We start from the raw sequence: 57,671 nt of genomic DNA, 5'->3' as shown, positions 1-57,671 counted from the left end.
TCTCGTAATCCGTTACCTCTGAAAACCCGGTAACAAAAGTCCAGTCAAATGTATCTAATCCGTCATGAGAGATTGGTGATGTCGGTGCGACAGGCATACTAGGAGTAACAGAGTAGCCCTTGTCTGAACACAGCACTTCGCCAGGATCATGTTGAGGATCTGTACCTGCTTTTACTCTTACACAGATTTGCCCTTTGGCAAACGTCTCATCTGGGATAGCCTGTGGGTTGCTAGTTACAGGGGTAAAAGTAATGCCTCTATCGAGAGAGTATTCGTAGAAATCACTTCCCGTAAATCCTTCAACGTCTGTCCATGCGAATGTGTTTTCTGCATCGTCAACAATCGGTGAGGTTGGTGCTATAGGTTGATTTTCTGAGCGAGTGAATACAGAGCTGATAGCCAACGGAACTCCCGCGGGGCGGGCATCCAGTGCATTTGACTTAACGCGAACCGAAATCGTGTTTGCAGGAAGTGAAACATTGCCAACAAGATACGGCAGTGCGGTTACGCCCTGCCAACCATTACCTAGATTAATCTCGTAGAAAGACGGATCCTTGTATCCATTAACCCAAAGCCAATTGATTTGATTGGTGCTGTCGTTAGCAAAATCGAGTACTGGTTGCGCGGGTTGGATTGGGGTTACCGTCATCGATTGTTCTGATGCTGAACTTAATCCTGTTGGGTGACCTAGCGAGTCATCTTTGGCTACACGAACTTTTAGATGTCCAACTGGAATATCTAGATCTGGAATGTCTTGAGGTTTTTCAGTCACTTGCGTCCAGCTTGAGCCGTTATCTAATGAATATTCATACAAACCTAGTTCATTAAACGAGTCGACAAATGCCCAATCAAATTGATTGATCGCGTTATTCACACTAATCCAAGCTGGAGCAGCAGGCACTGTCGTTAGCGTAAACGCTTTGTCTGAAAGCATGGGCTTTCCGGCAGGGGTATTACGAACGTTAGACGCAGCAACTCGAACTTGAACGGCTCCTTTGTCGAACGCCAGTTTCCCTACAACAATCGGCTTACGAATTACCGTTGTCCAAGTCTTCCCTGAATCCAATGAATATTCGTAATCTGTGTTGTGAGTGAAGCCACGCACAAGCTGCCAATCGAAGGTGTCTGAGGCATCATTGACTTGACCGTGCTTAGGCGCTGGCGGTCTAGTGATGATTTTATTGCCATCGATGTCTTCTTGGGAAACTTTGAGTTGGTCTCGGTATTCCTTACCAAGTTGTTTCAATGCGCTATCGGTTCCTGATGCGCCATGAGACAGCAAATCGGTCTTGGCTTTAAATTCTGCTAAATCAAGCTCTGCCAGCTTGTACATAGATCCTTTTCGAGCATTTACTTGGTCGACACCTGCATCAACAGAAGCCATTTGTGCTTCCTGAAGTACGCGAGTAACACCGCGCGCAAACATGTGTACTTCACGGCTTTTGGTTGAGTTTGATGCGGAATAATCACCAACAGCCAGTTGTTTATCGATGCCTAAGTCGCTGGCTACAAGCTGGGTTGCTTCATCAAAACTGATTCCACTGGTTCTCGATACACTTGCAATGAGAGACGTCACGGGGCTAATCACGTCCGAATTGCTACTCGGTACTTCTAGCGTAAATCCGGATTCAATAGGCTGATTCGGTGAATCCATATCGATAGTTATACCGGCAACCGCTTCGACCAATATTGGGTATTGGGCGACATCATTGTCGACGTCTAGTTGGAATCGTCCTTCGGCGTCCGTAGTGGCAATTTCTCCATCAGCAGAATCACACATGGCATTGCTGTTTCTGTCTAAACAAACCTTCGCGTTGCGTAAATAACCATCCAAAGCTATGCCCGAAATATTCTGAGAACTTGGCTTAGTTTGTGACTGTTTGAGCTTCGGATCTGACTCTGCTCCGCCACAAGCAATAAGCATTGTGGAAATGAGTGAAACACTCATTAATTTGTATGGATTCCTTACCACCTGAACTCCAAATAATTTATAAATTACCCATAGGAAAGGCGGAGGATATTAATTTAAATGATAGTAATTATCAATATCATTTGATCTTTTATTTCGTTAAGTGATTTAATAGCAAAATAAAATACTATCAATCAAATCATAAACTAGGCGAATCGGTCGAAAAAATGCACAATAAATTATTAATATGCAAATTGTCACTAGCAATATCTAGTGTCTTAATGGTCTCTGGATGTGGAGGTAGTTCTGATAGCGAAAACCCAGTTGGGTCTACGGCTTCAGGCTATGCATTTCTAGATTCATTAGTATGCGCTGATGCAGATCTGAATGGCGTATGCAGTGATCAAGAGAAACAGATTGCTGATGTTTCTGGGTACGCACAGCAAAGGCAATATGATGGTGCAATTTTGACTGCTTCTCCTGGTATGAAAGTGGTGACGCCTTTCACAACTTTAATTCATAGTGAGATGATGTTTAACCCAACGGTAAGTAACGATGTAGAGCAAGCAAAGGCATCGCTTCAAAGTAAGTTAGGCGATCATGTTGGCATCAATTTTAGTGTGCTGGATTCAACTCATGGGTCTAAAGATCTATCAAATCTGTTGTTAAAATCGCTGAAAATGGCGCAAAGTGACGGTAAGCAGTCTTCTTATACCAATATTGCCCATGCTCTTGATTTGATGATAGAACATAAAACTTTAGACTTATCTAATATTGACGTTGCTGGTACGGTTTCTCGGCATCTACAAATTGAAGATTCTTTGGTTGTTCGCGGTTCACAATCGGTACCGCAATTGTCTGGTGCGAAGTCGATAGCTCTGAATCCAGCGAGCAGTCAGATTGTGTTTTTAACGGCTAATGATGTGGTTATGCAAATTGATAGCTCTTCACGCAATAAGCCGGTGACAATCAATGGTGACCCTGCATCTCAAGCGGTTTCTGGTCTGGTTAGTATCCGTTCGCACGACGACGATGATTACGACGACCATGATGACGATGACGACGATGACCATGGAGGTGGTACTGGTACTGGTACTGGCGGCGGAGAAATACCGGTAGACTCGAGTGAAATCATTCAGTTAGTTCCTGCGCTAAATGGTGTTCAGGCATACAAGGTTTATAAACCGACCGCTTACGTCTCACCCACATCGAGTGATATTTGTAATAGCCAAGGCGCTAATGGTGTTTTCCTTACGAGCCTCAATGGTTCGAATAACAACAATGTTGGCGTGAAGGCTTTTGCGATTGATACGTACAGCAGTCGCAGTGGAGGTACGCTTCCACCCATTCCAAAACCTAATCCAGCCGTGCCGCCTAAATCGAGTGAGTCGTGCATCAATGATAACTTCGCGGCAGTGGTTCCTCTGTTACAAAGTGGCTCGTTACTGGCGATTAAAAATACCGGAAGCTCGATATACTCACAGCAAGAACTCAAATTGCTAAGTGCTAACAAGCTTGATATGAAAAGATGGAGTCACGCATTGAAAGCTTCCTCACCGCAAGTCATGTCATCTTACGACGAAAGTGAAGCATTAATTGTTTATAAGAATTACTTTTCAAACAGTAATTTAGCAGCAGAAGTTATCGACACCTCTAACCTATCCACTAAGATGACGATTGATAAGTTAAACCTTAAAACAGCCAATATTGTCGTGAATCAACAGATATTGTTGGGGTTGGATAGCAATAAGGTTGAGTGGGTGTCTAACTCGATACAACAAACCGTACTTGGGGAGCTGACCGTTGATTCTGCTATTAGCAAGATAGCGACATCGCGAGACGGAAAAACCAGTGCGATTACCACAGAAAGTTCTCTTTATATCGTTGATAACATGACGAAAACCTTACTTGTAACAGAGTCTCTGAGTAACAATGCTATCAAGTCTTTGTATGTGTTAGAAGATAAGGTGATTGCGTTAACTTCTTCGGGTGCGGACTATTATCAGTTCCGAAATATCAGCGGCCCGGCTCTCAAGGTTGGCAGCCAGTTGGTGACCAAAGAACTCCTCAAAAAGTGGGAAGACAGCGGCAATTCAAGTTGGAGTTCAACGAACTTGGGCTACATTCTTTCTCAAACGGGTACGGAAAGTGAAATCTCCGATCAATTCAAAAACGTAAACCTCTCGTTTTCTCCGACCAATGCGACAACGTCAAGTGGCATCTCTGGTGTGCACGTCAGTGGCTTAGAACGAGGTGAATGGCTAAATTTTTATAAGGCGCTGTAAGCCTAATAGTTCAATGGAAGGGGAACATTTTTTGTTGAGCTAGGAAGTCAACTTATGTGTTTGGTTGACTTTTTTCCTTGCTACTAGTTCTATCTGAAATTAAAAGCGTGGTATTACTTAAGTGTTGTATTGCGCTTTTCTGTTTTAGATATTGCCTTTTTTGGTGTTCTTTGAACCTATTTACCTTATCGGAATTCAAGGTAAGTTGTTGTGTGAAATTTCCTCCTGATCTTTACTCCTCCCAAAGTTCTACTACATCCAATATGGTGTCTATATCATTATTATTTTTGTCCTCTTTATTCTCCAAAATGACGTATAAAGATGATGATATCTTATCCATGTTAGAAGTTTTGTCCGAAGAGAATACGAGGTTTTCCTCTTTATCGTACTGGAAGCTAGTATTTTCTATCGAATGCTTACAAACGATACTAGAACAACTTCTATCTAGGGGGCGGTAATTTTCATTATCAGCATAGGCTGTATTTATCCATAACATGAAAATACAGCTAGTAGTAATGACCGATATTCGAGTGAGCATGGCTAAAACCTTGGATTTTGTTGGCGTTGAATTTTTTATTGTACTATTCATTATCGATTAAATGAAACTGTGACTAAAAATAAATATCGAAAATAGTACTTCTTACGTCATTCAATTTGATGTTAATAATTGGTTCTCTCACCATTGATAGTTCAACGTTGTAGGTGGATTCTTTGATTTCTTCATTAAATATATAATTTAATGAAAGTGAATTTAATAAATTTTATATTCAGTTGAATTCTATCTAATATTTACTGGTCGCACATCTTACCAGTGTCTGTTAACTTTCTTGAATAAATAGAATTAAGTCTAGTCATGAGTGGTTATTAACAGGATTGACGTGTTGTTAGGGTATATTTTAAATTGTGATGAGTTGTTAATAAGATTTAATGTGAATACATACAAAATATCATTGAATACACCCTAACTAAGTTGTACCTTAGCCTTGATTTATAAAATGTATATCTGGATGTATAATGAAAAAAATAAGTAAAATAATCATTGCGTTACCTATCATGTTTTCTAGTTTTGCGCATGCTGAGCAGAATTACTTTAATAGTTTCAGTTTTGGCCTTCAAGGTGGGCAAAATGAAGGTTTGGACCAATATTTAGGATCCAAATTTTCAGAGAAAGAAGAGCAAGACCTTGTGGGCGCATATGCTTCACTATCTTTCTCATTGACTAACAATGTATTCGTGGAAACTGAATTCTCTGGGATGAGCACCGGAAAAACTCAGTTTAGAGATCATTATGCTGGATTAGGGTTTAACAGTAACTATGTCAATGGAGTCGTGCCTTTTTTATCTGTTGGCGTAAATCGTATCGATGCAGAGCGACGCGAACTTGAGTTTAGTGAATATGCTCCTTCTGCGCATGTTGGTTTCAAATATACTCCAATTAGCTTTCTGACTTTTACTCCTAGTTATCGTTACTCTTACGTTGATAAAAATACGATGAATAAATACTCGCTAATGGGCGAGATAAACTTTACTGATTTTTTTGCGATTGAGTTAGGTGCAAGCTATAAAACTTATAAAGAATCTGAACAATGGTCTGGGGTAACAGGTTTAAAGTTCTACTTTTGATTTAAAAGTAAACCTGATTCCTTCCAAGGTTGCTACTTTGTAAGTTTAGAAAACAGATCCTCATAGAATTGTTCTATGAGGATTTTTTCGTTTTTGTTGCTTATCTACAATACCCATTCGGTCTTCAGTCATTGTAGAGATATGAGGATGTATTATGTACACCGAATGAATACTACTCAATCACCTATTAAGGTCGATTTGGTGTAATTCATATCTTTTCGACATTTAAAGCCTCCTCGTTTACCGCCACAGTCTAATTTTACTATCAAAGGCTTCGTTGCTCACCTTGTAAATGCCGAGTTAATCATTTGTTGATTCTAATGAAACGAGAGTATGATGTTGGATTAATGATAAGGAAATTCTACTCATGAGTGAACCTGTTACGAATTGGAAAACGCCACAAAACTTCTTATTACTGATTTCGATTGTTGTCCCTATTGCGTTTTCGAGCTGGATGGCTTTGCTTAATAACTTCGTGATTGAGAAAGCGAACTTTGATGGTGCCGATATTGGCTTGTTGCAAAGTGTTCGTGAGATCCCTGGCTTCTTAGCGTTTACTGTGGTGTTTGTGTTGGCATTCATTCGTGAGCAACGCTTTATGTTGATATCGCTGGCGATGTTAACCGTAGGCACGGCGATTACCGGTTTATTCCCTTCACTTACTGGCTTGTTGCTGACTACGATTTTGATGTCGACGGGCTTTCACTATTTTGAAACGCTGAAGCAGTCTCTGTCACTGCAATGGCTGAGTAAAGAAGAAGCGCCAGAGATGTTAGGTAAAATGATCTCTGTTGGCGCGTTGGCCTCGTTAATCACTTATGGCTCAATTTGGGTGATGCTAGAGCAGCTCAAGCTTGATTTTGCATGGGTGTATGGCATCACTGGGGGCATCGGTTTCGTTTTAGTATTGGTGATGACTTTTGGTTTCCCTGAATTTCAAACCAAGACTCAGCAAAATAAAAAGTTGGTATTGAGAAAGCGTTACTGGCTCTACTACGCGCTAACGTTTATGAGTGGTGCAAGAAGACAAATCTTCACGGTGTTTGCAGGCTTTTTGATGGTAGAGAAGTTCGGTTACTCGGCTGCTGACATCACGCTACTGTTCTTAATCAACTATCTGTTTAACTTCTTGTTCGCAAAACGCATTGGTAAATTTATTGGTGTAGTGGGTGAGCGTAAGGCGCTGATCTTTGAGTATGTGGGTTTGATTGGTGTGTTTGTTGGTTATGGCTTGGTGCAAAGCGCTGAGTGGGCGGCAGCACTTTACGTGGTCGATCATCTGTTCTTTGCGTTGGCATTGGCGATCAAAACCTACTTCCAGAAAATTGCGGATCCTGCTGACATGGCCTCAACCGCGGGTGTCTCTTTCACCATCAACCATATTGCAGCTGTTGTTATTCCAGTCGCGTTTGGTGTGATTTGGTTATCGTCTCCTGCAACGGTTTTCTACATTGGTGCAGTGATGGCGGCGGTTTCTTTGGCGCTGTCTTTAAACATTCCTAAGAAGCCTGAAGAGGGTAACGAAGTCCGGATGTTTAGCTGGCGCTAAGTTGGTTTCAATCTGATGAGATAGAAAAAAAGCTCCAATAGCGATATTGGAGCTTTTTTGTATGTGTTATTTGGTAGTCAAAGGCGTGACATTCTAAACGGATTACTTCCTATGCCGCCTGTTTTTCTAATGAGCCAGAAAAGCGCTTCTTGTAGCTGCGTAACATACTCAGGCTGAATATGGCTGTTACGGTTTCCGCGAACAGGATACTCGCCCAAATCCCTTGCTCTGGGAATAGCTTTGGTAAAATCATGATGCCCAAGGCGACGAACACAAAGCCGCGGCCAAGAGATATCAGTGTCGCTTGTTTTGGTTTAGCTGTTGCCTGAAACAGGTTGGCGATCACTAAGTTGATGCCCATCAGTGGTACAGCAAAGAAGAAGAACGTCAATGCAGTAGCTGACAGTGCAATCAAATCACTTGAATCACCCAAATAGAGGGCTGCGATTTGAGGCGCAAGCAGGTACACAATAACCATAAACACCAAGCCGCTACCAATTGCACATTTTAAACCTAAGCGAAAAATCGCTTCGATTCGGTTTGGCTGGTTGGCACCATGATTAAAGCTGATAATTGGCTGGCAGGCTTGAGCGATTCCGACCATCACAAACAAAGCGAATACCCCGATATTTGCCGTTAAGCCATAGGCGATAATATGATTCTCACCAAACTGATGCAGCAACACGTAGTTGAACAGCAAGATTGTCATCGCGGCGGTTACCTCAATAAAGAAGGTCGGTGTACCTATTTTTAGGATGCTTGGCAGTTTGTCCAAACCAATTCCTTTTAGGCTCAGTTCCAAGGTGCCTTGTTTACGTACAAAGTGGCTCAATAGAATACAAGCGATAACACCTTGCGCAATGGCTGTACCGTAGGCTGCCCCTTTCATACCCCAGCCCCACTTTAAGACGAAGAAGTAATCCAACACTAGATTGACCACAGCACCTATCGACATCGCGTAAGTCGCCAGTTTTGGGTTGGTGTCGTTACGAACAAAGCACGACATGACCCAAGCTAACGAGTACAACACAAAGAATGGCAGCATTACAGCCAGGTAATCGTGAGTCAGTTCAGCCATGTATCCAGAAGCGCCCATTAACGCAATCATGTCGTCTAGAAAATACAGAGCAATGCTGACTGAAATGGTGCTAAGCACGGCGGTACTGAGCATTGATTGGCTAAAGAGGGTTTGACCCGACGCTGAATTTCCTTTGCCAACTTCGATAGACATAAGCGCTGCACCGCCAATGCCAACCATCATCGCGATAGCGGTAAATATTGAGAAAGCAGGGATGGTCAAAGCGATAGCACCAAGCCCATCAGGGCCAACACCACGTCCGACGAACCATGCGTCTCCCATGATGAAGAGAGACTTGATCACCATGCCAGTTAGCGCTGGCCAAAGGTACTGATAAAAGGATTTAGATATAGGATCGGTTTTAAGGTTGATGGCCATTCGAGAGTGCTCCCAACAAGTTGGATGTAACCAAAGTGGATGAATTAAAGAGGGAGCATTATCCGAACTTAACTGGTCTCTAAAAAGGGATGATCTGCGTGTTATGTTGCACTATCTGCACATCGAGTTCGAAACTCTGCAGGTGACTCATTCATCTGGCCACGGTAAAAACGGCTGAAATAGGCGGGGTCTTCGAAGCCAAGTTCAAAGGCGATGGTTTTAATTGTCTTGGTCGAAAAAATCAATTCTCGGTTCGCTTCCAAGATGATTCGATCGTGGATCAATTGGGTGACCGTCTTACCTCGTTCAGCCTTCACGATCTCATTGATGCGCTTGTTAGTTATCGATAGCGCTTGCGCATAAAACTCACAATGTTTGTGGGTAGTGTAGTGTTGCTCAATCAAATCGACCACTTGGTTTACTCGGCTGTCGCGCACTTCGCCTTTCAATGATGATTGGCTGGCGAAACGTAATATGTAGCGCAAAAAGCTATTCATGAGGGACTCTACCAAATCCCAGTCGCTCTCTTCTCGTGCACACTCCTCTTTAATCATAGTGAAAATAGGCAGTAGGTAGCGGTTGCCTTCTTCACTGCAATCTAAGTAGGGAGGACGACTTTGATGCATGGCAAAAACGGTGTCGACCAGCTGTGTGTTGCGATGGTTGGTTTTGACAAAGCCTGGCGTAAACACCAGTAAACGAGCGCTTTCTCCCACTAGTTCAGATCGGTGAACCTGACCCGGAGCAATGGTAAAAATACGGCCGACCTTGTTGTCATAGTCTACAAAATCAATGCTCTGACTGCCTAAGCTATCTACGCACCACACCAACTCCCAGTATTCATGTCTGTGCGGTTCTAAGAATGCGTCGTCGCTGTTAGTCAGTTCCTCAACCCTACAAGGTTGACCTTTAATCAGGTGCATGTGTTTGATGGGAGTTCTCATGACATTCCTTGGTTGAAGACAGATGGTGCAGTTAAGACTAGAGTCGGTTGTTCTCAGCGCTTCTAATGTAGTCGATTGCGACTTTTAAGTCATTCGCTTGCCATTATCAATGAGTGATGGGCAGTGAAAGAATGGACGCGGTGAAATAGATAGGAGTGTGAGAGGGGAGTGAGGTAGAAGCTTAGATTTGAGTCGCTAAATAGAACCCTAGAAGCGCATTGCGGGCTTCTAGGGTAAATTCATAGAACTTAGTTGCTACTTACTGTTTTTAACGAAGAGCGTAGCTTGAAGATTCCCTTAGGTGCCTTGGTCAGCAAGATGCCACAAAGTAGAGGGAGCATCATAAGCAGAGACTGTTTAGATAGAACCTCACCATTGATGTAACAAGAGATCAGTAGTGCAACGACAGGGAAGATTAGGAAGCAGATAGATGCTTGGAACGGCGTCGAAACCTGTCCTAATTTGAAGTAAGCCACAATGCCGCCAACACTCGCCACAAAGCCTAGATAAACCACGGCTGAGATTGAATCCCAAGTGAAGGATTCAACATTCACGCTTTCACCCATCGCAGAAACTGCGAACAAGAATAGAGAGGCAATTAAGCTCGGTACGGCATTGTAGGTTAGAACTTCGATGCCTTTACAGTGCTTTTGAACTAAAACATACATCACTGCGTGAATGGCAACAGCAAGGCCTAAGCAAACCGTGCCAATAAGGTAGTCATCACCACCCATTTGCATTTCATTGCCAAGGATTAAACATAGGCTCACAACAGCTGTGACCAAACCAAAGATTTGATGTTTCGCCAATCGTAGACCTAAGAATAAACCCGACATCAGCATGACAGCGACTGGCATGTTGGCGAAGATGATCGACGCTAGACCAGAAGAGATGTATTGCTCACCATAGATCATCAAAGTGAACGGAATAGCAAAATACATCAGTGCCACAATAAGCAGCCATTGACGTTTACCTTTAGGGAAAAGCAAAGGTTGGTTGAAGATTTTTGCTAATACCGCAAGCAGAGGTGCTGCAAGTAAAAAACGTAACGCAGTGGCAAAAATAGGTGGGATAGAATGCAATGCCACTTCCATAGCGAACCAAGTGGTTCCCCAAATTAAGCAAACAGAGACAAAAAGCAAGATAGTTAGCGACTTCGAATTCATGGTGACTACTCATTAATAATTATTTTAAATCATAGGCTTGTGGCGCCTTAATGACGTGGCACAGTATAGAAAGGTAGTCGGAGAAAAGTTTTGCCTTTTTATCTCTAATTTGAGTTTTTCGTGGAAATTAAATCTCTAATGTGGTTGTTTTAAAGAAAATCATTTCATTTTAGATAGCTTAAACAAAGTCATTATTCTTTGTGAGGTTTAATGTTGGTCGATAAATCGCCAGTTTAGCGACGTATGGCAATTTGGTTGAAAGATATTAAGAATAAGATTCAGCGTGTTGTTTTAGGTGTTCAATAAAGGCGCGAATTCTGGCTGGCACCTGTAACCCATAATTATGTACGACATAGAAAGAGGCTTTAAGAACTTGATCTTTGGGCAAGATGTTTACCAATGTTCCTTTTTTCAGGTCTTCTTCAATTGCTTGTTTAGGTAAACAGGCAATCCCCAACCCATTTAAGGCCATCATGCGGATGGTCGGAACGCTATCTCCGATTCGACTTGCCCTGAATTGATACGTGCTTACTTTGCCCTTATTAATTTCAAAGCTTCTTTGGCTGTTGATTCCTTCCCACTGATTGGCAATGTAGTCATATTGGGAGAGGTCACTTGGCGTGATTGGCTGCGGTATTTGCGCCTTAGTAAGATAATCTGGGTGACAACACAGTACCTGATGAAGCTCTCCGAGCTTAATTGCACGAGACGTTGAATCAGGAAGAGCCCCAACAGTGACCGACAGGTCTATATATTTCTCGATAAGATCTACGCGCATATCGTTGGCCAATAGTTGAGGCTCGATACGAGGGTGGCTTTTCATAAACTCACACATTGCAGGTCCAATAAGATGTGTCATCAATGTGTGTGGGGATGTGATGGTGATAGTGCCTGCAAAATCAGAACAGGACTCGCGTACTTCTTCTTCCGCAAGCGACATTAATTTTCGCATTTCTAAGCATCGTTGATAAAAACGTTGTCCAGCGTCGGTTAAGGATTGGCGACGTGTTGTTCGAGTGAGTAATTTCACACCAAGGTGTTGCTCAAGCCCTTGTAAGTGATGGCTAACGACAGATTTTGAGAGATCTAGCTTATCAGCTGCTTTCGTTATGGAGCCCGATTCTACAATTTGGGCGAACACTTGCATGCGATGCAATTCGTTTTTCATGGTGGTTTATTGTCTTATTAAATCGAACTATATTTCAAATATTACTGTATTTATCTATTTTAACAAACAAGTAAGATTCTCCTCGTACCTTAACAAAATAAGAAAACGGAGAGAATGATGACTATTTTAGCGCAATTTACCTTGAGCCATACTGAAGATAAAACGGCAGAGATCGGTGAGTTTTTTAACGAAATATTGCCAGATACTCGTACTTTTAACGGCAACCTTTCTGCGGAGCTTTATCAAAAAGATTTGGCAGAAAATTCCTTGGTTTTATGTGAAGAATGGGAAAGTACCGCTCACTTTAATGAATACATTGCTTGGCGCAAAGATATTGGTGATTTTGACCGTTTAGGCGCGATGCTTACGGATATGCCAATTATCACCGTCATGTCAAAAATCGTCACAGCCTCTGAGGGGTAATGATGAATAAGATATGGAGCCCTTCTTCAGTACCCGCTCCAGCCGCTAATTATCATCAATGTGCGTTGATCCCCGCAGGTTCAACGCGGTTGCACATCGCTGGGCAACTAGGGATTGATAGCGAAGGGATGGTGGCTGAAAGTGCGGAACAACAGATTGTACTGGCTTGGAAAAATCTGAGAGGTGTGCTTCAGGCAAACCAAATGGATATCGAAGATTTAATCAGTGTAAGGCTGTACTTAGTCGACCGGAATGATATGTCTGACTATCAAGCCGCAAAGCAGCGACTGCCTTTCGATGTTGGTGGTCTCCCAACGACATTACTGTTTGTACAAGGGCTCTTTGACGAGCGATGGAAAGTTGAAATTGAGGCTGAAGCGGCGAAACTGATTTAAGTCGATCGCTGTATGCTCAATTGATACGAAAGACATGATATGAAGCAAAAAGCCCCTTTATTTAATCAGACTATAAAGGGGTGAGAGCTACCACACGAAACGGTAAACTAAAAACGTAGGTTGAAGCCTAACTCGACGATGCCATCAGAACGGGTACGGTCACTTGGACTAACGCGCTTTTGACCGAATGTATATTTCACATACGGTTCCACCCATTTGGGTTTCAGCGTAAAAGTGACGTCTTGGCTGTTGTAATAACCTTTTGACCCCGTTAATTGGCGGTCATGACTGAATGAATAAGCAAAGTTCATAAACTGTGTGGGAGAGTAACTGGTCCCAATGGTACTTTTCCATTCTCGGCTCGCATCACTTAAATCGAATAAAGGGAATTTTCGCCATTCATGGGATGTGTTACCAAATACCATTATGTTGTTGGTTAGAGCTGTTCCACTGAATAAGCCAACATCATAAATATCAAAAAAATCGGCACGACCATAGCTGATGAAAGCTTCTGTGTAGTAATCACCTAGCATTACGCCATAGCCTGTACCTAGTTCTAAATATCCTTCAGAATCTATTTCTGCACTGATGTTCACCTCTTCAGTTGCTTGAATTACGCCGGATACTGTACCTATCCAGTTGTCTCCAGCTTTAGCTGTTTGAAAACTTAAACTCGGATCGTGGTAGCTTAATGTTTGTAATTGATGGTCGTTTGCATATACGGTAAGGGGCATCAATAAAGTGAATAGTAGTCGTTTCATCGTGTTCTCAACTCTCAAATAAAAAGGAGCCGCTAATAAGCGGCTCCTTTGCTTTTATCTTTATTATTTTTTATTAGCTACGACTAGCGCGGTCTTTTACTGCTTGTTTAATTTGCTGACGTTGCTCTTGAGAAAGAGATTGAATCTTCGATTTTAGTTCAGCTTTCTGTACTGCACTTGAGCTATCTAATTCCGGTAGGTTGGTATCTGCTGCAGGAACGAATGTCCAAGAGCCGTCGCCTCGAAATATTTCAAGTTTGTTGCCGTTCTCACCTGTGATTGTAACCATGCGATCTTGAGGGTTAACGGCTGGGTTCAGTTCAACTTTCACTACACCATATGCTTCGCTTGAAACGTAAATTTTATTCACTTGGCCCTGCTTGTTGCGCTCGACATGGCCTAGCCCATTGCCGTTTGCATCGATAATGTGGTCAGCGTCGTTAATACTTGCAATAGTAATCCCATCTACAACTAGTTCACCACCAATCACCGCAATATCTTTACCGATTGGGTTTTCTACGTCATCGTAGATTGGCAGGTCAGGTGTGCCCGCTGGAATGAATGTCCAAGAGCCATCACCACGGAACAGTTCGAGTTTGTTACCATTTTCACCAGTGATAGTGATCATACGATCTTCTGGGTTTACTGCCGGGTTAAGTTCAATTATAACTTCGCCATAAACATTAGTTGATACGTAGATCTTGTTAACTTGTTCGTGATGATTGCGTTCAACGTAGCCAATCCCGTTGCCATCCGCGTCCACAATACGGTCTTGGTCATTGATGCTTGCAACAGTTTCACCGTTTACAATCAATTCACCGTCAATAACCGCAATATCTTTACCGATTGGGTTTTCTACGTCATCGTAGATTGGTAAATCAGGTGTACCTGAAGGGATAAACGTCCAAGAACCATCGCCACGGAAGATTTCAAGTTTATTACCGTTTTCGCCAGTGATGGTAACCATACGGTCTTGTGGGTTTACTGCAGGGTTCAGTTCAACTTGTACTGAACCATATGTATCTGTACTTACATATATATTGTTAACTTGACCATTTTTATTTCGCTCAACATGCCCAACCGCGTGACCATCAGCGTTAACGAGCCTATCGTTTCCATCGATGTAAGCTACAACTTCACCATCGACTTTAAGCTCTTCATCTACCACAATAATATCTTTTGCTACAGGAACACTTGGCTCTACAAATTCCGGGTTGTCCGGGTGCTCTGGCGAAACTTCGATAGGGTTGCTTGGAGTCATCTCAATAGGGTTCATTGGTGCTTCGCCGTCTTGACCACCGCTACCGTTACTTGAACCAGAAGAAGAACAACCCGCTAGGAAAGAGGCTGCGATAAGTGTGCTTAATAGTTTTAGTTTCATTGTTTACTCTCAAATATTGTATAGGAACAAAGGTTGCTTCTTGCAGTGTTATGTGGCGTTCCTAGCCGATGAGAGAAGTATAGGGATGGAACAAAAAAGCCTCTAATCCCTTAAAAGAATAGAGGCCTTAACGATCAGTTATTAATGAAACAGAGTAAAGAGGGTGATAACTACTGGTTATTATTGAGTTGGAGAACCAGTATTTTCTTAAGCCATAGTGTCATTGGACTATTTCTATTTTTATGGTGGTAATAAGCACAAACGGTTGGTTGATAATAATTACTATCAAACAATAACTTGATAGTTCTTAATGAGGTCTCTTGCTCAACTTCTAAGAATTTAGATGCTGGGAATAACATGTCTGAATTTTTGACGACATCAATAACTGCAGACGGCAATTCTGAACGGAAACCAATGTTTGCTTTCAATCCTTTTACTTTTAGTATTTTCTCCGCTTGTGATTGGTGTGAATTCCAATCAACCGCAATGACTGAAGCCAATTCAAAGTTAACTCCGTCTTTAACTTCCAAAGACTCTTTTTCGTATGGGTGATCTTTCCTGACATACCCTTTGAAAGTATCTTGTGCAATGGGCTTCTGCAGTAGCTCTTTAGGTGCGTGGTTGATCTCGTAGTTCAACCCGATGTGGACTTCATCATTAATAATGTCAGTCATGGTGGTACCAGACCAATTCAATAGCTGAATTTGCACTAATGGCGCTTCAGAACGAATGGCATTAAAGAGCTTGCTTGAAAGGGACGACAGCAAATATGGGGATAGTGCGACTTTTACCACCCCTTGTAGTTCGGCGGGGTTAAAATCATTGCTGTTATTAATGGCAAAAGAAAGTTCATCAAGTATTGGTGAAATGCTTTCCGCTAACATTGTCGCGTGATCAGTCGCGCGCAAGCCATGGTGTGTTTTTACAAACAGTTCATCGTCAAAATGGTCACGCAGCCTTTGTAGGGCTTTACTGACCGCTGGTTGAGATACAAAGAGACGTTCAGCTGCTTTTCGCATGTTTCGTTCTTGATGCAAGATGATAAAAGTGCGAAGAAGATTTAAGTCTAAGTTGGAGAAGAGATCTTTTGCCATATCGAACGCCTGAATTGATGATTGAATTCATAATAAGGTGTGCGTCGTTAGAGAACAAATAGATATCTTATATAGATGTGAAGTCGGTAAAATAAAACCCGCTCTGGGCGGTTTTTTGTATAGGTCGTGACTATTATGTAAATTCTACTGCGTAACAGGCTTAACTTGTTTGGTTTGTCTTACCGCAAGGATAAGTTGCGGTAGTAGTGACATCACGATCATGCCAGTCATTAGTGAGTATTGGACTGGAGTAAATGATTCACCCATTAACACCATACCGGTCACGATGCCTGCAACTGGGTTTGCAATACCACCGAAGGTGAAATCAACCACTGACATACGTTGTAGCAGCCACACATACATGCCATAACCCAGAGCTGTGTTTAGTCCAATCACCCACAATAGCCCCATAGCATTACGAGAATCGAAATGAGTGACAGCGTTAACATAAGGCTGCGGGTCGATGAACGCATGAACGCCAGATGCGACAGATAAAATCGTACCGCCTAGAATCAGCTGCCACGTTAATACTTTCCACCAGTGCATGCGATTACCCAGTGATTTGGTAATGCTGCTGCCGATAACGATACACATGATTGCCGCGAACATGGCACCTAAACCGATCGGGTTTAATGCGATCTGACTTGGATTAAACAATATCCACGCTAAGGTGATCAAGCCAATACCAGACAGGGCTTGAATCAGATGTGGGCGTTGCTTTTTCACTACCCAGTGGAAGATCATCGCGAACACCGGCACAGAGATCATACCCACGCCAGAGATCGCCGAAGGTAGCGTTAGCGCCATTACGAAGATCAAGCCAAAGAAGGTCGCAATATTGATAAGGCCCAATGTGAAAATGATCTGCCACTCGCCTTTTTTAGGCAGCGTTGGTTTTACCGCTAGCAATAACAAACCAGCAGGTAATGCACGCAAAGCACCCAATAATAATGGTGGCCACTCCTGTAGCGTAAATTGCGTCACTGCATAGGTTGTTCCCCAAAAGAATGCGGGGATCATTGCTAATAATATGTTCATCTGAAATATCTTTACGTTAAGATAACTATTGTGTGAACTGTATACTGAGAACTAGTGGTTGTAAAGTATCTTTATGTTAAACTAGTTTGAAGTAATCAGACTAATAACGGAGCGAGATCGCAAATGGATGCTATCGACCGCGTAGTAGAGCAATGGGCAAAGGAAAAGCCTGAGCTAGAAACTGAGCCTATGGCAATGATGGGCCGGATTATGCGTATTGCCAAGTATATGGAGACGCAAGTTGCCGAGCTTCATAAAAAATACGACATGAAGCTGGGTGAGTTTGATGTGCTGGCGACGTTGCGACGTTCTGGAAAGCCTTACCGACTGACTCCGTCAGAACTGATCGGGTCGATGATGCTGACATCAGGCGCGATGACCAATCGCCTTGATAAGCTAGAAGCCAAAGGGCTGATCAGTCGTGAGCACAGTAAAGAAGACAGGCGCAGCGTGAGTGTTCAGTTAACCAAAGATGGTCTCATTCTGATTGATCAAATGATGACCGAACATGTCGAAACGCAGAAAAAGCTCGTTAAATCACTGTCTACTAGTCAGAAGAAAAATACTAACCAGTTGCTTAAAACATGGCTGAGTGCTTACGAGTAATTGACTGGCTGGATCGGCTTGCTGAATTTATTGAACTGAGCTAACTCAAACTGATTTGAAAGCCGAAGTGATGAGCTTCGGTTTTTTTGTGTCTTCAATTTGGTGTCGTGTTATTTAGTATCGGTTAATTTGGGATCAGAATTGAGCCAGAAAACCGAACAAGTTCCATTGATGTAATTCAATATTTTAGGATATCCTATTCAAGACTTCCCGTTATCAATAGATGCCACCCATAAGTATATTTCTCGTATTCCCACAATACAGAGCTTACTGAAATGAAACTTAAAATAGCCCTTAGCGCAGCACTACTAGTGACTTCATTTGCATCTCATGCAGAATTGAAAATGTCGATCAACGAACAAACCAATGGCGTCGTCGTTACGGTTTATCAAGATGGAGAACGCGTCCCTAATGCTCAGGTCACCACCAATATTCGAGGGCAACAAGTGACAGAAACATCAGACAGAGGACAAGCATTTTTCTACAAGGGAAATATCCCGAGGGTGTACCGATTTGAAGCAACCACACCTCAAGGAGAGAGTGTCCAACAAAGTCGATTTATCGGACGAGATAAATAGACTTTTCGGAGTGCCCAGCTAGAAGCAAGTTAGTAAGTTTGAGCCGACGCTCTCCAGCACTTTTCTAACTTTTTCAAAGCGAGTGTTTTTGCTTTTCCCATGTTGCCTATTTGCCACGCCAGTACGATATCAACAGTTCTTGCGTGGCCAATTTCCACTAAACTTCCAGCTTCTAACTCGGATGTGATTAATTGCTTGGGTAGAGTACCGATACCAAGGTTACGTTGAATTGCCGTTAACTTACTGCTCATCGAACTTACCGTATTGGTTTTTTGGTTCAGTAAGATGTTTTTGGTAATTTTAGGCGCAGACTTAGCGGTATCGGCCACTGCGATGATCGTGTGTTCACGTCGTGTGGATTCACTGAGCGGATTTGGCTCGTTTAAAATGGGTGCATTTTTCGCGGCCACCCAGATCATTTCTACACGGCCGATGGCTTTACTGTTGACGGTATTCGGTAGCTCGATATTGGGCATCGATGAGATGAGAATATCCGCTTTTCCTGAGATTAATGCCTCCCAACCGCCCGACAATATATCCTCTTGGACGTACAGTTGCGTGCTGCACTCCGTTGCCATATCAGCGATTAATGACAACGCAATGTCTTGTCCGATAATGCCGTCATAAGAAACAAACAGTTCGCTTTCCCAACCACTTGAGAAACGTTGTATTTGGTTTATGAGTTCATCGGATCCCGCTAGTAACTGGCGACCATTTTCCACCAACATTTGTCCTACCTGAGTAAACACGGCTCTGTGTCCTGACCGATCTAAGATCAAGATGCCGAGTTCGTCTTCCAACTTTTGAATCTGATAACTCAATGCAGACACGGAGCGATTGAGGTGTGCAGAGGCTGACGAGTAAGTCCCTTCACGTTGTAGAACATCCAATATTTGTAAGGTGTCGAGCGGCAGTGTCTTCTTCAGAGTCTTCATAAAATCAATAAAATGAGGCAAGTGTTCAATGAATTTAAGGTAATGGTAACAGGATTGAAGCTGGTCAATCTTCGGATTTAGTCAGTAATTTGTATGCGAGTATGTCTACTAAAATTTCAAACAAGTTGTTCTATTTTTCTCGTTATCATCTTAATGCTAAGTCGAATAACCTATCGGCAATGAAACTTATCAAGGCTTAGAACTATGAACACTAGATTGAATGACACACTGACTTTTTTCGCTCGTATTTTATTGGCTTACTTGTTTATTCAAGCGGGTTGGGGAAAGCTATTTAGCTATGAAGGAACGGCGGGATACATGGCTTCTCAAGGAGTCAGCGCTTACTTATTACCTTTGGTTATCTTACTTGAACTTGGTGGTGGGCTTGCGATTCTAGCTGGGTTTATGACTCGCTTTACTGCGTTTTCGATTGCGTTTTTCTCTTTGGTTTCCGGTGTTATGTTTCACTTCGACTCAAGTTCATCGGGGCAAATGATTCACTTCTACAAAAACGTCTCTGTTGCTGGTGGGTATCTAGCGTTAGCGGTACTTGGCGCTGGATCGTTTAGTGTTGATTACTGGCTGTCTAACAAGTTGAAGGAAGACGCTAAATGGACGCGCTTAATGGCTTTTGTTCGTTAGTGTTTTTGTCCAATCGCAGTTTATTCGTTAGCGTTGTTGGCGCAGCTTATGAATAAAAAAACCGAAGCCTAATCGCTTCGGTTTTTTGTTGCTGAATCAAAATTTAAAGTAATGTTTTCAGTATGGTTTGTTTTAAATATGGTGCTAAGTGACGGACTAAGCTTGGAGCATCTCGTCACTGAATAGCTCAGCACAACCAATGCCGTTGATGGCGCAGCTTTCGTCGATGTCTGAGATATCACCGCTCACGCCGATAGCACCCAATACCGTTTTATCCTTATCTCGAATCAGTAGCCCCCCTGGCACTGGCACCATGTTTCCGTGTGCGAGCACGTTTACGGCGGAGATGAATGCTGGTCGGTTGTCAGCATCTTGGGCGAGTTTTCTAGAGGAACAGCCCAGTGCGAGTGCTCCCCATGCTTTAGCGATCGCGATGTCTGGTCGCATCATGCTAGAGCCGTCTTGACGTTGCAAAGAAATCAGCTTGCCACCGCTGTCTAAGACGGCGACCGTCAAAGGCTCAGTGTGGATTTTGTTTCCTGCTTGTAAGGTGCCATCAATGATGGTTAACGCTTGTTGTAGAGTCAAACTTCCCATGTTATCTCCTAGTTTTTCAAGGGGTTGTGTACCAAGCTAAGTCAGCCAATCATTACTCTTGTTGTGAATATCATCGACTGATTCATCTCGGTACAAGAGTCCTAACTGGACTCTTGTAACAGCCCATAGCTGGGTAAAGTTAGGAAGGCGGCGAACTCTTCGGCTGTAGAAAGTTGATAGAAAAGATCAGCTGTCTCTTCAAATCGACCTGCTGAATAGCGCGAGTCTCCGACTTCATGTTTTATCGTGTCTAACTCCTGGTAAAGCCAAGAGTGGAACAGTTGTTTGGTAAAGGTTTGGCCGTCATCAAGCGTGACGCCGTGGTGGATCCATTGCCAAATATTGGCTCTCGAGATCTCAGCGGTCGCCGCATCTTCCATAAGGCCGTAGATAGGTACACAGCCGTAGCCTTGAATCCAAGCTTCGATGTAATACAGCGCGATGCGGATATTTTTACGTACTCCTGCTTCGTCGCGGCTGCCTTCACAAGGTTTTAGCAACGAGTCTGCATTGATCACATGCTCTGGGCTTTGGAAGTCCATTTGGTTTACTTTGCCATCGAGGTGCTTATCAAAGATCGACATTGCCAAATCAACCAGTGCAGGGTGCGCGACCCATGTGCCATCGTGTCCGTTTTGAGATTCTCTCTGTTTGTCTTCAATTACTTTGGCAGTCACACGCGCCATCTCTTGTGGGTCTTTTGCTGGAATAAAGGCTGACATGCCACCCATTGCTAGTGCGCCGCGAGCATGACAAGTGCGTACTAACAGTTGGCTGTAGGCGTTAAGGAACTCTTGATCCATGCCGATCCCATGACGATCTGGCAGGATGCGGTCTTTATGGTTCTTCAGCGTTTTGATATAGCTGAAGATGTAATCCCAACGGCCACAGTTCATCGCTACGATATGATCACGCATTGCATACAAGATCTCTTCCATCTGGAACACGGCTGGTAGTGTCTCAATCAAAACCGTCGCGCGAATGGTGCCTTTGGGTACGTGGAAATAGTTTTCGGTGAAGCTGAAAATATCGTCCCACCATTGTGCTTCTTCCATGCTCTCAAGCTTGGGAATGTAGTAGTAAACCCCTAAACCTTGTTGTGCTCGTGATTGATAGTTGTGGAAAAAGTACAAGGCGAAGTCCATCAAGCAACCGCCGATAGGCTGATTGTTGAATTGAATGGACTGCTCAGGTAAATGAATACCACGTGGACGAGCGATCAGCAGTGCAGGATCGTCGTTTAATTGGTAACGCTTCTGCTTCTTCTCATCGAAATAGTTAATGGTGCCAAGGTTGGCGTCTCTTAGGTTGATTTGCCCTTCGACCATATTGGCCCAAGTAGGAGAAGACGCATCTTCAAAGCAGCACATGAAGACTTTCGCGCCTGAGTTTAGCGCGTTGATCACCATCTTTCTTTCGATAGGCCCGGTGATCTCTACGCGGCGATCCAGTAATTCTGGCGGCGGTGTTGCCACTTTCCATTCTTTATTCTGGCGAATGGAAATGGTGTCCTTTCTGAAATTGGGTAACTCACCCTCGTCATATTGAGCTTGTTTTACGTCGCGGTCACTTAGCAGGGCATGACGGCGAGCTCCAAACTTATTGACGAGAGCTTCTAAGAATTTTAATGCATCTTTAGACAAGATCTCTTTGTACTCGGAGTTGTCCATATTCCCGAGTACCTGCATACACTGCACTTCTTCTCTCTCTTTTACGTCATTCATCATTGTTGTCTCCTTTGAACAATACGATGTCACTTTGTATACAAAATGCTCTTTTTAAGGATATTTATATTGCATAAATTGTAAACAAGCAAAGGGTATTTAACATTTATTTATCATTTGGTCTTTTTGTAATTTATTTTTACGTAAAGATATTTTATGTAAAGCAATGAATTGTAAGCTTTTCAGGGTTAGTGCTTACTCAAAGCGGCCGTATGATGTAACAAAATTGTTTCATTTTGGGGTTGATAAATAGCTAGGATGGTTCATAGTACACAAAAGTTAGTTTAATTGTATACAATCTGAACTGGAGGTTCGAATGGCAATTATGAAAGCGATTGAAGCAGCGGTAGAGGTGCTTAAACGTGAAGGTGTAGACATCGCATTTGGTGTTCCCGGCGCAGCAATTAACCCTATGTATGCGGCTATGAAAAAGCTCGGAGGAATCGACCACGTCTTAGCTCGTCACGTAGAGGGTGCATCCCATATGGCTGAAGGGTACACGCGCACTAATCAAGGCAATATAGGTGTGTGTATTGGTACTTCTGGTCCTGCGGGAACTGACATGATCACGGGTCTTTATTCTGCGACTGCAGATTCGATTCCAATTCTATGCATCACAGGCCAAGCGCCACGTGCTCGTCTTCATAAAGAAGATTTCCAAGCGGTCGACATTGAATCTATCGCTAAACCAGTGACTAAGTGGGCGACTACGGTGCTGGAACCTGCACAAGTGCCACGCGCATTCCAAAAAGCCTTTCATTTAATGCGTTCGGGTCGCCCAGGTCCAATCCTGATTGATCTACCGATTGATGTTCAGCTGGCTGAGATTGAGTTTGATATCGATACCTATGAACCGCTAGAGCCTTATAAGCCACAAGCAACACGAGCGCAGGTTGAGAAAGCATTAACCATGATGTCTCAATCGCAAAAACCGCTGATCGTATCGGGTGGTGGCGTGATTAACGCTGGCGCGTCTGAATTGTTGCAGCAGTTTGCTGAGATCACTGGTGTTCCTGTTATTCCAACCTTAATGGGGTGGGGATCGATCCCGGATGATCATGAGTTAATGGCGGGTATGGTGGGGCTACAAACTTCTCACCGTTATGGTAACGAAACCATGCTGAGTTCTGATTTTGTGTTTGGTGTTGGTAACCGCTGGGCTAACCGTCATACCGGCTCTGTGGATGTTTACACCGAAGGTCGTAAGTTTGTTCACGTTGATATTGAACCAACCCAAATCGGCCGTGTGTTCTGTCCTGATTTAGGCATAGTTTCAGATGCGAAAGCAGCGCTTGAGCTCATGGTTGAAGTGGCGCAAGAGTGGCGTGATGCTGGCAAGCTGCCGAATCGAAATGCTTGGGCAAGTGAGTGTCAGGAACGCAAGTCGACCATGCTGCGTAAAACCAATTTCGATGAAGCGCCAATGAAACCGATGCGTGTTTATGAAGAGATGAACAAGGCATTTGGTCGTGACACTTGTTATGTGAGCACCATTGGTTTGTCGCAAATTGCAGCCGCTCAGTTCCTACATGTTTATAAGCCGCGTAACTGGATCAACTGCGGTCAAGCTGGCCCATTGGGTTGGACAACACCAGCCGCATTAGGTGTACGAGCAGCCGATCCAAATCGCGATATCGTTGCTATCTCTGGTGATTATGATTTCCAATTCATGATCGAAGAACTGGCGGTAGGTGCGCAGTTCAACTTGCCATACATTCATGTGTTGGTGAACAACTCGTATTTAGGCTTGATTCGCCAAGCGCAACGTCAATTTGATATCAATTACTGTGTACAACTGGCGTTCGATAACCAGAATGCGCCAGAGCTTGAAGGCTACGGTGTTGACCATGTAGCCGTTGTTGAAGGCCTAGGCTGTAAGGCAATTCGAGTTCGTGAACCAGACCAAATTGCCGCTGCGTTTGAACAAGCCAAAGAGTTGATGAATAAGCATAAAGTACCGGTTGTTGTTGAGCTGATTCTTGAGCGAGTGACCAATATTGCGATGGGCGTAGAGATCAACGCCATCAACGAATTTGAACCGCTTGCCGAAAGCCGTGGCGATGCTCCAACGGCGCTGGCGTACAAGTAATCATTAAGTAATGTGTATCCGTAGAGCTGAGGTTTAGCCCTACGGAAAGCCTCCGATAGAGCGAGGCTTTACTACAAACAACCAGATTTTTACAGATAAAGAATAAGGACAGAGTCATGGCAAAATTTGCAGCAAACTTGTCAATGTTATTCACGGAAGTTGATTTTATGGATCGCTTTGAAGCCGCAGCGGAAGCGGGTTTTCAGGGCGTAGAATATCTTTTCCCTTACGCCTTTGATGCTCAGGCAATCAAAGCAAAACTCGACGCTAATAACCTAGAGCAAGTGCTATTTAATTTGCCCGCGGGTGATTGGGACGCTGGCGACCGTGGTATCGCGGTCGACCCAGCAAGAGTTGAAGAATTTCAAGCGGGTGTACCTAAAGCCATCGCTTACGCAAAAGCACTCGGTTGTACTCAAGTGAATTGCTTGGCGGGGATTGTTCCGCAAGGTGTCACCCAACAAGATGCGCAATCGGCGTTTGTGATTAACCTGCATTACGCGGCGAACGCGCTAGCAGCAGAAGGCATTAGCTTAGTGATAGAGGCGATCAATACCCGTGATATTCCGGGCTTCTTCTTAAACACGACTGAGCAAGCCAAAGCGATCATTAAAGAGGTAGGGAGCGATAACCTTTCTATCCAATACGATATTTATCACATGCAAATTATGGAAGGCGATCTCACGCCGACCATGCAACAAAACATTGGCCAAATCGCACACGTGCAACTGGCGGACAATCCAGGCCGACACGAACCGGGTACTGGCGAAATCAATTACCCATTCGTGCTCAATTATCTTGATGAGCTTGGCTATCAAGGGTGGGTGGGCTGCGAATACAAACCTAAAACGACAACGACAGAAGGCCTTGGTTGGCTACACCAGTACCGTTAATTTGCGTCTGGTAACCCTCAAACGTTAAGGAGAACAACATGTCTAAAATTGCATTTATCGGAACTGGCATCATGGGTAAACCTATGGCGAGTAACCTTCAAAAAGCAGGTCACGATTTGATTCTGTCGGATCACTTTAATGCAGCACCTGCCGACCTTGTGGCAGCGGGCGCAACGGTCTGTCATTCACCAGCGGAAGCGGCTGAAGCTGCGGATATCGTTATCTTAATGGTGCCGAATACACCACAAGTTGAAGATGTCCTGTTTGGTGACAACGGCGTCGAGAAAGGTCTAACTGCGGGCGGTGCAGCTGGAAAACTGGTTATCGACATGAGTTCGATCTCGCCAATCGCGACCAAAGCAATTGCAGCGCGAATTAACGAAGGCGGCGCGTCATACCTTGACGCTCCCGTTTCGGGTGGTGAAGTAGGCGCGATTAATGCAGCGCTGACTATCATGGTGGGCGGTGAGCAAGACGCGTTTGATAAAGCTCGTCCTCTGTTCGAAATCATGGGTAAGAACATCACGCTAGTAGGCGACAACGGTGCGGGTCAAACCTGTAAGGTCGCAAACCAAATCATCGTTGCTCTGAATATCGAAGCCGTGTCTGAGGCGCTCGTATTTGCTTCGAAAGCCGGTGCTGATCCAGCGCGAGTACGTCAGGCTTTATTAGGTGGCTTTGCTAACTCTAAGATATTGGAAGTGCACGGTGAGCGTATGGTTGAAGGTACCTTTGATCCAGGCTTTAGAATCTCGCTTCACCAAAAAGACCTCAACTTAGCGCTAACGGGCGCACAAGAGCTAGGGGTTGCACTGCCGAATACGGCAAATGCACAAGAGCTATTTGGTGAGTGTGCCGAAATGGGCGGCGAAGGTTGGGACCACTCTGCGCTTATCCAAGCGATTGAGAAACGTTCTGACCACTCGATTCGTTAATCTAGTTAACGGTTTGTCCGTTTAGTGGTTAGTCAATCAACCGATTATCCGTTAATTAATTAGGGCTGCTATCGATTCGTAGCCCAACAGTTTGTTTATAAATCGCGTAGTTTCGTCTCCTTTTATACGCGTTCCTGATACGAGGCAGAGGTTGAAGTTGTTCCTTTCCAACTTGATCTTAGCAGGCACCCTTTGGCCTTGTATCGGGGTTCTTTTTTTCTCCGTCAACTAAGGAGTGGCTGATGGACATTGATGCTAAGCAGTTTCTACAAACCCTTTTCTCAAGTGCTGTTAATCAGGCGCTACCTACAAATCACATCGAACCTTTTCTTCCTCAAGACATTTTTTACCGCTCAGCCAACCAAGCTGGGCGTACTGTGGTGATAGGAGCAGGAAAAGCAGCCGCGTCGATGGCCGCAGAGCTTGAAGCGGTTTGGCAGGCAAAGAAACAGCAAGATCTCGCACTGCGTGATCTTGAAGGCTTAGTGGTGACTCGTTATGAGCACACCGCACCTTGCGAACACATTGAGGTGATTGAAGCAGCGCACCCCGTGCCAGATGCGATGGGCTTAGAAGTGAGCCAACGTATGCTGCAATTGGTGAGTAGCTTGAGCGCAGATGACACGGTTATTTGCCTACTGTCGGGTGGCGGTTCCGCTTTGCTAAGTCTTCCCGGTGGCGACATCAGCTTGGCGGAGAAGCAACAAATAAATAAAGCGCTGCTCAAATCAGGCGCCGCTATTGATGAGATGAATTGTGTTCGTAAACATCTATCTTCGATAAAAGGGGGGCGACTAGCAAAAGCCGCGTATCCTGCAAGGGTTGTGTCACTGGCGATTTCAGATGTGCCGGGCGATGACATTAGTGTGATTGCCTCTGGCCCAACCGTACCCGACACCACCACGCGTTTTGATGCGATGGCCATTTTAGAACGTTATCAAATAGAAACACCACGCTCGGCATTTGAATGGCTAAATAATCCAGAGTCAGAGACCATTAAGCCAGATGATGCCTGTTGGAAGAACGCGGAGCACCATATTATCGCTACACCAATGTCGGCATTGGAATCCGCTGCTGCAGAAGCTGAAGGCTTGGGTATTCCCGCTTATGTGTTGAGTGATTGCATAGAGGGAGAAGCGCGAGATGTCGCGAAGGTGCATGCTGCGCTAGCCAAACAAGTGGCTAATAACAAGCACCCATTCGAGACGCCTTGCGTGATACTTTCCGGCGGGGAAACCACAGTAACCGTTAAAGGCAATGGTCGCGGTGGGCGTAACTGTGAGTTCTTGTTGAGCTTGTATAGCGAGCTCAAAGGCCAAGACAATATCTTCGCATTGGCTGCCGATACCGACGGGATTGATGGCGTGGAAGACAATGCGGGCGCATGGATAACCCCTCAAACATGGCAACAAGGTTCGAGTCTGTCGCTTAAAGCGCAAGACTACCTCGATGCCAACAACAGCTACGATTTCTTCAAGCAAGTCGATGTGCTTCTTACCACGGGACCAACGCTGACCAATGTGAATGACTTCAGAGCAATATTGATTCTTTAACTTGAACAGTTCAAAAACACGGTATGGAATGGTCGTTTCTTAACAAATAGAGCGGCCATTTTATTGTTATCAATGCGGTGACCTTGAGTTCTGAGATTATCTTCTGGACTAATGAAGCACGTTGATTACTATGATTTTAGTAACGAGCTGTAAAGGATGCAATATGTCTAGGATCAGACAAAAGAATCAAGATTTAATCATCGAAGTCGCGTGTGAACAATTCGCCACTCATGGTTATGCCGCAACAAAAATGGCCGATATCGCAAAAGCGGCCGACATTCCCAAACCCAACGTATTCTACTATTTCAGCTCTAAAGATAAGCTCTACAATGCCGTTCTAGAAACCGTCACTCAGCCTTTACTTGAAGCATCTCGTCCGATTGAAGAGCTCAGCGATCCTGTTGAAGCCTTGTCCCAATATATTCAAACCAAACTGATCATTTCTCGCGACCATCCACATGCCTCTAAAGTGTTTGCCAATGAAGTGATGTCGGGCGCGAAAGTACTGCCGAAAGAGATTGGCGATGAGCTGTATAAGCAATCCCAGATGATTCTTGATAAGTTCTCAACATGGTCAGCACAAGGCTTAATGGATGACGTTCCTGCACACCACCTGATGTTTACCATTTGGGCAGCCACCCAAACCTACGCCGATTTTGGCTGGCAGATTTGCAGCGTGATGCAGAAAGATAAGCTCGATGATAAAGACTATGAAGATGCCGCTGAGTTTATCACCCAGCTAGTGATTAAAGGGTGTGGTGTGAAAGGCTAACGTTATTTGAATGTTTTTTTTGGGTCTGCGATTGCAGGCCTTTTTTGTTTGTGCATTTGAGTGAGCATATGTGCAAAGCTACTTTTGTGACCTGTTGTGCAATAACTCATTTATCTTGAATTTGGCTCGATTAGGTATGCCATTTTATTTAAAGGTAAGGTTATAGTGTCGCAAAAATTTAGCGGTGCTCTTTTTTCTAAAGGAAAAGACTAACCTGCTAACAATATTACACGCACAACATTAAGGTTTAGCAATGACGCTTAAAAGCTTGGCATGCACCATCAGCGCAGTTCTGCTTGCAGGTTGCGGTTCAACGGTCGCGACGCAAACATACAATGCTGATCTGATCATCACCAACGGACAGGTTCTCACCATCAATTCAGAAATGGATGTGATTGAAGATGGTGTGGTAGTGGTGAAAGACGACCAGATTATCGCAGTTGGTAACGAGGATTTGATCACTCAATATCGCGCTGAAAAGGTGATTGATGCTCAAGACGGAATCGTTATGCCGGGCATGGTGAACGCGCACAACCATTTACCTATGATCGCGTTCCGCGGCTTAGGAGAAGAGGGCATCTCGAACCGCTTGTTCGCTTACTTCTTTCCTCTAGAAGCCGAAAAGCTAAGCCGTGAACTGATTTACAACGCAACCAAGCTTGGCTCTATTGAATTGGCACAAAGCGGTGTAACCACTTACGCCGATATGTATTACCACATGGACGAAATGGCAAAAGCGACCAAAGAAGTCGGCTTACGCGCCGTGCTCGGCGAAACCGTGATTAAGTTTCCAGTGGTCGATGCTAAAGAACCTTACGGTGGGATTGAGTATGCCAAAGGCTTTATTGAGCAGTACAAAAACGACGAGTTAATCACACCTGCTTATGCACCACACGCGGTGTACACCGTGAGTAAAGATAAGCTGCAAGAAATCAACAAGCTGTCTACTCAATACGATGTGCCGGTGCTGATTCACGTTGCTGAATTCCCGAATGAAGAAAAGCGCATCAAAGACGAAACCAAAGCGACATCGCCAGTTGAATACATGGATGAAATCGGTGTGCTTGATGAGCGTGTAGTGATTGCTCACGGCATCCACCTTTCAGAAAATGACCAAAAGCTTCTCAAGCAAGCTGACGCGGGTATCTCATACAACCCAATGGCGAACGCCAAAGGGGCGACAGGCATTGCGCCTGCTTGGGAGATGTATCGTGCCGATATGCGCATTGGCTTAGGAACCGACGGGCCAATGAGCTCCAATCAAGTCGATATCATGCGTACTCTAAGTTACGCAGCTAACATGCAGCGCTTAAAGCATTCAGACCGCACCATTATGATCCCTGAGCAAGTGATTGAAATGGCAACCTTAGGTGGCGCGAAAGCCCTACACATGGAAGACCAAATTGGTTCTCTGGAAGTGGGTAAAAAAGCGGACATCGTGATTGTAGAAACACAATCAGCGAACATGATGCCAAGTTACGACCCATACGCGACATTGGTTTACCAAGCGAACCCAAGCAACATCGACACCACTATCGTTAACGGCCAAATCGTGATGGAAAACCGCGTAATGCAAACCGTTCAACTGGATGATATCCGCCAAAGCGTCGATGAGTTTGAAGCTGACATTACTGAGTTTGCCAAAGAGCTTTCAAAGAAGGCGATTAAATCTAAGAGCTTGATGGATTAGGAAGTAAATCGGATTCCAAAATCGAATAGAAGTAACAAGGCCGACATCATGTCGGCCTTTTTTTGTTACGAACTCTCTCCAGAACCTTACTCCTTGAACCTCAGTTCTTTGGATGACAGCAACACTTGGTTAATTGAGGTTGCACTTGGTTAGTTAGAGAAGATCTTGATTAATTAAAGCAGCACTTAGCTAATTGGAGCAACTATTGCCATTAGGAATACCGCTACCTAAGAATTCGACGCGAATCTGTTCGATATCTTTTAGGTACTGGTTGTTCGCTTGCTCGGTTTTATCAAAGTTGTTAAGCGTGACATTCCATGAAGTGAATGGGGTGGGCTGGAAGTACGCGTATTCGAACTTATTCGCTACGGCGCCATCGGTAATGATGCTGATGTCGTTGGTGGTTGGATCATCAATGCGATAGTAGAACGCGCGTGACACGGGGTTAGAGCTGAACTGGTAATCTTGATTTTCGTATCGATCGGCATAGTTGCCTGAACTGGAGACACGCAGGTTGAGTTGCTTGCCATAAGGTAAGTTTTCACCCTCTAAGAACACTCGTACCGTGGATAGCCTAACGCGGTCAAACGAACAGAGTTGGACTTGCTCTAATGGAATAGAGAAGTTGAGCTGTCCGGTTGTTGCAAAGCTTTCGAGTTGTTCTGGGCTGGAAATGGTGTAGTTATCGATGGTGAAATCTTGTGGCGCGGGTTGGAAAGAAGACAGAGCATTCACATACTCACTTTCGATGGACGCCAAATCAAATTGGTAGTCCAAGTAGCTTTTGTTGAGAGAAGGCGTGATCTCGCTTGGCTTCAATGCCCAATATTCGTATGCCTGAACATAGTTAGATAAAGCAACGTACATAGGACGTTTGAAGTGCATCAATACTCTCGACAGTTCACGTTCAATCGAATCGAAGTTGTCGGTATCTACCTGATAACTCCCAATTGCATCACTCAGTCTTTGCTGTTGATTGATGGTTACGTTATTGGTTAACAACAAGTCGACCAACTTTGCTTGTTCCTGAGCAAAGTTAAGCTGGGTGATGTTAATTGCCTTACCCAGAAGCACCTGTTTCTCAAGCTCAAGTAAGTACTGTCTCGTCCCTTTTATTCCCAAACTATCAGCATATCTTAAGTTGCTGCGGATCTCGGTGATCATCAGATCCCAAGCTAGATTGCTTTCATTGATGGTTGGGATGTTGAAGTTAAAGCCATCCATCGCTTCCGATATCTTCTGGAACTTGATAGTTGATTTAATATCCGTGGTGAGCTGAGAGATACCAGAAATCGTTTTGGTGACGCTATCAATAATGCCCGTGACAGACTTGATATTGGTGACGAGGTTTTTCGCTTTTTCTAATGCTTCTGGGGTTTTAGCCAATTGTTCGGTTAGGTCATTGACCCCTGAAAGGTTGCCGGTGAACACGCCACTCACTGCACTGCCAATCTCGGCTATTGCTTTGAAAATCGCCAAAGCTGCGTTGAGTTGCTGCTGGGTTTTCCAATTCTCTACGCCAACTAGATAAGTCGTTCTTGCATCGAGAGTCACTAACTCCTGAGCTTTGTATTGGCTATCTACTTCGGTCAGGCTATCGCCTATCTTGTCTATGTTGGACTGGGTTTGTGTGATAATCGAGCTTTGAGCGCGAAGAACGTCTTCGATGTTAGCGAGCGCTAACTTAGCGGCTTCTATTTTGTCTTCAATGACGGTGCTTCTGTCTTGAATAATGTCCCACTGAGCTTGATATGCGACCATCGCTTTCAGATACGCTTCGTATTTATCTTGGTACAACACCTTATCGAGATAAGGCACATAGTGGCTCTCTTTGGTGCTGAAGCTAATGAATTGTTTGAACGCGACGGTTTGCAAGTAAAGGTCTGAAAGGATTGGGTCGTCTTCTACCACTGAACCTGAGTAACGTAAGCTCTGCTCAACCCAGTTGATGAGGTCGAGGCTAAGTTCTGGGTTGGTATCGTATAAGCTGGCAGCCATATCAAAAGAACGATTAACAATGTCTGTAAAAGGCTCAGAAGCCAATTTCATTTGCCCGGTAATGTTTGAGTCGATGGTGGTTCTTCGGTAGTGCTCTCCTGCTAAGACAACGGATTCACCATCACCGATTTTCCCTGTTAGAGCGTCTCGCGTAATGCTGCCATCGCTTTGGAAAGCGAGCACATTAATCGGTGTCTCTATCTCGCCCGCAATCACAGAAATTGAGGCAGCAGAGCCTTGTTGTCCGAGCACAAATGTCGGCGTGCCTTGGCCAACAATTTTACGCGCAAAAATCAGGATGTTTTGGTTATTTACGAGCAAGTTGAAGTTCTCTGGAACCTCAATCGTATCTGCAAAAATGACAACTTTTGAAGGCTTAGTGACATAGAGGTTCTGCTCTGCAATCCAGTCACTTAGGTTGATGTGTAAATCGGATGTTGAACGCGATAAGACGCCAACATCGGAATAGGCAGATTGAACCCAGGTTGGGTATTCGGTTGAATTGGGTAAATTGTTCAGTTCAAGCCAGTCGCTAGAAAAAGCCTGTGGAGAAAATGAAAGAGAAATAATAATAGGTAGAAGTCTCATATTTATGTCCTGTCGAAATTAGTAGTCACCAAATTTTGGGTAGCAGAAGCCGCCACCTTAATTTGCTTAAGGTGCGGCTTCTTATTCGGAAGGTAATTTGGCTATCTTGTTATATTTTTAGCAGTTTCGTTGCTGTGTATAGCGTTTCTGTATATAGCGTCGATTTTATCTGTCGCGCTACTTTTCGATAGGTATAGGGACTAATCCATTTTTTGGATATATGCATTGTTTGCGAACGCTTTTGCTTTCTCACTAATATTACTCCAGTTACTTTCTGCAACTGTTGTATTGGCAAGCGCGCCTATCGCACCAAGCATGGTATCGTCTCTCATGATATCGGCATTATCTTGAGCTTGTTCTAGTGCAACGAGCAGTGAAGTGAAGTCGGCATTCATTTTCTGCCAATTCAGTTTCAGCTTATTAATATGTGGAATCGCATTTTCAATTTGCTGAGAAATTATCTCGATACTCTCCGAAGAGCGATGATAAGAGTTATATATTTTTTGCGTGTAAGTTAACTGCTCTTGAAGCTCTTTTACTTCGTTTTGTAATTCGTTACGAAGTTTGCGTGCTTTTTCTGCTTTATCGCCGTAGACGCCCATAATTGGCCCTGCAACCAGAGGGAACCAAGCATAAGTCACTGCGGTAGAGGCGACCGTAACGTAGTGAGTGTAATCTTTGTTGAGTTGAGTGATACGTGCATTGATGTCATTCACTCGTTGCTGAAGCGCACTGCCATCATCGCTTAGATAACCGTTATGGGTACCTTCCAACACATCTAGCTGCAATTTTTGCGTGTCCAGTGTGGCTGAAAATTCCAATAGATTTCCGCCAACGTCAGACACTTCTTGTTGGTATTTCATGGAAAAGTTCTGCAGGCTTTTTAGGTAAGCAATCGCCATTTTTCTGTTGCGTTCTACTGCTTCTATATCTTCCGGCAGTGGCGAGAATGCTTTGGCCAACATTTCATTCAAAGCATCGCTCAAAGGGGTGAGCATGTAGTCTTTAATTTGTGCGTAATTGGCCAAGCTTAATGAAAGGTCAACGATGCTTGGGTAAAGGTCTTTTTTCCAATAAAAGGCAGTATCGTGAATGTTTGAGTATTGCTCGACCAGTGCTTGAAAATTAGAGAAAGGAATGTCGTTAGGAATACTTAAAGTCGACTTCATACTGGCTTCTGTCACAGGCAGTGCTAAAGCACCTTCGACATAGGCTTGGATCTGATACCACTCTTGCTGTTTGAGAATAAAGTTGTCGGTATCTAAATCAATAAAGACGCCATTCTCACCGATTATCGTATCGTAGGTGACTTGAGGTATGTTTTGTTCAGCTGACGCTTGGTTAACTTGAACTGGCGCTGCTTGAGAAGTGAAAGCAAAAGAAGAAAGTAGCCCAATTGAAATCGAAGATAGTACGAGTGTTTTAGTGATTTTTTTCATCGTTTAGCCCTGTTAGATTTGTTATTAGCTTTTTACAAAGACAATAATCCCCCTACCATTCGATGGCATTTTTAAATATTTATGAAGGGTTATTGAATAGTTTTATATTGTTATTCTTATAATTATTTTTTGTTTTTAAAATAGACCCCTTTAATGTGTTTTTTGTTTTTATAAGATTTGGTCAATCTATAGTAGATTTATAATGAAAAGTTCTATTTAGATCACATATTTGGATTCATATTGATTGATTGTTGATCTATTGAATTTAATGATATTTAAGTCACTACTCTTGTGTCTTTTGTCAGGCTAGGTATGGAAAGGTCTCGAGAGGTTTTTATTCTATTCATAAATGCGATAAGTGATAAAAGTATAATTACCCTCATAATTTCCATTATTACTAAATCTGTTGATTAATTTGATGAATATATAAATAGAACGAGCGTTTTAAATTTGATCTGTGCCAGATAATGTACGGGTTGCTTTATATTAATCGAAAGTTTAATTAGTGAATGTTTTATTAGTTAATATTAAATTAGATTGCATTTAATTAGCTTATCTTCAATTAGTGAAGGTTTATATTTCGTTCTGATAGGGATGGAACTATTTAAGTAAACTGACTAATACATAGCCTGAGAGGCAATCATGCCTGCAGATTTTTGCGGGTGTTTTCGAATGTTTATGGGGTTTTAGAATCTTTGCGGATGTTCTGGGTGTTTGCCCATCAAAGCCACGCGCTTTGGCTTGCAGTGTTTGATGGGCAAGTGTCTTAGTTAGTTGTTATTCATCGCCAGCTTACCGAGCTTCATGGCGGCAGCATGGTGGCGGTGCATCAGTTGCTCCATGTCTACTCCAATTACTACTCCATCGTTAACTCGCCATTTTCCGGCTACCATCACTTTATCCGCTTGTTGAGCTCCACAAAGTAGTAGTGCAGCCAGTGGATCGTGGCTGCCAGAGAAACGAATATCATCGAGTTTGAACATCGCGATGTCGGCTTGTTTTCCGACTTCTAGTGTACCGATATCCGTTCTACCCATTGCGCGTGCTGAGCCTGACGTTGCCCAGCGCAGTGCGTCGAAGTGTGAAACGTTGGCAGAGCCATACTGCAGGCGCTGTAAGTACATCGCCATGCGCACTTCTGCAATCATGTTCGAGCCGTCATTGGAGGCCGAACCATCAACACCTAGCCCGACTTTAACGCCAGCGGCTTCAAGGTCGTTGTTCTTACAAATACCGGAAGCCAGCATCATGTTGGACGTCGGGCAGTGGCTGATGCCAATGCCTGCTTTGCCCAATCGTTTGATCTCTTCTGGGTTGAAGTGAATGCCGTGTGCAAGCCAAGTGCGTTCATTCAGCCAGCCCACATCTTCTAGGTAATCGACAGGGCGTAGACCGAACTTCTCGATACAGAAGTCCTCTTCATCGAGCGTTTCGCATAGGTGAGTGTGCATCATCACGTTCTCACGCTCACTGATCTTAGCGGTCTCTTTCATTAGATCGGTGGTGACTGAGAACGGCGAACAAGGTGCGAGTGCGATTTGAATCATCGCCCCTTCATCACGCTGGTGGTAATCGCGGATCAAGCGTTGGCTGTCATCGATAATGGTTTGTTCGGTTTGAATGGTGTGTCGTGGAGGTAGCCCACCTTCATCTTCCCCAAGGCTCATGGAGCCGCGCGTAAATATCGCTCTTACACCTAGTTTCTCTGCGGCCTCGACTTGTAAATCGATGGCGTGCTCTAGCCCGTTTGGCAGTAAGTAATGATGGTCTGACGCTGTGGTACAGCCCGACATCATCAACTCAACCAGAGCTAACTCTGTGGCAAGGCTCATCATCTCCGAATCGAGGTTGGCCCAAACTGGATAGAGGCTTTGTAGCCAATGGAAGAGTTCTTTATTCAGTGCGCCGGGGTAGGCACGCGTTAGGGTTTGATAGAAGTGGTGGTGCGCATTGATAAGCCCAGGAGTCACAACATGACGAGAGGCGTCGACGCTGTAATCTACGGGTAAGATTGGCTCTTTGTGTTTGCCAACCAGCTCAATGATTGTATTACCTTTAATGACAATACCGCCTTCTGCATCAGCCAGTGAGCCAGTGTAGATTGCGAGAGGATTCTTAATCCAGATTGTTTCCATTCATAGTAGTCCTTAGCCATCTCAGCCTTTTCAGGGAAGAGGGTCTTTATTGGTATTTGCTGTTGAAAGATAAATTCGAATCAGGGCGTTAAAACGTTCAATGCTCTAATCATTCCCTGATTCTGTGAAAATCGGTTTTACGTTAGTCAGTGAACCAGTTAGTTCTAGACTCAGTTAATTTGAGACTTAGTTAGTTCCAGACTTAATTAGTTCGAGAGTTAGCTAGCTAGTTCGCTTTGGGCTCAGGATTTTCTGATGCCGCTTGAACATCTGTTTCTGTGCTTGCTTGCTGAATCTCTAATTGGTCGTTTGACTGTAACTCTTCTTCAGCTTGTTCTTTCATTTCTAATTCAACTTGCGCTTGGCTTTCGGCCAGCGCTTCTTGCTCTTCTGCTCGTGAAGATTTCGGCAACACAAGGTTTAGAAGAACCGTCATGATGGTGCCTGTTGTAATGCCAGAGTGAAGAAAGTTCGCAAGGTCATGCGGCAAGTGTTGCAGCAACCTTGGTTCGAAAGTGACGGCTAAGCCAGACGCTAAACCAACACAGATTACCAAGGCATTTCGCTTGGTGTCTGCGGCTTTGATCAACATGCGGATGCCCGCGTAAGCAATCATACCGAACATCACAAAGCCCACACCACCTAGAACAGGTTTCGGAATCGTGACGGCAATAGCGGCTAATTTCGGGAATAAACCGCCTAAAATTAGTAAACCACCGGTTGCAGCCACAACATATCGACTTGCTACACCTGTGATACCAACAATACCGACATTTTGGCTGAATGACGCCAATGGCATCGCGGTTAAAATCGAAGATAAGGTACTACCAAGGCCATCGCCGAGTAATCCACGTTTTAGATCTTTACCACTGACTTGGGTTTGACAGTTGTTGCCCAACGCCATGAAGTCGCCGGTTGCTTCGGCGATAACCACGATGTACACCAAACTCATGCTGATGATGGCGCTAGCAGAAAAGGTAAAGCCATATTTGAAGGGCTCAGGTCCGCCAACCCAAGCGGCAGAGCTGATTTGCTCAAGGTCGACCATGCCGAGTGACAGCGCCACAATGTAGCCGCCCGCTAAACCAATCACGATGGCCGAAGCGGCAACCGCCCCTTTACAGTAAACCGATACGCCAACCACAATCCCCAAAGAGATCAGTGCTAGAAACAGCTTTGGTAGTGTGGCGAACTGTTCCGTATTGGCTGGGGAGTCCCCGACCCAATTCATGGCAACCGGTAAAATGGTTAAGCCGATTAGGGTAACCACAACACCACTTACCACGGTTGGGAACAGCTTCCGAACCTTGTCCATATAGAAGCTGGCACCAATCACGACAAACGAGCCGATAAGCGCCGAGCCCATGATAGCGGCGACACCACCTTCGTTACCGATTGAGATAGCGACACCTAAAAAGGCAAAGCTCGAACCCATAACCACGGGCAGTCGAATGCCAACAGGGCCAAAGCCAAGACATTGAGCGACAGTCACAATACCTGACGCCAGTAGCGCAGCATTGATCAGTGAGACGATCTCTGTATTAGGTAGGCCGATAGAAGCACCGACAATTAGGGGAACAGCGACAATGCCACCAATCGATGCGAGCATGTGTTGTAAAGCGAGTAAAAAGGTTAAGCCGTGAGGCGGTCTTTCATTTAGGGTGTACAGAAGTTTCATTTGATATTCCTCTGCCTGTGTTTCCGTTTACAGGCGAATGGCGGTCAAATAATGACTTCTACAAACTGCGTAGGGTCATAAAAAAGGTGCACTAATTAAGTCGGGAATTTGCTCTCTACTCATCAGTACAATTAGCTTTTTCTTGAAAATTTGGTTAGTGCTTATTTTCTTACTGATATAGCTACTTACTTATCTTATTTATTGCATTCGTCTATCGCTTGGCCTGCGAACAGGCCAAGTGATAGTTACGTTGGGTGATTAGCCGATGAAGACTAGCTTCGCGACAAAAATCGCGGCTAAGAAGTACATCGAAATTGAGACGTCTTTTGTTTTACCTGTCGCCAGTTTCAGCACTGTGTAGGTAATGAAACCCAGTGCGATACCATTCGCGATAGAGAAGGTCAGGGGCATCATCAGCGCGGTAATGGCTGCAGGTGCACCGTTGGTGAAGTCTTTCCAATCAACGTGTTGCATGCTGCTCATCATCACGAAGGCCACATAAATCAAGGCACCAGAGGTAGCGTAAGCGGGGATCATGCCTGCAAGTGGCGATAGGAAAATTGCTGCTAAGAACAACACGCCAACCACAATCGCTGATAGGCCTGTTCGTGCGCCTGCTGCAACGCCTGCTGCACTTTCTACATAACTGGTTACTGGCGGACAACCCACACACGCACCTGCCACACTTGAAATACTGTCGGCTTTAAGCGCTTTGCTTAGGCCTTCAATTTTTCCGGTTTCAGGGTTAGTTAGGTTTGCGCGCTCAGCCACGCCCATCAAAGTACCCGCGGTATCGAACATGTTTACAAAAAGGAAAGCCAAGATAACGCTAATCATTGAAACATCGAGTGCGCCCATAATGTCCATTTTTAGGAACGTAGGAGCCAAGCTTGGCGGAGCCGCGAAGAAGCCGTTGTAGTGAACTAAGCCAAGCATCATGCCAACCAGAGTCACACTTAAAATACCGATTAACACAGCACCAAAAATCTTGCGCTCACTCAGAACAGCGATGATCAAGAAGGCGATAGCAGCCAGTAGCGCTTCTGGTTTGGTAAAGTCACCTAGAGAAACCAAAGTTGCTGGGTTTTCGACGACGATACCCGCTGTTTTTAAACCAATTAGACCTAAGAACAAACCAACGCCCGCTGTCATGGAGTAACGTAAACTCACAGGGATACTTTCAATGATCCATTGGCGGACTTTGTAGAAACTCATCCCGACAAACAAGATGCCGGAGATAAACACCGCACCCAGTGCCACTTCCCAGCTGTAGCCCATTTCGCTTACTACCGTGAACGAGAAGAAGGCATTCAAGCCCATGCCCGGCGCAAGGCCGACAGGCCAGTTCGCAAATAACCCCATTAACAAACAACCGATAGCTGCACCAATACAGGTTGCGACGAATACCGCTCCTGCATCCATGCCAGAAGCGGCCATAATTTGTGGGTTAACGAAGATGATGTAAGCCATGGTTGCGAAGGTGGTGACACCGCCGACCAACTCATTTTTCACACTGCTTCCGTGGGCCTTAATTTTAAAGAGTTTCTCTAAAATTCCGTTATTCGCATCTTGGTTGAGTATTTCTGTTTTACTCTCACTCATGTCAGCAAGTCCTTTTATGTTGTGATCCATTTATTGAATACAGCGAGATTTCAATATTAAGTTTTAAGGTTTTTCCTAGCCGCTATTTCTGTAGTTACCTGTTGTTTAGTCATCAACTCTCTAACTATTAACGTTGTTAGTATTTTTATATGAGCGTGCTTAATGAGCGCGCATCGTTTTAGATGCACGCACGAATCTGTTTATTATTCGATGGTTGAGCCTAGTTCGAAGTGCTAGGTCACGGGACTAACTGCCCCTATAGGTTGAGAAACTGTAAGGCGAGACGAGAAGAGGAACGTGATAATGCGCTTCTGGATCATCTAAGCCGAAACGAATAACCACATCGTCTAGGAAAGGCACGCCATCCAATTCCACGCCTTTACTTCTGTAGTAATCGGCAACGTAGAACACCAATTGATATTTCCCCGGTCGGAAATCATTCCCTGCCAGAATCGGCGCATCGGTTCGGCCATCGGAGTTAGTGATTACCGTCGCCAACTTTTCTGTTGAGTCTTCATTGACCTTATAAAGCTCTACCTTGATCTCTGCACCCGGTAAGCCGTGAGTTGTGTCTAATACGTGTGTTGTTAATCTTCCCATAGTCCTTTAATAGCGCTTTTGGCGCTCCTCTGTTCCGTGGTTTATCTGTCTGTTTCGACCTTGCAAAGAATGCAACTGGTCACTTTGTTATCACTAACTATGTACGAACTGTACACAATTAGTAAAGCGAATTGTTGGAAAAATGTTAACTATTGTGTCGTTTTTTCTGACTTTATAGATCTTGATTATCGTTTTTTGGTGAGTTTTGGTTTTGTTAAGTTGTTGTTTTTAATTAGTAATATTGCGTAAATTTAACTTGAATAACAAAATCTTTACATTGAGATAAATAATTGTATACAATAAATGCACAGGGGTAAGGTTGCTCTGTTTATCGAGAATCCATTTGGTTGAATCATTTGGTGACTCACTTAAAGAGCGGCTAAGCCAACCACTTATGTTAGGAGTACTTGGATGAATAAGGATTATTCAAGAAATTTGATCGGTTACGGAGCTAACCCTCCAAACCCTCAATGGCCAGGTAATGCGCGCGTCGCGGTTTCTTTTGTATTGAACTATGAAGAGGGCGGTGAGCGTTGTTTGTTACATGGAGACGACGAGTCTGAAGCTTTTCTCTCAGAGATCCCGTCAGCACAACCGATCAAAGGCGAACGTCACATCAGCATGGAATCCATCTATGAATATGGTAGTCGTGTAGGTGTGTGGCGTGTTCTTCGCTTGTTCGATGAATATGAAATCCCACTGACTGTATTTGCTGTCGCAATGGCGATTGAGCGTCACCCAGACGTTGCCAAAGCTATGGTCGAAGCGGGCCACGAAATCTGTAGCCACGGTTATCGTTGGATCGACTATCAATACATTGATGAGTCTGAAGAGCGCGACCACATGACCAAAGCGATTGAGATCATCCAACAAGTGACGGGTCAACGTCCACAAGGTTGGTACACAGGTCGAACGGGTCCAAATACGCGTCGCTTGGTTGCAGAAGAGGGCGGTTTTCTTTACGACTCTGATGCTTATGACGATGACCTGCCTTATTGGCACACCGAGACTGGTCATCCGCAATTGGTGATCCCTTACACACTTGATGTGAACGACATGCGTTTTTCAACGGCGCAAGGCTTTAACTCTGGTGAGCAGTTCTTCCAATATCTGAAAGACACGTTTGACACCCTTTATATGGAAGGCGAAACCGCACCGAAAATGATGTCGGTTGGGCTGCATTGTCGTCTGATTGGTCGCCCCGGTCGTATTGCTGCATTGAGACGTTTCTTAGATTACGTAAAACAGCACGACAGCGTGTGGTTATGTCGTCGAATCGATATCGCCAACCACTGGCACCAACATCATCCATATCAACCAAATAACGCTAATCATCAACAGCAAAAGTAGCAGTGAAGCAAGGAGGCTTACGTGACTGAATTTCGATCATGCCAACCAACAACCATGGACCGCGATACCTTTGTCGCTCACTTTGCTGATGTCTACGAACACAGCCCGTGGGTTGCAGAAGTGGTGTATGACCAAGGTTTGAATGCCGAAGACGACCATATCGAGAATCTTCATCTGAAAATGGCATCGACCTTGTTAGGTGCAGACCAAGGCAAACAGTTGGCTTTGATCAACGCTCACCCGGATTTAGCCGGTCGAGCTGCAGTAAACGGCGAACTCACCGAGTCGTCGACCAAAGAACAAGCGGGGGCGGGCATTGACCAGTGCAGCGCCGAAGAATTTGAAAAATTCACTTCTTACAACAACAGCTACAAAAGTCGCTTCAATTTCCCTTTTATCATGGCGGTGAAGGGAGCCAATCGTTACCAAATTCTTGAGTCGTTCGAGATGCGATTAGGAAATGATAGTGAAACTGAGTTTGCTACGGCGATTCAAGAGATCAACAAGATCGCGATGTTTCGTCTCTGGGATATGTAAGTTAACGGAGTTAACAGCTATCTCAGCCCAGTCTTAGTGCGCTAAGAGCACGCTTTATAAGCGAATAAGCCACTAAGTTCTCATTTTATTATTACTTGATTAATTGGATAGGATTACACGGACATGACCCAAACATTTGAACAATACATAAACCTTGCAGACGAAAAACTCGGCGCAGAAGCTATCTTCGCAACAGACGATTTTTTCGCGGATAAAAGCCGTCTACTCAGCCACGCAGCACCAGAGTGGAAAGACGACTTATACGACGATAACGGCAAGTGGATGGACGGTTGGGAAAGCAGACGTAAACGTGGTGAAGGTTACGACTACTGTGTCGTTCGCCTTGGTCTAGCTGGCACCATTGCTGGCGTTGATATTGATACCTCATTCTTCACAGGTAACTTCCCACCTTCGGCATCAATTGACGCGTGTTATTCACCACAAGGTGAGCCAACAGACGCAACAGAGTGGCAAGAAATTCTGCCTTCAATGGCACTACAAGGTGATCATCATCATCTTGAAGCGATTGAAAGCGACCAAGTATTTACTCATCTACGTTTGAACATCTACCCAGATGGCGGTGTAGCGCGCTTACGTGTTTATGGCCGACCAAGTGTGGATTGGGAAGCAATAGATTCTCAGCAACAAGTCGACCTAGCATCGGTTGAGCACGGTGGCCGAGCACTCGCATGTAGTGACGAACACTACGGAAACAAAGCCAACATCTTAGGCCCAGGCCGCGGTGAAAACATGGGTGACGGTTGGGAAACAGCGCGTCGTCGTACACCGGGTAACGACTGGGTTATCGTGGCACTAGGCCACCCAGGTAACATCGAACGCATCGTTGTTGATACGGCTCATTTCAAAGGTAACTACCCTGACAGCTGCTCAATTCAAGCGGCTTACGTGAAAGGCGGTACCGACGACCAAGTAGAAACACAAAGCCTATTCTGGCGTGAACTCTTGCCTGCACAAAAGCTGCAAGCGCACGAGATTCACGAATTCATTTCTGAGGTAAACGACCTTGGTGCGATTACCCACGTACGTGCAAACATATTCCCAGATGGTGGTATCAGCCGTTTGCGTCTGTTTGGTACGAAAGCGAAATAGGTAAGGAAATGAGTATGAGTAATGGAATACGTCGTTTATCCATCGAACCGTTAACCAAGCAGGCTTTTGCAGAGTTTGGCGATGTTATCGAGTCCGATAATAGTGATTTCTTCATGATCAACAGTGGATCAACACGTCGCTACCACAAGCTAGCGACAACGGATGTGCAAGACCAAGACGGAGAAGCCATCATCAGCATCTTCCAAGCCACACCGTTGAGCTACCCACTGACCATCAAAATGTTAGAGCGTCATCCACTTGGCTCTCAGGCATTCATTCCATTACTTGGTCAACCCTATTTAATTGTTGTTGCGCCAAAAGGCGACGATCCTACATTAGCCAATAGCCGAGCTTTCTTGAGCAACGGTCGTCAAGGAGTGAACTATCACAAAGGGGTGTGGCATCACCCAGTTCTCGCCCTCACCGATCAAGACCAGTTCTTGATCGTCGATAGAGGCGGCGAAGGGCATAACTGTGACGAAGTTTATTTCGACAGCGACCGAGTGGCATTGCATTTGGACGACTTGCCAACGGACGACAATAAGGAAGAGCAACGCTTAGCTAAAGCGTTGTGATACAGGAGTTTATTATGGATCCGCATATTACAGAGTGGTTGAATCTAGCAATACGCTGGGCTCACATGATTGTTGGTGTTGCGTGGATAGGCGCATCATTTTACTTTGTTTGGTTAGAGAACAACCTTAACCGAGTAAACCCAAAAACGGGCCTTTCAGGCGACTTATGGGCAATTCACGGTGGTGGTATTTATCACCTAGAAAAATACAAACTTGCGCCACCCGAGATGCCAGAGCACCTGCACTGGTTCAAATGGGAAGCCTACTTCACGTGGATCACCGGTGTGTGTCTACTGGGTGTGGTTTACTACCTCAACGCTGAGATTTACCTGATTGCACCGGGCTCTGGCCTTGATTCAACAACCGCAATCGCGATTGGTATTGGTTCATTCGTTGCCGGCTGGTTTATCTACGACTTACTGTGTGACTCACCATTAGGTAAAACCCCCGTGTTGCTTGGCGTTGTGCTGTTTGTGCTGCTCGTCGCTGCGACGTACGGCCTAACTCAAGTGTTCAGTGGTCGTGGCGCTTACATCCATGTTGGTGCGATCATTGGTACCATCATGGTGGGTAACGTATTCCGCGTTATCATGCCTGCGCAGCGTAACTTGGTGAAAGCGATTGAAGAGAAGCGCGAACCGGATCCGGCATTACCAGCGAAAGGTCTACTGCGTTCTCGTCACAATAACTACATGACACTGCCAGTGCTGTTCATCATGATCAGTAACCACTTCCCAAGCACTTATGGCTCGGAATACAACTGGCTGATCCTTGCTGGCCTAGCGATCTTCAGTATCTTGGTGCGTCACTACTTCAACACCCGTCATGGTAGTCAGAAGTTTGCATGGACAGTGCCAGTAGCGGCATTGGGTATGATCACGCTTGCGTTTGTGACTTCACCTTACGCGAAAAAACAGATGACTCCGGTTGTGCAGGCGCCAGTGGTTCAAGAAGCGCAAGTAAGCTCGACTGAATCAGCGACAGAAGAGCTTGCTGAAAACGGTACAGCTTCAACTACGGCTAGTTCTCAAGCTGCACCAGCAGATCACGCAATGCAAACTGCTAGCGCAGGCGTAAGCTTTGAAACCATCAACAAAGTCATTCAAGAGCGTTGTTCTGTGTGTCACTCATCAACCCCTAGCCACGCTGCTTTTGCTGCTGCGCCAGCCGGTGTGATGTTTGATACCCCAGAAGAGATTAAAGCCAACGTCCCAAGGATTGTTGCTCAAACCGTAACAACCAAGGTGATGCCGCTCGGTAACATGACTCAAATGACCGACGAAGAACGCGCACTCATCGGCACTTGGGTAGAGCAAGGCGCTACGCTTCAATAATGATGTGAAATCCTTTACCTAAGAGCATGAGTCTTAGGTGAGGCTTGGGGAGAGTTTGGTTTCGGGCACGCGCCAAACTCATCCCACCCTGTTTCCCCGGTTCCTATAACCGGGGCTTTTTGTTTTTGGACAAAGGGAATGCAGATTTATCATTCAGTTGGTGACTCTAGGTGCATATGTGGATTAAAGTGAGCCGAATTAACTTCTGTTAGCGCTCTGGAGAAGAGATGAAATATATCGTTGTTGTTTGGGCCCTATTGTCATTTACAGTACAAGCTAGTTGCTTTGTTGTAGGTGATCTCAAAGGTTTTTCTACTCGTCAATTTGAAAGCTTTGAAATTGATAAAGATGGTATTTCATCTCAAAAGTTCATCGTTGAGTTTAAAGGTGAGGAAAGTAGCGTATCTCCAAATAATATGAATTGCTTTCAGGTTGGTTCATCCACTCTAATTTGCGCAGATGTTGGTACTGACGGCAAATCAACTGTTGAGACTTGGGCTGTTTACCCTGAGAAAGAAAAAGTGGTTTACACTAACTCGATAAATGGTTTTGGTGGCTTTAACGGCGCAAACATGTTTGTTGGTAATATCAAAGGGCGTTGCGACTAACTATTTGAAAAATAGTCGTAAGTGTAGTGATTTAGGAAAGGATAAATATGGATATTGCTGTACTAACATTTGACGGATTTAACGAACTGGACTCTTTCATCGCCTCGGGTATTTTGAACCGTATGAAAGAGTTTGGCTGGAATGTGCAGATTACTAGCCCTACAGAATCAGTGACTTCAATGAATGGAGTCACAATTCAATCTCAGCAACCTTTGGAGTTTGCCAATACTGCTGATGCGGTGTTGTTTGGTAGTAGCATGTTGACCCGCGATATCGCCCAAGACGCTAAATTACTCTCAAGGTTAAGCCTTAACCCACAAGCACAATTGATTGGCGGTCAATGCTCAGGGACTTTGTTAATGTCGGTATTGGGGTTACTGAATCAAGTTCCAGCCTGTACTGATTTAACAACGAAGCCATGGGTAATTGAATCCGGTGTGACCGTGTTGGATCAGCCGTTTTATGCGGCAGGCAACATTGCTACAGCGGGTGGATGCTTGTCGTCCAAATACTTAGCAGCATGGGTTATCAGTAAACTCGCAGACCAAGCACATGCCGAAGCTGCAATTCACTATGTTGCGCCTGTTGGTGAGAAAAAAGACTCTGTGAATCATTGCATGTCGATAGTAAGTACTTACGTTTAAAATTGATTCATTGCGTGCGCAGTCCTGTATAAGGTTCTTGATATGAATCTCTACCCATGGCATTTTTAGTCCAAATTGACTTTAGTTAGGACAAAAAATGGAAGACTTGATAGTCGCGTATTTTAGGGCATTGAGCTCATTCTTTAGGTATCTGTTTCAGTCGATATTGATTGAGTTCATTGGTTACGGAGCTGGCTGGATAGTTTGTAAAGTATTCACATTGGGGCGCTTCCCCCCATTGATTCCAACTGAAAAAGAGCGAACCAGAATCTCTTATATTGGAGCTATTAGCATCGTATTGTTTCTGTTAGCAATTGGTGTGTTCAATAGTTTGTGATTCGGAGTAAGGATATATGAAATTTTACCCCGCGGAACAATACCAAGCGGCTTGCAACGAGCTGTTTGTCCGATACGAACGTGACATCAAAACGCTAATCCCTAATGCGAGAGTTGAGCACGTAGGCGCATCTTCTATTCCTTTTGCCGTGTCTAAGAGCGATCTAGATATCTTCGTAGGTGTTGATCTTGGCGCATTTGAGGATGTTATAGAGAGACTCACAACACTCGGCTTTACAGAGAAACTCGATACCTTAAGAACGCCGGAACTGTGTATGTTGGAGTCTACATTAGGGGATGATGTGGCGTTGCAAGTGGTCGCCAGTGGTTCTGAGTTCGAATGCTTTCTAAGGTTTCGTGACAAGCTACGTGCGACCCCGGCATTAGTTCAGCAATACAACACCCTCAAAATGGGTTGTGCAGGTTGGTCTCAAGAAAAGTACCGTGAAAAGAAGTCGGCTTATATAGAGCATGTGCTGGCGGTGAAATAGCAAGTCGTCTTGTGATAGATTGGGTTAGTGACACAGACTGGCTTTACATTTTCCATTGATTCCTTGAGGTAGGCTTATGATTACAATTAGAAAAGCGGCTGAGTCTGATGCTCAGGATATTTTCGATATTCGAAGCCGTGCCATTGTCGAGAAGTGCTCGGCTTATTACTCAGAAGAACAGCTGTCAATATGGACGCAGGGTGGAATGTCTGATGGATTCATAAGCGATGTAGTCCAAACCTTTCACGTTTCAGAAGTTGATGGTCGAGTAATTGGCAGCGGTAAAATCAACATCGAAACCGGTATGATTGATGCTATTTTTGTGGACCCAGATTTTTCCGGAAAAGGCGCAGCGAAGCAGATGTTGCAGTTCTTAGAGGAACTAGCGATTCAACACAACTTGCCGTTAATGAAGCTAGAATCGACCCTGAATGCTGCGGAATTTTATCGTTCGTGTGGTTTTATCGGTGATGAACTTTCCACTTATCACTCTCCTAGAGGTATTAGCCTCGATTGCATCCCGATGGAAAAGCCGCTACTTGCTTAAATAAACAGCGCTAACTCCAATGGTTGGTGCTGTTTTTACTTTCCCCTTACACTCTTTTCTAATATCAAACCTAGTATCAAATTTCTCTTTGTTATACAGGCAAGTCTCTCATTATGAAGAACTTCTTTGATAGCGAACTCATGCTCTCTAGCTCTTTGAATTTCGTTTTGCTATCGCTTGGGCTAACGTTCCTTTTTCATCTTCCGATTTGGTGTGGGTTCAACTTGAGCCGACGAAAGTGGAAGCTCATGGATTATTTATGGCCGTTTCTAGCGGGTATCGGGATGCTGGGTGCAGTGTCTGAGATTCGTGCGAAAGTAGCGGGTGATTGGGTTGAAACCGAACAAACCAGAGCGGTGGCGATTTTAGAATCGGTTCAGCAGTTTTCTTTGGATAAGCTGCGAAGTGATACCTGCACCGGTCAACCATCTTTAGATAATCACGCTCAGCACCATGAAGCGTGTTTGTGGTATTTGAATACGGCCATCACGTTCAAAGATGTCGATTTCACCTTGTTACCCAACGCATCGGATTTTACGGTTCCTGCGCCTAGCGTATCGCTGGTGGAAAGTGACGCCGTGTGGGTGGATGGTATGCTGAGTCAGTATGAGATGCAGAAAAACCAATACATAAAAACCAGAGAAGCGCAGGTGAAGCAGCCACTAGAAAGTATCTTTTGGTATGTGAGTCCTTACTTAGTGTGTTTTGCGATTGCGTTACGTTTGACGAAAGTCACCGCAGAGCTCAAATTAGATAAGTGCGCATAGTTTGAGTTCCTATACCCAGATAGAAAAGGTGAAGTAATGAATGTGAGTGAGTTTTCTCAGTTGGTGGGTTTGTCGGTTCACACGCTTCGCTACTATGAAAAAATCGGCTTGTTGAAAAATGTTCAGCGGAACAGTAGCGGTCATCGAGTCTATACATCGAAGGACGTTACCTGGATTGAGTTCGTGAAGCGCTTAAAAGACACCGCAATGCCACTGGATGAGATTTTAGAATACGCAAAGCTAAGGGAGTTAGGGCCAGAATCTGTTTCGCAGCGTCAAGTGTTGCTCGAACAACATCAACAGAATTTGCGAGCTCATATCGAAGAACAACAAAAACACATGGCAGCATTGGAAGAAAAAATTAGTTTGTATCGAGATGGAAAAGTCCGTTGACTTAGAGTCGACTCTAACTTGTAAGGTGTTCCTGTGAACTATAAATACAGGAACAGACTCATGAACCAATCACGTTTCGACATTGGCTTAGAAAGACTTAATCATATCGACGGAGAAGCAGGGCAACAGGTTATTGAAAGCCTGCAAGACATCTGCCCTGATCTTGCCAAATATACTATCGAGTATCCTTTTGGTGATATCTATTCACGCCCCGGCTTGGATTTGAAATCACGAGAGATCGCGACCGTTGCTGCCCTTACCGCACTCGGTAATTGTGCCCCTCAGCTTAAGGTGCATTTGAATGCGGCACTCAATGTTGGATGCAGCGAGGAAGAGATTAAAGAAGTGATACTGCAGATGTCGGTGTATGCGGGATTCCCAGCGGCGTTAAATGGCATGTTCGCATTTAAAGAGGTGCTTGCGGAGAGAGGCACAGCTTGAGATAAATAGAAAATATAGTCTGAAAAGGGAGCGTCAACTTTGCTAAGTTGCGCTCCCTTTTTATTGATTGGCTAAGTTTTAAAGGTCGTAAACCTGAAGGTTCGCGGTTCTTTAAGATGACATAGACAGCGCGAATGACAACAAGATAGGCAAGGTGACCACACTTAGGAAGTTACCGAACAACACCATAGATGCGACCTTGGGCGGCTCGACATTGAACCTTTCTGCGAACAGGTAGTTCATCACGGCGGGTGGCAGCATGGTGAACAGCACCATCATCTGAAGATGCAGCGTAGGCAGCGGGATAAAGAAGTAGATGATGGCGAAGGCGATGGCACCAGTAAACAGCGATTGAGCCGTACACAGCAAGCCAACTTTGAGTCCGCTTAGCTTCAAGTTCACCATTTGCGAACCCAACGACAACAGCATGATGGGCACGGCTGCTTGGCCGAGTAGCGATGTTGCTTCGTAGATTGGATTCCACACTGCAATGCCAGATAAGTTGAGCGTCATCGCTAATGCTGCGGCTAAGAATATCGGCATCTTGAGGATCTGCTTGATCGGATTACCTTCACTTAGTAACGCCAACCCCACACTAATATGCACACACGCTGATACCACAAACAGCAGTACAGCAGGGGCTAATGCGCTCTCGCCAAAGGTATACGTGAACAGAGGAATCGCGAGGTTGCCACTGTTGCGGAACATGTGTGGCGGAGCCCAAGCTTTGAAGTTGAGCTTAAAGATCTTACAGATTGGTATCATCAATAAAGCGGGCACCAACACCGCGACCAAAGAAGCGGTGATGAGTGGCAGTTGTTCGGTGTCGAGAGGCATGGTAGTCAGCGAGGCAAACACTAGCGCAGGAATACAGACATCCATGTTGATGCGATTGATCGGTTTGAAATCGGGCTTGAGCCAACGACCTACCGCAAAGCCAGCACTGGCTAAAGCAAAAACGGGAAACAGAATGCTGACGACCTGTTCGAACATAGAATTCCTTTCTAGATTGGGTGCTTCCATTTAGCTGAGAAACGAATGTTTTAGAGAGACGCCAAACGAAGCATAAAGTCGAGATGTATAAACATTAACCTATCAATATAATGACTTGGCGTCACCGAAGATCGTTGTCTGTGAGCGGTTAATTTATATTTCTTTGAATGAAGCACAAAAAAGACCAGTGGCATCAGCAACTGGTCTTTAAAGGCTAGATAAATCTGGACGGATTTTTAATTAACGACGGCTGTCGTTGTCTAGCGATTGTTACTCGGTTTTAAGTCTAGCTAACGAGCTTTTTGTAATCTTTGAAATTCACGTCATAAGCTTTTTCGCCGTAGATGTAAGTCTCGCTAACGGTTCTGTCGTCACCTAAGCTCATCAATACAAAAAGTTTTTCTTCAAGCTTGGTGGTTTGTTCCATTCTAAAGCGCATCAGCTGAGTTGCGTGTAGATCCAACACCACGAAATCCGCTTCTTTTCCGACTTCCAAGTTACCAATCTTGTCTTCTAAATGCAGCGAACGTGCGCCGCCTAGTGTTGCCAAGAACAGCGATTTAGCCGGGTGCAGTTTCTTATGCTGTAACTGCATGATCTTGTACGCTTCACTCATTGTTTGCAGGATTGAGAAGCTGGTGCCTGCGCCTACATCAGTACCCACGCCGACACGAATACCGTGATCTTCCATCTCTGGTAATCGGAACAAACCGGAGCCTAAGAACAAGTTCGAAGTTGGGCAAAAGGCGATGGCCGATTCAGTATCGGCAAGGCGCTTACACTCGCAATCAGATAAGTGAATGCCGTGTGCGAAAACTGAACGTTTGTGCAGCAAGCCATAATGATCGTATACATCCAAGTAGCTGTCGCGCTCTGGGAATAGAGCCTTCACCCACTCAATCTCTTTCTCGTTTTCAGAAAGGTGAGTGTGCATGTACACGTCTGGATATTCTTCTAGCAGTTTACCGACAGTGGCAAGTTGCTCTGGTGTGCTGGTTGGCGCAAAACGAGGCGTCACAGCATAAAGTAGTCGGCTGCGGTTGTGCCATTTCTCAATCAGTTCCTTGGAGTCAGCATAGCCAGATTCCGGTGTGTCGGTGAGGTAATCAGGCGCGTTGCGATCCATCAATACCTTACCTGCAATCATGCGTAGGTTACGCTTCTCGGCTTCTTCAAAGAATACGTTAACCGACTCTTTGTGGACCGTGCCAAACACGAGTGCTGTGGTGGTGCCGTTGCTCGCCAGTTCGTCTAAGAATAGCTTTGCCACTTTGTGTGCGTAAACTGGATTTTTGAAGCGCTTTTCTTCTGGGAAGGTGTAGTTCTCTAACCAATCAAGTAGCTGCTCACCGTAAGACGCGATCATCCCTGTTTGAGGGTAGTGGATGTGCGTATCAATAAAGCCAGAGGTGATCAGTTTGTCTTTGTATTCTTTAACTTCGAGTGTTTTAGGTTGGCGAGCCAATACCTCATCGGCATGGCCTAAGTCGACGACATGGCCGTTCTCAACCACTAAAACACCGTCTTCAAAATAGTCGTAAGACTCATCGATACCGACATCTTTTGGGTCGGCGACGCTGTGTAAAATGCTGGCGCGATAAGCTTTGCGTTGCGTTGTCATGTTTACTTCCTTTTAATGACTTCAGCGACGTTATGGCCACTGAAGCTTTGCGACTTGTGTTAGGCGATCTTCTCTTCCAATGGTGGTTCGCCTACGTCGCTTGGTTGACTGTGTTGATCGGTCAAATCCTGATTTCGATATTGTTTGGTTGGGCGCTTTTGTTCAAGTGCTTGCCCTTGATAGTGTGCGATCAGTTCACCAGCAACCGATACTGCAATTTCGGCAGGATGTTTGCCATTCACCGCACTAATGCCAATCGGGCAAAGCATAGTTTCAATTTGTTCTTGGCTATAGCCGCGTTGCTCTAAGCGGAAGTCGAACTTCTTGCGCTTAGTAAGCGAGCCAATCATGCCGAAGTAACGGCTGTCTTCACGGTCGATAATCGCTTTGGTTAAATCGAAATCGAGCTGGTGGTTGTGCGTCATCACTAGGTAGTAGCTGTTCGGTGGCATGTGTTTCACTTCACCGACTGGATCGTCTGAGACAAGCTTTTTCACACCGTGTGGTAGCGTTTCAGGAAATACTTCTTCACGCTCATCAATCCAGGTCACACGGAAGGGTAGGGTTGCGACAATGTGCAGCAGCGCTTTGGCAACATGACCTGCGCCAAACAGCACAAGATGGTTCTGCTGAGTGCCAATCGGCTCAAAGCTTAACGTTGCCATTCCGCCACAACATTGACCTAAACGAGCACCTAGGTTGAAGCGTTCCACTTTGAGTGATTTCTCGCTGGCAATCAGCATCTCACGCGCCATTTTAGTAGCCACATGTTCAAGGTGACCACCACCAATCGTAGCGATGATTCGGTCACGAGTGACAAGCATTTTGGTGCCCGCATCGCGTGGAACGGAGCCTCTGTCTTCAAGTACTGTCACCATTACACACGGTTCGTAGTTCTCTTCCAGTTTTGCCAGTTCGTGAATCCAATTATCCTTAAACATATGTCCTCCTAAATCCCTTTTTATGCTTCCCAAGCTAAACGATCGATATGAGCCCTAAGCCGTTTCTGATTGAGCATCGACCGAAGTCGGAGTCGTTTCAGTGACTTCCTGAATCGCCATCAGAATACGTTCTGGCGTTGCAGGTGTGTTGAGCTTAGGAATCGCGCCATCGACGGCGACATAGCTGATTGCGTCTTTCAGTGCGCTCCATACCGACATACCCAACATGAAAGGCGGTTCACCCACGGCTTTCGAGTTGAAGACGGTGTCTTCTGGGTTGTTACGGTTTTCTAAAAGATGCGTTCTGAAATCAATTGGCATATCAGCAATCGCCGGGATCTTGTAACTCGCAGGACCATTGGTCATCAAGCGGCCTTGCTGGTTCCAAACCAACTCTTCCGTGGTTAACCAACCGACACCTTGCACAAAGCCACCTTCGACTTGGCCGATATCAATTGCTGGGTTCAATGAAGCGCCCACGTCATGCAAAATATCGACACGTAGAATCTTGTTCTCGCCGGTTAGGGTATCGACGATAACTTCTGAACAAGATGCTCCGTATGCGTAGTAGTAGAACGGGCGACCGCGTGCTTTCTCGTGATCGTAATAGATCTTCGGAGTGCGGTAGAAACCAGTGCTCGACAGCGAGATTTGGTTAAACCAAGCCAGTTCAACAAACGAGTTGAAGGTCATGATCTCGTCGCGGATCTGCACCATGCCGTTCTTAAACACAACCTCTTCAGGCCACACTTTGAAGTGCGAAGAAGCGAAGTCAATCAGGCGTTGCTTAATGGTCATTGCGGCGTTTTGCGCGGCCTTACCGTTGAGGTCGGTGCCCGATGAGGCTGCGGTTGGTGATGTGTTCGGAACTTTGTCTGTGTTTGTAGCGGTGATCTGGATACGTTCGACATCGACTTGGAACTCCTGTGCAACGATTTGTGCCACTTTGATGTTCAAGCCTTGCCCCATTTCCGTACCACCGTGATTCAAATGAATACTGCCATCGGTGTAGATATGGATGAGCGCACCTGCTTGGTTCAAGAAAGTCGCAGTAAACGAGATACCGAATTTCACTGGCGTGATAGCAAGGCCTTTCTTCAAGATAGGGCTCTGCTTGTTGAACTCAGCGATTTCTTTACGACGTGCGTGATAGTCACTGCTGCGTTCAAGCTGTTCGGTTATCTCAGGTAAAAAGTTGTCTTCAACGGTTTGGTAGTAATGAGTCACGTTACGGCCTTCTTCGCCGTAGTAGTTCGCCTTACGTACTTCCAAAGGATCTTTTTTCAGGTAACGCGCAATCTCATCCATGATGTGTTCAATGGTCATCATGCCTTGCGGGCCACCAAAGCCACGGTAAGCGGTATTCGATGCCGTGTTGGTTTTGCATCGATGACCCACTACAGTTGCATCACCTAGGTAATAGGCGTTGTCTGAGTGGAACATTGCGCGGTCTACGATAGAACTTGATAAGTCTGGTGAATAGCCACAGTTACCTGCAACGGTAATATCGGCACCTTGAATCACACCATTGTCGTCAAAACCGACCGTATATTGATTGTAGAACGGGTGGCGTTTACCAGTTTGCTGCATGTCTTCATTACGTAGCAGACGCATTTTGGTTGGTCGTCCGGTGAGGTGAGCAATCACCGCGGCCATACACGCTGGAGAGGCTGCTTGAGTCTCTTTACCCCCGAAACCACCACCCATACGACGCATATCAATCACGACTTTGTGCATTGGTACGCCAATCACTTCCGCAACCAGTTTTTGAACTTCGGTCGGGTTTTGAGTCGAGGTGTACACGATCATGCCTCCGTCTTCGGTTGGCATCACGCTACTGATTTGAGTTTCTAGGTAGAAGTGTTCTTGTCCGCCGATCTCTAGGTCGCCAGAGATCACGTGTTTTGCTTTTGCCAGTGCGGCTTTCGAGTCACCACGCTGTTGAGTGTGGCTTTCTGTTACGAAGTGCTCTTTCTCTAGCGCTTCTTTTACATCAAGAATCGCGGGTAGTTCTTCGTATTCAATAATGGCTGCATGTGCGGCTTTACGTGCCGTTTCCAAATCGTTGGCAGCCACGGCAATCACAGGTTGGCCGTAATATTCGACTTTGCCGTCGGCAAGCAGTGGGTCACCTGGAAGAATCGCACCGATATCCAGCTCACCCGGTACGTCTTTCGCTTGAATGGCAATCGCCACGCCTTCGAATTCGTAACACGGCGATAAATCTATCTTGGTGATGTTGGCGTGTGCTTGCGTGCTCAGGCGTGCGTATACGTGCAGCTGATTTGGGAACTCTAGGCGGTCGTCAATGTATACCGCTTCGCCCGTGACTTGCTTGGCTGCACTGTCGTGTTTAACGCTTTTACCCACGCCAGTTTTTAGGTCTTGTTTTGCAATGGTAACCATCTCTTCGTGGGTCATCGCATTGCTCTTGTGACCAGAGGAACTTGATTTAGACATAAGACGTTACCCTTGTTTCGATTTGGTTGTTTTTGTTCTGTCGCTCAATGAAGTAGCGACGCAACATATTTGCTGCCGACAATGAACGGTATTCTTGGCTTGCACGGAAATCAGATAGCGGCTCAAAGTCGTTATACAGTTCCTGCATTGCTAACTTAATATTAGCGTCTGTCCACGGTTTGCCTAATAACGTATTTTCACAACGAGTTGCACGCTTAGGCGTTGCTGCCATACCGCCGAAAGCGATACGAGCGTAAGAAACCTTGCCATCTTCAATTTGAATATCAAACGCGCCACACACCGCAGAGATGTCGTCGTCTAAACGTTTCGACACTTTGTAAGCTCGAAAGCTGTCGTTGGTTGGCTTAGGAATGATGATCTGTTCAATAAACTCACTCTCTTTCTGCGCTGTCACTTTGTAGCTGATGAAGTAATCTTCAATTGGCATGGTGCGTGACTCGTCTCCGCAGCGAAGTTTGATCTTCGCGTCGAGAGCAATCAGTAGAGGAGGGGTATCACCGATAGGCGAGGCATTCGCCACATTACCGCCAATGGTGCCTTGGTTACGTACTTGCAGTGACGCAAAGCGGTGGAGTAGCTCACCAAAATCTGGGTAGTGTTTTTTCAGTAGTGCGTAAGAATCGCTGATAGGAAGGTTGGCACCAATGATTAAATCGGTGTCGGTCTCTTCGCATACCTTCATATCTTCAACAAGGTTTACGCTGATCAGTGTTTCAATCTCGCGATGGAATTGTGTGACTTCCAACGCTAAATCCGTGCCGCCAGCAACCAGCTTAGCGTTCGGATGCGCTTGAAAAAGCTTGGCCAGCTCATCAGTGCTTTTCGGGGAAAAAGCGGTGAGGTGACCAAGGCGTAAGTTGGCTTCGGTGTCTTGAATGCCTTCTAGCTTCTTGATGGTGTTGCGTTCAAGTTCAGCAAATTGGTCGATCAAAGGTTGGTCTGTTGAAAGTGACATCGCAGCATCAACAATTGGTCGGTAGCCAGTACAACGACACAGGTTACCCGCCAGTGATTCCATGACGTCTTCTTTGCTCGCATCGGGTTTGTTCTTGCCTAGCGCAAACATCGACATGATGAAGCCCGGCGTGCAGTAACCACACTGTGAACCGTGAAAATCCACCACTGCTTTCTGCACTGGGTGCAAAGAGCGATCTCGGTTTTGTAGATCTTCTACAGTGATCAGTTGCTTGCCATGCAGCGCTGAAACGAACGTAAGGCAAGAGTTCACTGAGCGGTATTGCAGTTGTCCATCAACCACTTCACCGAGAACTACCGTACATGCACCACAGTCACCCGACCCACAACCTTCTTTGGTACCGGTTTTATTAACCTTGGTACGAAGGTAGTTGAGTACTGTCATATTTGGCGACAGATTATCTTCACGTCTTATTTCCTGATTGAGCAAAAAAGTAATCAAGAGACCTCCTTGTAAATCGACATATTTCCATGTGTATTCTTTTTGACTTCTAGGTCAATAATTATCCATCCTGACCCTGTGGTCAACTATTTATTTACAAAAATGCAACAAATAGTCCTTTGTGGAGATTGTGTACAATTTTATTTTAACTTTAGTTGCTTGTTTTATAAGAGGTTGAATTAAAGGCGAACAGTTTTATGGTGTGAATGAATTGATAGCTATGTATACAAGATAAAGGAGGGGTTTATGGCACTGTTGGAAGTGATTCTATAGAGGCTAAGATCGTTGTTGAGGGCAGAATAGACAACATTTTTAGATGGATGTGAGTCGATCGTCGTATTTATTTTTAGAGGAGAGGGCACAAAAAAGAGAAGTAAACGCAGAGGCTTACTTCTCTCCAGTTTTGTTAACGAAAAGCTGTTAATAAAAAGCTGTTAACAAAAAGTTGTTAACGGATGGTTATTAAGCGTTTGTTGAATATTCTATGACTTGCTCTTAAGCAGATCAGAGAAAACGACATGCAGGTCGCTAGAAGCTGTGCTGCTGTCTAGGTTGAGCTTCGAACGAATATGGCTTAGGTGTTCTTGCATCAATTCTACAGCTTGTTGTTCGTTGCCTGACTCTATCGCATCCAGTAAGCCTGAGTGTTCGTCTAGAGAACAGTTCGAGTGGTTGCCCGTTTCGTACTGAGCGATCAGCAGTGAGGTTTGCGATACCAAGCTGCGTTGGAAAGCCAGCAGTGGCGCATTCTCAGCCATTTCAGCCAGCTTGATATGAAACTCGCCAGACAAGCGTAAGCCGGAGCCGTAGTCACCTTGGTCAAAGGCGCAGTTCTCTTT

Annotated in this window: 51 protein-coding genes (2 of these 51 cut by a window edge); 27 read left to right on the top strand and 24 right to left on the bottom strand. The window is 44.9% G+C overall.

All coding sequences use genetic code 11. The annotated features are described in order from the left end of the window. Positions 1–1,948, bottom strand: partial view of a DUF1566 domain-containing protein gene (locus AACU28_RS08385; RefSeq protein ID WP_121602766.1) — the 5' end (the start) only. The gene continues 2,903 nt to the left of window position 1, outside the view; 1,948 of the gene's 4,851 nt are visible here — the first part of the coding sequence; its start codon is at positions 1,946–1,948; the stop codon falls past the left edge of the window. Positions 1,949–2,190: 242 nt separating this feature from the next. On the opposite strand from AACU28_RS08385, the gene AACU28_RS08380 reads away from it, so the two are divergent. From AACU28_RS08380 to AACU28_RS08370, 3 genes are all read left to right on the top strand, one after another. Continuing rightward, the gene (locus AACU28_RS08380; RefSeq protein ID WP_121602765.1) at positions 2,191–4,194 is read left to right on the top strand and encodes a hypothetical protein; all 2,004 of its coding nucleotides are present in this window, start codon (positions 2,191–2,193) and stop codon (positions 4,192–4,194) included. A 1,014-nt stretch (positions 4,195–5,208) separates the two neighbouring features. Then, the gene (locus AACU28_RS08375) at positions 5,209–5,817 is read left to right on the top strand and encodes a hypothetical protein (protein ID WP_065105153.1); all 609 of its coding nucleotides are present in this window, start codon (positions 5,209–5,211) and stop codon (positions 5,815–5,817) included. 367 nt (positions 5,818–6,184) lie between these two features. Next, positions 6,185–7,366, top strand: a complete 1,182-nt coding sequence (locus AACU28_RS08370; RefSeq protein WP_121602764.1) for an MFS transporter — start codon at positions 6,185–6,187, stop codon at positions 7,364–7,366. A 109-nt stretch (positions 7,367–7,475) separates the two neighbouring features. On the opposite strand, the gene AACU28_RS08365 is transcribed toward AACU28_RS08370, so the two are convergent. The 4 genes from AACU28_RS08365 to AACU28_RS08350 form a co-directional block, all read right to left on the bottom strand. Continuing rightward, positions 7,476–8,822, bottom strand: a complete 1,347-nt coding sequence (locus tag AACU28_RS08365) for an MATE family efflux transporter (RefSeq protein WP_102497077.1) — start codon at positions 8,820–8,822, stop codon at positions 7,476–7,478. A gap of 101 nt (positions 8,823–8,923) precedes the next feature. Beyond that, positions 8,924–9,766, bottom strand: a complete 843-nt coding sequence (locus tag AACU28_RS08360) for a helix-turn-helix domain-containing protein (protein ID WP_121602763.1) — start codon at positions 9,764–9,766, stop codon at positions 8,924–8,926. 248 nt (positions 9,767–10,014) lie between these two features. Next, entirely contained in the window at positions 10,015–10,932 is a 918-nt protein-coding gene (locus tag AACU28_RS08355) for a DMT family transporter (RefSeq protein WP_121602762.1), read from the bottom strand. Positions 10,933–11,197: 265 nt separating this feature from the next. Beyond that, positions 11,198–12,100 (bottom strand): LysR family transcriptional regulator, encoded by a 903-nt coding sequence (locus tag AACU28_RS08350; RefSeq protein WP_054546176.1) that lies wholly within the window; start codon positions 12,098–12,100, stop codon positions 11,198–11,200. Positions 12,101–12,214: 114 nt separating this feature from the next. Here AACU28_RS08350 and AACU28_RS08345 point away from each other — a divergent pair, with 114 nt between their 5' ends. Further along, a complete protein-coding gene (locus tag AACU28_RS08345; protein WP_108195221.1) occupies positions 12,215–12,523 on the top strand; it encodes a putative quinol monooxygenase in 309 nt (102 codons plus the stop codon). Further along, positions 12,523–12,918, top strand: coding sequence for a RidA family protein (locus AACU28_RS08340; protein ID WP_017096165.1), 396 nt, complete (start codon positions 12,523–12,525; stop codon positions 12,916–12,918). The genes AACU28_RS08345 and AACU28_RS08340 overlap by 1 nt, the downstream gene beginning before the upstream one ends. A gap of 107 nt (positions 12,919–13,025) precedes the next feature. Here AACU28_RS08340 and AACU28_RS08335 read toward each other — a convergent pair whose 3' ends face one another. The 4 genes from AACU28_RS08335 to AACU28_RS08320 form a co-directional block, all read right to left on the bottom strand. Continuing rightward, a complete protein-coding gene (locus AACU28_RS08335) occupies positions 13,026–13,679 on the bottom strand; it encodes a hypothetical protein (protein ID WP_121602792.1) in 654 nt (217 codons plus the stop codon). Between the two features lie 73 nt (positions 13,680–13,752). Then, positions 13,753–15,060: a hypothetical protein gene (locus AACU28_RS08330; RefSeq protein ID WP_259462637.1), complete on the bottom strand. Its 1,308-nt coding sequence runs from the start codon at positions 15,058–15,060 to the stop codon at positions 13,753–13,755. A gap of 170 nt (positions 15,061–15,230) precedes the next feature. Continuing rightward, positions 15,231–16,154 carry a LysR family transcriptional regulator gene (locus tag AACU28_RS08325; protein WP_076647319.1) on the bottom strand — a complete coding sequence of 308 codons (924 nt, stop codon included), beginning with the start codon at positions 16,152–16,154 and terminating at the stop codon, positions 15,231–15,233. Positions 16,155–16,298: 144 nt separating this feature from the next. Further along, entirely contained in the window at positions 16,299–17,192 is an 894-nt protein-coding gene (locus AACU28_RS08320; protein ID WP_017083049.1) for a DMT family transporter, read from the bottom strand. A 123-nt stretch (positions 17,193–17,315) separates the two neighbouring features. On the opposite strand from AACU28_RS08320, the gene AACU28_RS08315 reads away from it, so the two are divergent. Both AACU28_RS08315 and AACU28_RS08310 read left to right on the top strand, forming a co-directional pair. Beyond that, on the top strand, positions 17,316–17,798 hold the full coding sequence (locus tag AACU28_RS08315; protein ID WP_004732835.1) for a MarR family winged helix-turn-helix transcriptional regulator: 483 nt from the start codon (positions 17,316–17,318) through the stop codon (positions 17,796–17,798). Between the two features lie 275 nt (positions 17,799–18,073). Continuing rightward, positions 18,074–18,376, top strand: a complete 303-nt coding sequence (locus AACU28_RS08310; RefSeq protein WP_086714512.1) for a hypothetical protein — start codon at positions 18,074–18,076, stop codon at positions 18,374–18,376. A 29-nt stretch (positions 18,377–18,405) separates the two neighbouring features. Here AACU28_RS08310 and AACU28_RS08305 read toward each other — a convergent pair whose 3' ends face one another. Further along, positions 18,406–19,311 carry a LysR family transcriptional regulator gene (locus AACU28_RS08305; RefSeq protein ID WP_121602761.1) on the bottom strand — a complete coding sequence of 302 codons (906 nt, stop codon included), beginning with the start codon at positions 19,309–19,311 and terminating at the stop codon, positions 18,406–18,408. Between the two features lie 204 nt (positions 19,312–19,515). Here AACU28_RS08305 and AACU28_RS08300 point away from each other — a divergent pair, with 204 nt between their 5' ends. After that, positions 19,516–19,953: a DoxX family protein gene (locus AACU28_RS08300; RefSeq protein ID WP_121602760.1), complete on the top strand. Its 438-nt coding sequence runs from the start codon at positions 19,516–19,518 to the stop codon at positions 19,951–19,953. Positions 19,954–20,109: 156 nt separating this feature from the next. Here AACU28_RS08300 and AACU28_RS08295 read toward each other — a convergent pair whose 3' ends face one another. Then, positions 20,110–20,550, bottom strand: coding sequence for a GlcG/HbpS family heme-binding protein (locus tag AACU28_RS08295; protein WP_004732837.1), 441 nt, complete (start codon positions 20,548–20,550; stop codon positions 20,110–20,112). Positions 20,551–20,651: 101 nt separating this feature from the next. After that, positions 20,652–22,277 (bottom strand): malate synthase A, encoded by a 1,626-nt coding sequence (gene aceB, locus AACU28_RS08290; RefSeq protein ID WP_121602759.1) that lies wholly within the window; start codon positions 22,275–22,277, stop codon positions 20,652–20,654. A 313-nt stretch (positions 22,278–22,590) separates the two neighbouring features. Between aceB and gcl the strand changes: the two genes are divergently transcribed. The 6 genes from gcl to AACU28_RS08260 all read left to right on the top strand — a co-directional run bounded on the left by gcl (position 22,591) and on the right by AACU28_RS08260 (position 30,206). Then, positions 22,591–24,363: a glyoxylate carboligase gene (gcl, locus tag AACU28_RS08285; RefSeq protein ID WP_121602758.1), complete on the top strand. Its 1,773-nt coding sequence runs from the start codon at positions 22,591–22,593 to the stop codon at positions 24,361–24,363. A gap of 116 nt (positions 24,364–24,479) precedes the next feature. After that, complete coding sequence (gene hyi, locus AACU28_RS08280; RefSeq protein ID WP_017075254.1) at positions 24,480–25,256, top strand: hydroxypyruvate isomerase; 777 nt, start codon at positions 24,480–24,482, stop codon at positions 25,254–25,256. A 38-nt stretch (positions 25,257–25,294) separates the two neighbouring features. Beyond that, on the top strand, positions 25,295–26,191 hold the full coding sequence (locus AACU28_RS08275) for a 2-hydroxy-3-oxopropionate reductase (RefSeq protein ID WP_017076971.1): 897 nt from the start codon (positions 25,295–25,297) through the stop codon (positions 26,189–26,191). A gap of 242 nt (positions 26,192–26,433) precedes the next feature. Then, on the top strand, positions 26,434–27,744 hold the full coding sequence (locus AACU28_RS08270) for a glycerate kinase type-2 family protein (RefSeq protein WP_121602757.1): 1,311 nt from the start codon (positions 26,434–26,436) through the stop codon (positions 27,742–27,744). 163 nt (positions 27,745–27,907) lie between these two features. Next, the gene (locus AACU28_RS08265; RefSeq protein ID WP_121602756.1) at positions 27,908–28,516 is read left to right on the top strand and encodes a TetR/AcrR family transcriptional regulator; all 609 of its coding nucleotides are present in this window, start codon (positions 27,908–27,910) and stop codon (positions 28,514–28,516) included. Between the two features lie 253 nt (positions 28,517–28,769). Continuing rightward, complete coding sequence (locus AACU28_RS08260; RefSeq protein WP_121602755.1) at positions 28,770–30,206, top strand: amidohydrolase; 1,437 nt, start codon at positions 28,770–28,772, stop codon at positions 30,204–30,206. A 189-nt stretch (positions 30,207–30,395) separates the two neighbouring features. Here the strand turns inward: AACU28_RS08260 and AACU28_RS08255 are convergent, their stop codons facing one another. The 6 genes from AACU28_RS08255 to uraH all read right to left on the bottom strand — a co-directional run bounded on the left by AACU28_RS08255 (position 30,396) and on the right by uraH (position 40,246). Next, positions 30,396–32,792, bottom strand: coding sequence for a hypothetical protein (locus AACU28_RS08255; protein WP_121602754.1), 2,397 nt, complete (start codon positions 32,790–32,792; stop codon positions 30,396–30,398). A gap of 200 nt (positions 32,793–32,992) precedes the next feature. Continuing rightward, the gene (locus AACU28_RS08250) at positions 32,993–34,231 is read right to left on the bottom strand and encodes an alpha-xenorhabdolysin family binary toxin subunit A (protein WP_121602753.1); all 1,239 of its coding nucleotides are present in this window, start codon (positions 34,229–34,231) and stop codon (positions 32,993–32,995) included. 770 nt (positions 34,232–35,001) lie between these two features. Further along, complete coding sequence (locus tag AACU28_RS08245; protein WP_121602752.1) at positions 35,002–36,366, bottom strand: 8-oxoguanine deaminase; 1,365 nt, start codon at positions 36,364–36,366, stop codon at positions 35,002–35,004. A 226-nt stretch (positions 36,367–36,592) separates the two neighbouring features. After that, entirely contained in the window at positions 36,593–38,044 is a 1,452-nt protein-coding gene (locus AACU28_RS08240) for a nucleobase:cation symporter-2 family protein (protein WP_121602751.1), read from the bottom strand. A gap of 258 nt (positions 38,045–38,302) precedes the next feature. Next, positions 38,303–39,646 carry an NCS2 family permease gene (locus tag AACU28_RS08235; protein WP_121602750.1) on the bottom strand — a complete coding sequence of 448 codons (1,344 nt, stop codon included), beginning with the start codon at positions 39,644–39,646 and terminating at the stop codon, positions 38,303–38,305. A 246-nt stretch (positions 39,647–39,892) separates the two neighbouring features. Beyond that, positions 39,893–40,246 (bottom strand): hydroxyisourate hydrolase, encoded by a 354-nt coding sequence (gene uraH, locus AACU28_RS08230; RefSeq protein WP_017083063.1) that lies wholly within the window; start codon positions 40,244–40,246, stop codon positions 39,893–39,895. A gap of 411 nt (positions 40,247–40,657) precedes the next feature. On the opposite strand from uraH, the gene puuE reads away from it, so the two are divergent. The 13 genes from puuE to AACU28_RS08165 all read left to right on the top strand — a co-directional run bounded on the left by puuE (position 40,658) and on the right by AACU28_RS08165 (position 49,379). Beyond that, on the top strand, positions 40,658–41,596 hold the full coding sequence (puuE, locus tag AACU28_RS08225) for an allantoinase PuuE (protein WP_017111437.1): 939 nt from the start codon (positions 40,658–40,660) through the stop codon (positions 41,594–41,596). Positions 41,597–41,617: 21 nt separating this feature from the next. Next, positions 41,618–42,133, top strand: a complete 516-nt coding sequence (uraD, locus tag AACU28_RS08220) for a 2-oxo-4-hydroxy-4-carboxy-5-ureidoimidazoline decarboxylase (RefSeq protein ID WP_102466187.1) — start codon at positions 41,618–41,620, stop codon at positions 42,131–42,133. 123 nt (positions 42,134–42,256) lie between these two features. After that, entirely contained in the window at positions 42,257–43,243 is a 987-nt protein-coding gene (gene alc, locus AACU28_RS08215; protein ID WP_017086623.1) for an allantoicase, read from the top strand. 14 nt (positions 43,244–43,257) lie between these two features. Continuing rightward, on the top strand, positions 43,258–43,818 hold the full coding sequence (locus AACU28_RS08210) for an ureidoglycolate lyase (RefSeq protein WP_004732859.1): 561 nt from the start codon (positions 43,258–43,260) through the stop codon (positions 43,816–43,818). Between the two features lie 14 nt (positions 43,819–43,832). Beyond that, the gene (locus AACU28_RS08205) at positions 43,833–45,152 is read left to right on the top strand and encodes a urate hydroxylase PuuD (protein ID WP_121602749.1); all 1,320 of its coding nucleotides are present in this window, start codon (positions 43,833–43,835) and stop codon (positions 45,150–45,152) included. A 227-nt stretch (positions 45,153–45,379) separates the two neighbouring features. Then, positions 45,380–45,760 carry a hypothetical protein gene (locus tag AACU28_RS08200; RefSeq protein ID WP_121602748.1) on the top strand — a complete coding sequence of 127 codons (381 nt, stop codon included), beginning with the start codon at positions 45,380–45,382 and terminating at the stop codon, positions 45,758–45,760. A 47-nt stretch (positions 45,761–45,807) separates the two neighbouring features. Continuing rightward, positions 45,808–46,404, top strand: coding sequence for a DJ-1/PfpI family protein (locus AACU28_RS08195; protein ID WP_121602747.1), 597 nt, complete (start codon positions 45,808–45,810; stop codon positions 46,402–46,404). Positions 46,405–46,501: 97 nt separating this feature from the next. Beyond that, complete coding sequence (locus AACU28_RS08190; protein WP_017092275.1) at positions 46,502–46,741, top strand: hypothetical protein; 240 nt, start codon at positions 46,502–46,504, stop codon at positions 46,739–46,741. A 16-nt stretch (positions 46,742–46,757) separates the two neighbouring features. Beyond that, entirely contained in the window at positions 46,758–47,231 is a 474-nt protein-coding gene (locus AACU28_RS08185) for a GrpB family protein (protein WP_121602746.1), read from the top strand. A 76-nt stretch (positions 47,232–47,307) separates the two neighbouring features. Continuing rightward, entirely contained in the window at positions 47,308–47,778 is a 471-nt protein-coding gene (locus AACU28_RS08180) for a GNAT family N-acetyltransferase (RefSeq protein ID WP_121602745.1), read from the top strand. A gap of 248 nt (positions 47,779–48,026) precedes the next feature. Then, positions 48,027–48,545, top strand: coding sequence for a hypothetical protein (locus tag AACU28_RS08175; RefSeq protein WP_029222168.1), 519 nt, complete (start codon positions 48,027–48,029; stop codon positions 48,543–48,545). A 36-nt stretch (positions 48,546–48,581) separates the two neighbouring features. Beyond that, positions 48,582–48,938, top strand: coding sequence for a MerR family transcriptional regulator (locus AACU28_RS08170; protein WP_121602744.1), 357 nt, complete (start codon positions 48,582–48,584; stop codon positions 48,936–48,938). A 60-nt stretch (positions 48,939–48,998) separates the two neighbouring features. Continuing rightward, positions 48,999–49,379: a carboxymuconolactone decarboxylase family protein gene (locus AACU28_RS08165; RefSeq protein ID WP_017083073.1), complete on the top strand. Its 381-nt coding sequence runs from the start codon at positions 48,999–49,001 to the stop codon at positions 49,377–49,379. A 111-nt stretch (positions 49,380–49,490) separates the two neighbouring features. On the opposite strand, the gene AACU28_RS08160 is transcribed toward AACU28_RS08165, so the two are convergent. From AACU28_RS08160 to AACU28_RS08135, 6 genes are all read right to left on the bottom strand, one after another. Then, a complete protein-coding gene (locus AACU28_RS08160; protein ID WP_004732869.1) occupies positions 49,491–50,372 on the bottom strand; it encodes an AEC family transporter in 882 nt (293 codons plus the stop codon). Between the two features lie 286 nt (positions 50,373–50,658). Beyond that, positions 50,659–51,993 carry a guanine deaminase gene (guaD, locus tag AACU28_RS08155; RefSeq protein ID WP_121602743.1) on the bottom strand — a complete coding sequence of 445 codons (1,335 nt, stop codon included), beginning with the start codon at positions 51,991–51,993 and terminating at the stop codon, positions 50,659–50,661. A 59-nt stretch (positions 51,994–52,052) separates the two neighbouring features. Further along, positions 52,053–52,934: a xanthine dehydrogenase accessory protein XdhC gene (xdhC, locus tag AACU28_RS08150; RefSeq protein WP_004732871.1), complete on the bottom strand. Its 882-nt coding sequence runs from the start codon at positions 52,932–52,934 to the stop codon at positions 52,053–52,055. A 54-nt stretch (positions 52,935–52,988) separates the two neighbouring features. Beyond that, on the bottom strand, positions 52,989–55,394 hold the full coding sequence (gene xdhB, locus AACU28_RS08145) for a xanthine dehydrogenase molybdopterin binding subunit (RefSeq protein ID WP_121602742.1): 2,406 nt from the start codon (positions 55,392–55,394) through the stop codon (positions 52,989–52,991). Beyond that, on the bottom strand, positions 55,387–56,832 hold the full coding sequence (xdhA, locus tag AACU28_RS08140; RefSeq protein ID WP_065681067.1) for a xanthine dehydrogenase small subunit: 1,446 nt from the start codon (positions 56,830–56,832) through the stop codon (positions 55,387–55,389). Before xdhA ends, xdhB begins: the two co-directional genes overlap by 8 nt. 482 nt (positions 56,833–57,314) lie before the next feature. After that, positions 57,315–57,671 carry the 3' end of a GntR family transcriptional regulator gene (locus AACU28_RS08135; RefSeq protein ID WP_102482702.1) on the bottom strand. It continues 378 nt past the right edge of the window, so 357 of the gene's 735 nt are visible here — the last part of the coding sequence; its start codon lies beyond the right edge, outside the window; the stop codon is at positions 57,315–57,317.

Source organism: Vibrio sp. SBT000027 (genome assembly GCF_963894355.1).
Lineage (GTDB): Bacteria > Pseudomonadota > Gammaproteobacteria > Enterobacterales > Vibrionaceae > Vibrio > Vibrio splendidus.
This window is presented reverse-complemented; position numbering and strand designations above follow the sequence as displayed.

What these genes read in the sequence shown, in the direction of transcription:
- AACU28_RS08380 (WP_121602765.1), top strand. Translation starts at nt 2,191, where the DNA reads ATGGTCTCTGGATGTGGAGGTAGTTCTGATAGCGAAAACCCAGTTGGG.
- AACU28_RS08370 (WP_121602764.1), top strand. Translation starts at nt 6,185, where the DNA reads ATGAGTGAACCTGTTACGAATTGGAAAACGCCACAAAACTTCTTATTA.
- AACU28_RS08355 (WP_121602762.1), bottom strand. Translation starts at nt 10,932, where the DNA reads ATGAATTCGAAGTCGCTAACTATCTTGCTTTTTGTCTCTGTTTGCTTA.
- alc (WP_017086623.1), top strand. Translation starts at nt 42,257, where the DNA reads ATGACCCAAACATTTGAACAATACATAAACCTTGCAGACGAAAAACTC.
- xdhB (WP_121602742.1), bottom strand. Translation starts at nt 55,394, where the DNA reads ATGTCTAAATCAAGTTCCTCTGGTCACAAGAGCAATGCGATGACCCAC.
- AACU28_RS08275 (WP_017076971.1), top strand. Translation starts at nt 25,295, where the DNA reads ATGTCTAAAATTGCATTTATCGGAACTGGCATCATGGGTAAACCTATG.
- AACU28_RS08345 (WP_108195221.1), top strand. Translation starts at nt 12,215, where the DNA reads ATGATGACTATTTTAGCGCAATTTACCTTGAGCCATACTGAAGATAAA.
- AACU28_RS08360 (WP_121602763.1), bottom strand. Translation starts at nt 9,766, where the DNA reads ATGAGAACTCCCATCAAACACATGCACCTGATTAAAGGTCAACCTTGT.
- AACU28_RS08180 (WP_121602745.1), top strand. Translation starts at nt 47,308, where the DNA reads ATGATTACAATTAGAAAAGCGGCTGAGTCTGATGCTCAGGATATTTTC.
- AACU28_RS08170 (WP_121602744.1), top strand. Translation starts at nt 48,582, where the DNA reads ATGAATGTGAGTGAGTTTTCTCAGTTGGTGGGTTTGTCGGTTCACACG.
- AACU28_RS08335 (WP_121602792.1), bottom strand. Translation starts at nt 13,679, where the DNA reads ATGAAACGACTACTATTCACTTTATTGATGCCCCTTACCGTATATGCA.
- guaD (WP_121602743.1), bottom strand. Translation starts at nt 51,993, where the DNA reads ATGACAACGCAACGCAAAGCTTATCGCGCCAGCATTTTACACAGCGTC.
- AACU28_RS08365 (WP_102497077.1), bottom strand. Translation starts at nt 8,822, where the DNA reads ATGGCCATCAACCTTAAAACCGATCCTATATCTAAATCCTTTTATCAG.
- AACU28_RS08255 (WP_121602754.1), bottom strand. Translation starts at nt 32,792, where the DNA reads ATGAGACTTCTACCTATTATTATTTCTCTTTCATTTTCTCCACAGGCT.
- xdhC (WP_004732871.1), bottom strand. Translation starts at nt 52,934, where the DNA reads ATGTTTAAGGATAATTGGATTCACGAACTGGCAAAACTGGAAGAGAAC.
- AACU28_RS08160 (WP_004732869.1), bottom strand. Translation starts at nt 50,372, where the DNA reads ATGTTCGAACAGGTCGTCAGCATTCTGTTTCCCGTTTTTGCTTTAGCC.
- AACU28_RS08195 (WP_121602747.1), top strand. Translation starts at nt 45,808, where the DNA reads ATGGATATTGCTGTACTAACATTTGACGGATTTAACGAACTGGACTCT.
- AACU28_RS08325 (WP_076647319.1), bottom strand. Translation starts at nt 16,154, where the DNA reads ATGGCAAAAGATCTCTTCTCCAACTTAGACTTAAATCTTCTTCGCACT.
- AACU28_RS08165 (WP_017083073.1), top strand. Translation starts at nt 48,999, where the DNA reads ATGAACCAATCACGTTTCGACATTGGCTTAGAAAGACTTAATCATATC.
- AACU28_RS08245 (WP_121602752.1), bottom strand. Translation starts at nt 36,366, where the DNA reads ATGGAAACAATCTGGATTAAGAATCCTCTCGCAATCTACACTGGCTCA.
- aceB (WP_121602759.1), bottom strand. Translation starts at nt 22,277, where the DNA reads ATGATGAATGACGTAAAAGAGAGAGAAGAAGTGCAGTGTATGCAGGTA.
- AACU28_RS08260 (WP_121602755.1), top strand. Translation starts at nt 28,770, where the DNA reads ATGACGCTTAAAAGCTTGGCATGCACCATCAGCGCAGTTCTGCTTGCA.
- AACU28_RS08315 (WP_004732835.1), top strand. Translation starts at nt 17,316, where the DNA reads ATGGATGCTATCGACCGCGTAGTAGAGCAATGGGCAAAGGAAAAGCCT.
- gcl (WP_121602758.1), top strand. Translation starts at nt 22,591, where the DNA reads ATGGCAATTATGAAAGCGATTGAAGCAGCGGTAGAGGTGCTTAAACGT.
- AACU28_RS08270 (WP_121602757.1), top strand. Translation starts at nt 26,434, where the DNA reads ATGGACATTGATGCTAAGCAGTTTCTACAAACCCTTTTCTCAAGTGCT.
- AACU28_RS08300 (WP_121602760.1), top strand. Translation starts at nt 19,516, where the DNA reads ATGAACACTAGATTGAATGACACACTGACTTTTTTCGCTCGTATTTTA.
- AACU28_RS08190 (WP_017092275.1), top strand. Translation starts at nt 46,502, where the DNA reads ATGGAAGACTTGATAGTCGCGTATTTTAGGGCATTGAGCTCATTCTTT.
- puuE (WP_017111437.1), top strand. Translation starts at nt 40,658, where the DNA reads ATGAATAAGGATTATTCAAGAAATTTGATCGGTTACGGAGCTAACCCT.
- AACU28_RS08240 (WP_121602751.1), bottom strand. Translation starts at nt 38,044, where the DNA reads ATGAAACTTCTGTACACCCTAAATGAAAGACCGCCTCACGGCTTAACC.
- AACU28_RS08235 (WP_121602750.1), bottom strand. Translation starts at nt 39,646, where the DNA reads ATGAGTGAGAGTAAAACAGAAATACTCAACCAAGATGCGAATAACGGA.
- AACU28_RS08350 (WP_054546176.1), bottom strand. Translation starts at nt 12,100, where the DNA reads ATGAAAAACGAATTGCATCGCATGCAAGTGTTCGCCCAAATTGTAGAA.
- AACU28_RS08250 (WP_121602753.1), bottom strand. Translation starts at nt 34,231, where the DNA reads ATGAAAAAAATCACTAAAACACTCGTACTATCTTCGATTTCAATTGGG.
- AACU28_RS08210 (WP_004732859.1), top strand. Translation starts at nt 43,258, where the DNA reads ATGAGTAATGGAATACGTCGTTTATCCATCGAACCGTTAACCAAGCAG.
- AACU28_RS08185 (WP_121602746.1), top strand. Translation starts at nt 46,758, where the DNA reads ATGAAATTTTACCCCGCGGAACAATACCAAGCGGCTTGCAACGAGCTG.
- AACU28_RS08175 (WP_029222168.1), top strand. Translation starts at nt 48,027, where the DNA reads ATGGATTATTTATGGCCGTTTCTAGCGGGTATCGGGATGCTGGGTGCA.
- uraH (WP_017083063.1), bottom strand. Translation starts at nt 40,246, where the DNA reads ATGGGAAGATTAACAACACACGTATTAGACACAACTCACGGCTTACCG.
- AACU28_RS08265 (WP_121602756.1), top strand. Translation starts at nt 27,908, where the DNA reads ATGTCTAGGATCAGACAAAAGAATCAAGATTTAATCATCGAAGTCGCG.
- AACU28_RS08295 (WP_004732837.1), bottom strand. Translation starts at nt 20,550, where the DNA reads ATGGGAAGTTTGACTCTACAACAAGCGTTAACCATCATTGATGGCACC.
- hyi (WP_017075254.1), top strand. Translation starts at nt 24,480, where the DNA reads ATGGCAAAATTTGCAGCAAACTTGTCAATGTTATTCACGGAAGTTGAT.
- AACU28_RS08205 (WP_121602749.1), top strand. Translation starts at nt 43,833, where the DNA reads ATGGATCCGCATATTACAGAGTGGTTGAATCTAGCAATACGCTGGGCT.
- AACU28_RS08310 (WP_086714512.1), top strand. Translation starts at nt 18,074, where the DNA reads ATGAAACTTAAAATAGCCCTTAGCGCAGCACTACTAGTGACTTCATTT.
- AACU28_RS08330 (WP_259462637.1), bottom strand. Translation starts at nt 15,060, where the DNA reads ATGAAACTAAAACTATTAAGCACACTTATCGCAGCCTCTTTCCTAGCG.
- AACU28_RS08340 (WP_017096165.1), top strand. Translation starts at nt 12,523, where the DNA reads ATGATGAATAAGATATGGAGCCCTTCTTCAGTACCCGCTCCAGCCGCT.
- AACU28_RS08320 (WP_017083049.1), bottom strand. Translation starts at nt 17,192, where the DNA reads ATGAACATATTATTAGCAATGATCCCCGCATTCTTTTGGGGAACAACC.
- AACU28_RS08305 (WP_121602761.1), bottom strand. Translation starts at nt 19,311, where the DNA reads ATGAAGACTCTGAAGAAGACACTGCCGCTCGACACCTTACAAATATTG.
- AACU28_RS08200 (WP_121602748.1), top strand. Translation starts at nt 45,380, where the DNA reads ATGAAATATATCGTTGTTGTTTGGGCCCTATTGTCATTTACAGTACAA.
- AACU28_RS08375 (WP_065105153.1), top strand. Translation starts at nt 5,209, where the DNA reads ATGAAAAAAATAAGTAAAATAATCATTGCGTTACCTATCATGTTTTCT.